This window comes from Cupriavidus sp. HMR-1 (assembly GCF_000319775.1).
Lineage (GTDB): Bacteria > Pseudomonadota > Gammaproteobacteria > Burkholderiales > Burkholderiaceae > Cupriavidus > Cupriavidus metallidurans.
This window is the reverse complement of sequence record NZ_ANKP01000067.1, coordinates 1-48887: the sequence shown is the minus strand read 5'-3', so window position 1 is coordinate 48887 and position 48887 is coordinate 1. Positions and strand designations below refer to the sequence as shown.

Annotated in this window: 44 protein-coding genes and 3 pseudogenes; 17 read left to right on the top strand and 30 right to left on the bottom strand. The window is 63.6% G+C overall.

Going from position 1 to position 48887, the window contains the following annotated elements:
- Positions 1-162: 162 nt before the first annotated feature.
- A complete protein-coding gene (locus D769_RS10430; RefSeq protein ID WP_346773382.1) occupies positions 163-2028 on the top strand; it encodes an AMP-binding protein in 1866 nt (621 codons plus the stop codon).
- A gap of 32 nt (positions 2029-2060) precedes the next feature.
- On the opposite strand, the gene D769_RS10425 is transcribed toward D769_RS10430, so the two are convergent.
- From D769_RS10425 to D769_RS10415, 3 genes are all read right to left on the bottom strand, one after another.
- Positions 2061-2825 carry an AraC family transcriptional regulator gene (locus D769_RS10425; protein ID WP_234706976.1) on the bottom strand — a complete coding sequence of 255 codons (765 nt, stop codon included), beginning with the start codon at positions 2823-2825 and terminating at the stop codon, positions 2061-2063.
- A gap of 92 nt (positions 2826-2917) precedes the next feature.
- Positions 2918-3757, bottom strand: a complete 840-nt coding sequence (locus tag D769_RS10420) for a class II glutamine amidotransferase (protein ID WP_008644763.1) — start codon at positions 3755-3757, stop codon at positions 2918-2920.
- Between the two features lie 237 nt (positions 3758-3994).
- Positions 3995-4426 (bottom strand): universal stress protein, encoded by a 432-nt coding sequence (locus D769_RS10415; RefSeq protein ID WP_008644762.1) that lies wholly within the window; start codon positions 4424-4426, stop codon positions 3995-3997.
- 461 nt (positions 4427-4887) lie between these two features.
- On the opposite strand from D769_RS10415, the gene D769_RS10410 reads away from it, so the two are divergent.
- From D769_RS10410 to D769_RS10395, 4 genes are all read left to right on the top strand, one after another.
- Positions 4888-6219 carry a multidrug transporter gene (locus D769_RS10410; protein ID WP_017514482.1) on the top strand — a complete coding sequence of 444 codons (1332 nt, stop codon included), beginning with the start codon at positions 4888-4890 and terminating at the stop codon, positions 6217-6219.
- 142 nt (positions 6220-6361) lie between these two features.
- Positions 6362-7645 (top strand): hypothetical protein, encoded by a 1284-nt coding sequence (locus tag D769_RS10405; protein WP_241227852.1) that lies wholly within the window; start codon positions 6362-6364, stop codon positions 7643-7645.
- Positions 7646-7659: 14 nt separating this feature from the next.
- Positions 7660-9636, top strand: coding sequence for a glycosyltransferase (locus tag D769_RS10400; protein ID WP_008644759.1), 1977 nt, complete (start codon positions 7660-7662; stop codon positions 9634-9636).
- An 18-nt stretch (positions 9637-9654) separates the two neighbouring features.
- Entirely contained in the window at positions 9655-11133 is a 1479-nt protein-coding gene (locus tag D769_RS10395) for an efflux transporter outer membrane subunit (RefSeq protein WP_008644757.1), read from the top strand.
- On the opposite strand, the gene D769_RS10390 is transcribed toward D769_RS10395, so the two are convergent.
- Positions 11113-11670 carry a cytochrome b gene (locus D769_RS10390; protein WP_052018075.1) on the bottom strand — a complete coding sequence of 186 codons (558 nt, stop codon included), beginning with the start codon at positions 11668-11670 and terminating at the stop codon, positions 11113-11115. The two genes, D769_RS10395 and D769_RS10390, sit on opposite strands and share 21 nt — an antisense overlap.
- A 287-nt stretch (positions 11671-11957) precedes the next feature.
- Between D769_RS10390 and D769_RS10385 the strand changes: the two genes are divergently transcribed.
- The 3 genes from D769_RS10385 (at position 11958) to D769_RS10375 (ending at position 15194) form a co-directional block, all read left to right on the top strand.
- On the top strand, positions 11958-13289 hold the full coding sequence (locus D769_RS10385; protein ID WP_040010979.1) for an MFS transporter: 1332 nt from the start codon (positions 11958-11960) through the stop codon (positions 13287-13289).
- 27 nt (positions 13290-13316) lie between these two features.
- The gene (locus D769_RS10380; RefSeq protein WP_008644746.1) at positions 13317-13886 is read left to right on the top strand and encodes an alpha/beta fold hydrolase; all 570 of its coding nucleotides are present in this window, start codon (positions 13317-13319) and stop codon (positions 13884-13886) included.
- A gap of 111 nt (positions 13887-13997) precedes the next feature.
- Positions 13998-15194 carry a porin gene (locus D769_RS10375; protein WP_008644745.1) on the top strand — a complete coding sequence of 399 codons (1197 nt, stop codon included), beginning with the start codon at positions 13998-14000 and terminating at the stop codon, positions 15192-15194.
- A 131-nt stretch (positions 15195-15325) separates the two neighbouring features.
- Here the strand turns inward: D769_RS10375 and D769_RS10370 are convergent, their stop codons facing one another.
- On the bottom strand, positions 15326-16348 hold the full coding sequence (locus D769_RS10370; protein ID WP_008644744.1) for an AraC family transcriptional regulator: 1023 nt from the start codon (positions 16346-16348) through the stop codon (positions 15326-15328).
- Positions 16349-16467: 119 nt separating this feature from the next.
- Here D769_RS10370 and D769_RS10365 point away from each other — a divergent pair.
- Together D769_RS10365 and D769_RS10360 are read left to right on the top strand one after the other, a co-directional pair.
- Positions 16468-16731: pseudogene (locus tag D769_RS10365) on the top strand (3-keto-5-aminohexanoate cleavage protein); the annotation flags it as partial.
- A 26-nt stretch (positions 16732-16757) separates the two neighbouring features.
- Entirely contained in the window at positions 16758-16958 is a 201-nt protein-coding gene (locus D769_RS10360) for a DUF1289 domain-containing protein (protein ID WP_008644741.1), read from the top strand.
- A 194-nt stretch (positions 16959-17152) separates the two neighbouring features.
- Here D769_RS10360 and D769_RS10355 read toward each other — a convergent pair whose 3' ends face one another.
- The 3 genes from D769_RS10355 to D769_RS10345 form a co-directional block, all read right to left on the bottom strand.
- The gene (locus D769_RS10355) at positions 17153-18511 is read right to left on the bottom strand and encodes an MFS transporter (protein WP_008644739.1); all 1359 of its coding nucleotides are present in this window, start codon (positions 18509-18511) and stop codon (positions 17153-17155) included.
- Between the two features lie 249 nt (positions 18512-18760).
- On the bottom strand, positions 18761-19591 hold the full coding sequence (locus tag D769_RS10350) for an alpha/beta hydrolase (protein ID WP_008644736.1): 831 nt from the start codon (positions 19589-19591) through the stop codon (positions 18761-18763).
- Positions 19592-19642: 51 nt separating this feature from the next.
- On the bottom strand, positions 19643-20626 hold the full coding sequence (locus tag D769_RS10345) for a tripartite tricarboxylate transporter substrate binding protein (protein WP_008644734.1): 984 nt from the start codon (positions 20624-20626) through the stop codon (positions 19643-19645).
- A gap of 58 nt (positions 20627-20684) precedes the next feature.
- Between D769_RS10345 and D769_RS32660 the strand changes: the two are divergent.
- Positions 20685-20819, top strand: a pseudogene (locus D769_RS32660) (IS6 family transposase); the annotation flags it as partial.
- Positions 20820-20977: 158 nt separating this feature from the next.
- Here the strand turns inward: D769_RS32660 and D769_RS10340 are convergent.
- From D769_RS10340 to D769_RS30650, 3 genes are all read right to left on the bottom strand, one after another.
- Entirely contained in the window at positions 20978-21547 is a 570-nt protein-coding gene (locus D769_RS10340) for a hypothetical protein (protein WP_035882210.1), read from the bottom strand.
- A gap of 214 nt (positions 21548-21761) precedes the next feature.
- The gene (locus tag D769_RS10335; RefSeq protein WP_035882209.1) at positions 21762-22199 is read right to left on the bottom strand and encodes a hypothetical protein; all 438 of its coding nucleotides are present in this window, start codon (positions 22197-22199) and stop codon (positions 21762-21764) included.
- A gap of 166 nt (positions 22200-22365) precedes the next feature.
- Positions 22366-22902, bottom strand: coding sequence for a hypothetical protein (locus tag D769_RS30650; RefSeq protein ID WP_008644723.1), 537 nt, complete (start codon positions 22900-22902; stop codon positions 22366-22368).
- A 411-nt stretch (positions 22903-23313) separates the two neighbouring features.
- Between D769_RS30650 and D769_RS31795 the strand changes: the two genes are divergently transcribed.
- Both D769_RS31795 and D769_RS10325 read left to right on the top strand, forming a co-directional pair.
- The gene (locus D769_RS31795; protein ID WP_152414962.1) at positions 23314-23499 is read left to right on the top strand and encodes a hypothetical protein; all 186 of its coding nucleotides are present in this window, start codon (positions 23314-23316) and stop codon (positions 23497-23499) included.
- A 54-nt stretch (positions 23500-23553) separates the two neighbouring features.
- On the top strand, positions 23554-24771 hold the full coding sequence (locus tag D769_RS10325; RefSeq protein ID WP_008644717.1) for a CoA transferase: 1218 nt from the start codon (positions 23554-23556) through the stop codon (positions 24769-24771).
- Between the two features lie 99 nt (positions 24772-24870).
- On the opposite strand, the gene D769_RS10320 is transcribed toward D769_RS10325, so the two are convergent.
- The 6 genes from D769_RS10320 to D769_RS10295 all read right to left on the bottom strand — a co-directional run bounded on the left by D769_RS10320 (position 24871) and on the right by D769_RS10295 (position 33531).
- On the bottom strand, positions 24871-25884 hold the full coding sequence (locus D769_RS10320; RefSeq protein ID WP_008644716.1) for a tripartite tricarboxylate transporter substrate binding protein: 1014 nt from the start codon (positions 25882-25884) through the stop codon (positions 24871-24873).
- 33 nt (positions 25885-25917) lie between these two features.
- Positions 25918-27801, bottom strand: coding sequence for an acyclic terpene utilization AtuA family protein (locus D769_RS10315; protein ID WP_008644715.1), 1884 nt, complete (start codon positions 27799-27801; stop codon positions 25918-25920).
- On the bottom strand, positions 27798-29795 hold the full coding sequence (locus D769_RS10310; protein WP_008644713.1) for an acetyl-CoA carboxylase biotin carboxylase subunit: 1998 nt from the start codon (positions 29793-29795) through the stop codon (positions 27798-27800). Before D769_RS10310 ends, D769_RS10315 begins: the two co-directional genes overlap by 4 nt.
- 29 nt (positions 29796-29824) lie before the next feature.
- On the bottom strand, positions 29825-30658 hold the full coding sequence (locus D769_RS10305; protein ID WP_008644712.1) for an enoyl-CoA hydratase-related protein: 834 nt from the start codon (positions 30656-30658) through the stop codon (positions 29825-29827).
- Between the two features lie 8 nt (positions 30659-30666).
- Entirely contained in the window at positions 30667-31833 is a 1167-nt protein-coding gene (locus tag D769_RS10300) for an acyl-CoA dehydrogenase family protein (RefSeq protein ID WP_008644711.1), read from the bottom strand.
- A gap of 78 nt (positions 31834-31911) precedes the next feature.
- On the bottom strand, positions 31912-33531 hold the full coding sequence (locus D769_RS10295; RefSeq protein WP_008644710.1) for a carboxyl transferase domain-containing protein: 1620 nt from the start codon (positions 33529-33531) through the stop codon (positions 31912-31914).
- Between the two features lie 227 nt (positions 33532-33758).
- Here D769_RS10295 and D769_RS10290 point away from each other — a divergent pair, with 227 nt between their 5' ends.
- Positions 33759-34472 (top strand): helix-turn-helix domain-containing protein, encoded by a 714-nt coding sequence (locus tag D769_RS10290; protein ID WP_008644709.1) that lies wholly within the window; start codon positions 33759-33761, stop codon positions 34470-34472.
- Between the two features lie 25 nt (positions 34473-34497).
- On the opposite strand, the gene D769_RS10285 is transcribed toward D769_RS10290, so the two are convergent.
- The 4 genes from D769_RS10285 to D769_RS10270 all read right to left on the bottom strand — a co-directional run bounded on the left by D769_RS10285 (position 34498) and on the right by D769_RS10270 (position 39199).
- Positions 34498-35481: a tripartite tricarboxylate transporter substrate binding protein gene (locus D769_RS10285; RefSeq protein WP_008644708.1), complete on the bottom strand. Its 984-nt coding sequence runs from the start codon at positions 35479-35481 to the stop codon at positions 34498-34500.
- 214 nt (positions 35482-35695) lie between these two features.
- The gene (locus tag D769_RS10280) at positions 35696-37342 is read right to left on the bottom strand and encodes a fatty acid--CoA ligase (RefSeq protein WP_008644706.1); all 1647 of its coding nucleotides are present in this window, start codon (positions 37340-37342) and stop codon (positions 35696-35698) included.
- A 17-nt stretch (positions 37343-37359) separates the two neighbouring features.
- Positions 37360-38208: a TauD/TfdA family dioxygenase gene (locus D769_RS10275; RefSeq protein ID WP_008644704.1), complete on the bottom strand. Its 849-nt coding sequence runs from the start codon at positions 38206-38208 to the stop codon at positions 37360-37362.
- Positions 38209-38218: 10 nt separating this feature from the next.
- Complete coding sequence (locus tag D769_RS10270) at positions 38219-39199, bottom strand: quinone oxidoreductase (protein ID WP_008644702.1); 981 nt, start codon at positions 39197-39199, stop codon at positions 38219-38221.
- Between the two features lie 206 nt (positions 39200-39405).
- On the opposite strand from D769_RS10270, the gene D769_RS10265 reads away from it, so the two are divergent.
- Positions 39406-40407, top strand: a complete 1002-nt coding sequence (locus D769_RS10265) for an AraC family transcriptional regulator (RefSeq protein WP_035882197.1) — start codon at positions 39406-39408, stop codon at positions 40405-40407.
- A 59-nt stretch (positions 40408-40466) separates the two neighbouring features.
- Complete coding sequence (locus D769_RS10260; RefSeq protein WP_008644697.1) at positions 40467-40826, top strand: hypothetical protein; 360 nt, start codon at positions 40467-40469, stop codon at positions 40824-40826.
- A gap of 4 nt (positions 40827-40830) precedes the next feature.
- Here the strand turns inward: D769_RS10260 and D769_RS10255 are convergent, their stop codons facing one another.
- Genes D769_RS10255 through D769_RS10230 form a run of 6 tightly spaced genes read right to left on the bottom strand, consistent with a single transcriptional unit; the run spans position 40831 to position 46547 of the window.
- Positions 40831-41280 (bottom strand): potassium channel family protein, encoded by a 450-nt coding sequence (locus tag D769_RS10255; RefSeq protein WP_008644696.1) that lies wholly within the window; start codon positions 41278-41280, stop codon positions 40831-40833.
- 17 nt (positions 41281-41297) lie between these two features.
- Entirely contained in the window at positions 41298-42362 is a 1065-nt protein-coding gene (locus D769_RS10250) for a DUF2955 domain-containing protein (protein WP_008644693.1), read from the bottom strand.
- A complete protein-coding gene (locus D769_RS10245; protein ID WP_035882195.1) occupies positions 42352-43488 on the bottom strand; it encodes an HlyD family secretion protein in 1137 nt (378 codons plus the stop codon). Before D769_RS10245 ends, D769_RS10250 begins: the two co-directional genes overlap by 11 nt.
- Positions 43485-45044 (bottom strand): TolC family protein, encoded by a 1560-nt coding sequence (locus D769_RS10240; RefSeq protein ID WP_008644688.1) that lies wholly within the window; start codon positions 45042-45044, stop codon positions 43485-43487. Before D769_RS10240 ends, D769_RS10245 begins: the two co-directional genes overlap by 4 nt.
- A gap of 2 nt (positions 45045-45046) precedes the next feature.
- The gene (locus D769_RS10235; protein WP_008644686.1) at positions 45047-46213 is read right to left on the bottom strand and encodes an AI-2E family transporter; all 1167 of its coding nucleotides are present in this window, start codon (positions 46211-46213) and stop codon (positions 45047-45049) included.
- A 49-nt stretch (positions 46214-46262) separates the two neighbouring features.
- The gene (locus D769_RS10230; RefSeq protein ID WP_234706975.1) at positions 46263-46547 is read right to left on the bottom strand and encodes a hypothetical protein; all 285 of its coding nucleotides are present in this window, start codon (positions 46545-46547) and stop codon (positions 46263-46265) included.
- A gap of 177 nt (positions 46548-46724) precedes the next feature.
- Here D769_RS10230 and ppk2 point away from each other — a divergent pair, with 177 nt between their 5' ends.
- Positions 46725-47543 carry a polyphosphate kinase 2 gene (ppk2, locus tag D769_RS10225; RefSeq protein ID WP_008644684.1) on the top strand — a complete coding sequence of 273 codons (819 nt, stop codon included), beginning with the start codon at positions 46725-46727 and terminating at the stop codon, positions 47541-47543.
- Between the two features lie 110 nt (positions 47544-47653).
- Here ppk2 and D769_RS10220 read toward each other — a convergent pair whose 3' ends face one another.
- The 3 genes and pseudogenes from D769_RS10220 to D769_RS10210 all read right to left on the bottom strand — a co-directional run.
- Positions 47654-48040: a hypothetical protein gene (locus D769_RS10220; RefSeq protein ID WP_008644682.1), complete on the bottom strand. Its 387-nt coding sequence runs from the start codon at positions 48038-48040 to the stop codon at positions 47654-47656.
- 36 nt (positions 48041-48076) lie between these two features.
- On the bottom strand, positions 48077-48664 hold the full coding sequence (locus D769_RS10215) for a hypothetical protein (RefSeq protein WP_008644680.1): 588 nt from the start codon (positions 48662-48664) through the stop codon (positions 48077-48079).
- A gap of 40 nt (positions 48665-48704) precedes the next feature.
- A pseudogene (locus tag D769_RS10210) lies at positions 48705-48887 on the bottom strand (hypothetical protein); the annotation flags it as partial.

Sequence of the window (48887 nt, the reverse complement as noted above, 5' to 3'; positions counted from 1 at the left end):
GAACATACCAACAGTGTCAATAATCTATCTTATGTTAAGTGCTATAGGCGCCTGAAATCACGCGCACGATCGGTCGTCCATAGCTGAAATCTTCAAGACGCCGCCGCTCTGGTCTGTCAGCATCCTGTTGCATAAAGTACAGCAACGATAGCGACCTACAGCATGGAGACGCCAATGGAATTCAGCATACCTCCCGTATCGAGCCTTACGGAAATTGAAGCGCTGGAGCGCTCCAGCGTCGCGGTTCAGGCATGGAACGCGGCGATCGGTGGCACGGTTTACGGCGCGATTCGCGCTAGCGCCCAGCGGCATGGCGATGCGCCGGCGCTGACCTACATCGATTCGGCGGATGGGCCGGCCCGGACAGTGAGCTATCGGGAGCTTTTGGACAACATTACGGCGGCAGCGCGGTTCTTTTCGGAACTGGCTGGCTCGGGCTGTGGCGTGGCCTATATCCTGCCGTCCTTCGTCGAAACGCACTATGTGCTCTGGGGCGCCGAAGCTTGCGGTTTCGCGGTGCCGCTCAACCCCTTCCTTCAGCCTGACGAGATCGTCGATCTTGTCCGTAATTCGGCTGCCGATGTTCTCGTGTTTCCGAAGGGCGAGATCCCTGGCATTGCGGAGCGCGTCGCGGCGATCCGGGCGAATCTTCCGGATGTTCATCTTGTGGCAGTCGGGCCGGGCTCTGCTCCAGACTTTGCCATCGATTTCAATGCGGTCCTGGCGGACAGTGTCGCGCATGGCGGCGCAACGTGGGAGCCCTCGGGCGACAGCGACGCGGTTGTCGCGTATTTCCACACCGGAGGGACGACCGGGCTGCCCAAGCTTGTCGCGCATACCAGCAAGAATCAACTTGCCGCCGCGCTGGGGGCTGCAAGCCTGCTTGGCATGCGCAAGGATGACCGGGTGACCAACGGCATGCCACTGTTCCATGTTGGCGGGACGATCGTGAGCACCTTGTCGGTCCTGCTGTCGGGTGGTCATATCATCATGCTCTCGGCCCAAGGATTCCGGAATCCCGCCATGGTAATGGGGATCTGGAAGATCATTGAGCGGTTCGGCATCACGATTTTCGGCGCTGTGCCGACGGCTCTCGGCGCCCTGCTCAACGTCCCGGTCGATGCCAATATTTCATCGATTCGATACGGCCTGACTGGGGCGGCATCGTGTCCATTCAGCGTGACAAGGCGCTTTGCCGAGGTAGTTGGCGTCGAACTTCACGAGCTGCTTGGCATGACGGAAACTGGTGGTGCGACGGCGGCGGATGCGGCAGGCCAGCGCCCGACAGTGGGTTCCGTGGGCTATCGGCTCCCGTTCACGAGGCTGCGTGTGCGACGCCAGGACGCCGAGCAAGGTCTGGGGGACGATTGCGACCCGCATGAGGTTGGTGTCCTGTTTGTCGAGGGGCCGCATGTTTCGCGCGGCTATCGCGATCCGAGCCAGAATGCCGGAGTCTTTATCGAGGGTGGGCTGAACACCGGAGACCTCGCCTACTTCGACGATGCGGGCAAGCTTTTCATCGCCGGACGCGCAAAGGACCTCATCATCCGCAGCGGCCACAACATCGATCCGGGAATGATCGAACAGGCGATGATGACGCACCCTACCGTCGCCCTCGCAGCGGCCGTTTCTCTGCCGGACAAGTACGCAGGCGAATTGCCGGTCGTATTTGTCGTGGCAAAGCCTGGTGCCGACATCAATCTCGAAGAACTCGATGCCTTTGTCAAAGAGCGGATTGCGGAGCGGCCGGCCTGGCCGAAAGCGATCCACGTGCTGGACCAGTTGCCAACTACGGCCGTCGGCAAGCTGTTCAAGCCTGCTTTGCGGGTCAAGGCCGCCGAGCTACTGCTGCGACCGGCGCTGGAGACAATTGCGTCCAGCGCGCTGAGAGCGGTCGAAGTGAGCGCGGGCGGAAAGCGCGGTCTGCATGTCGATGTGCGACTAGTGGCGCCAGATGCCGAGATCGAACAAGCCGTGAAGGTCCATCTGGAGGGCTATACATTCACCTGGGCGCTGCATCGCGAGTGATTCCTGGTATTCCCCCGCCCTGCTGCCCCACCTCAGGCACGGTGTGCTTCGGCCGGTCGATGGATATGGCTCAGGCTTTTTACCGTGATCGGTGAGAAACCCAGGTAGCTGACGAAGGTTCGTGTCATGTGCGCGGCGTCCGAGAAGCCGCAATCCTGCGCCAGCGTGCTCAGGCTGCCAGGAGATTGCAGCCTGGCGCATGCGTGTCGGTACTTCCGCCAGAGGGTATAGGTCCGAAGCGGTACGCCGACCTCCTCCACGAATAGATGGGACAGGCGGCTCACCGAAAGGTCCATCGCTGTGGCCAGCTTGCTCGCGAGATGCGGCTCAGTCCATAGCGATTCGAATTCCGCGAGCAGGTCCTCGCGGCGCGAAGCCGATTTCTCCCGCAAATGGGGGGAGAAATCCGGTGCCGAAGACAACAGTGCTTCGATGAGCCGGTCGTCCGGCTGGCGAGGCACGGTGCCAAGCAGTTCTTCGCGCAGTGGATCGCGGCAGGCCCGCAGCGGTCCGTCTGGAAGCGCAAGGAACTCCTTGTCTCCCAATGCCTTGCGTGTCGACAGGAAAAGCGGATGCCCGGGATCGAGACTGAGGCTCAGAAGCTGGCAGTTCAAGGCCTGGATGGCGCGCGGCGCAAGCTCTCGCACGATAAAAGCCCGCGCTTTGGGCGCCGGCACATCGTTGATTGAAATGGAGAATGGCGTGTCATCCAGCGAGAGCAGCACGCTGATTGCCGGGCGCCTCACAGCCCCGGACACAAGATCCTGCGTCGTGATCGCGATACTGCGCTCGAACATTGTGATCCGAGCGCTTGGACAGTACGGCGCGGCGGCCGTGTTTCCTGTTCGATCCAAGCCTGAGAATCCATGCTTCATGCCATGGCGATCCATCAAGGCTCCGAATACGTCGGGATGAACGGGTAGTAATCGACCGTCCCCTGTCTGGCTTGCATGAACGTGGCTTCCGGGATTTCCGCCCAGGCGCCAGGCAGATCCACCAGAGGCTCGGACAGGATCAGCACGGCGTCGTCGCCCACTGCGGCAATACGTGGATTCTCCGGATATAGCTCACGTAGGTGTCGAAACGAATTGCTATGGAACAGCGAGCGCGAGTCCCCTTCGCTGGAATACCGCACCGCCACGATCTGATCGCCGTCGGTCGCGCAAATGGTCATGTTCACGGGAAACTCGACGCCATGGCGCCGCCCCACATGTTCCACCAGTCCCACCGTCCTTTCCATTGCTTCGCGTGGGTCCTGCTCCAGCCCGAAAGTCAGCGCCAGATAGAACATGACCTCCGAGTCCGTGGAGCCTTCGATCCAGCGAAACAGTTCGGGCGCGATCGAAAGCATCAGTTCGCGCCGGACCTCCGGGTACTGGCGGATCAGCCCGTTGTGGGCAAATAGCCATTTACCGTAGCGGAACGGATGACAGTTGGTTTCCTGGGCCGGGGTGTCGGTTGCCGCGCGGATGTGCGCGACGAACTTCGCAGCCCGGATGGCGCGCGCCGCCTCGCGCAGGTTGATGTCGTTCCAGGCCGGGTGGATGCAACGGTACCGGAACGGTTCCTCGGAATGCTTGGCATACCACCCCATGCCGAAGCCGTCGCCGTTGGTCGTGGTGTGGCCCAGCCGCGAATGCAGGCTTTGATCGATCAACGAGTGCTGGGCCCGGAACAGCACCGTTTCCAGTTGGATGGGATTGCCTGAGTAAGCCAGCCAGCGGCACATGATGCGTCTCCTTGCAGTCTCATCAGGATAGGCGACGCGCGCCAATCTGTAACAGGCACTATCAAAATGCTTCTGGCGTCGTTGCGCGGCCTTGGTCCGTCCACTCGTACTGTCTGCGTCACCCGGGCCAGAAAGAGCCGCCTCGCTTCATTCCGATAGCGCCACCAGGCCCATGCAGGCCCATGCAGGCCCATGCAGGCCCATGCAGGCACATCTGGCAGGATGTGAAGAACCGCCCTAGCCTTCCTGGTCGTTCGGATTGACGATCAACGCGGGCACGGTGGACTGCGCCGCGATCTTCGATACCACCGAGCCAATGATCGAGGACCGGAGCGCGCCAATGCCCTTGGCGCCCACAATGATCAGGTCCACGGCGTTCTCGGTGGAGAACCGAAGGATCTCCTCCGATGCATTGCCGCGCAGCCAGTGCTCGTGCAATTCGCTCACTCGCCCTTCCAGCAGACCTCTGGCCGATTCGAACACCACACGTGCTTCTTCACGATTCTCGGTTTCAAAGTCAACGGCGCTGAATCCGGTGCGTCCGAGTATCGGCGACACGTGCACCACATGCACGATCAGGGGCTGGGCCAGGCATGTCGTCGATGCGAGCCATGTTGCCGCATGTCGGCTGTAGGTGGACCCATCCATCGCCAGTACGATCGCTGTCATTCAAAGCTCCTTATCGTTCTCGAGTGTCGCAGCGCAAGTGTAATGCCAAGCGCTGAACTTGCCGCGTTGTAAGCGACTTGAAATGCAGGCCTTACACATTCTTACAGCACGCAGGGCTCAACTTGTCTAACTTTGAAACGCTCCTGCGCTGCATCGCATCAATCAAGTGATGTTGTGTCCTGAGTTTCTCTGGCGCTTGCGCCTCACTCTATCTACACGTGCCCACAATCATATCGGCAATCGGGGCGCGTGAATTCATCGGGTCGGCGGTATCGATCCAGAAGCCTGTTCCGGCGGCGTTGTGACGGCCCGGGGCAACGGCGCATAACAAACAATCTGGGGGACGAAGCACTGCGCACTGCGCGGGTGGGGATTCGCTCGCGTGGCGGCAGCTTGTTGCCTATTGCTGACCGCGATGGCTTTGGCTATCTCGGGTGGCCCACCTTTTATCCGGAGGCGGCATGGATAAGAAAGTTGACCAGAAGGACTCGGTACCCGCACGGGTCAAACCGTCTCAACACCCACCGCACCACGACTCGCTGATGCAACGGCGCGCGGGCGTGCCAGGCCTGCCCTTATGGCGGGTGGTACCTCGGTTGGCCAGCTATGGGATGGTGGTGTTCATCATCTGGGTGGTCCTGTCGGTGATGTTCCCGTACATCTTCACGCGGTCGTCCGAGCGCGCGATCGTAAATAGTCCTGTCACCCTCGTAACCACGCCGGTGGAAGGCGTGGTCACCAAGCAAGTCGTGACGGTAGGCGGCAGCTTCAATGCGGGCGATCCACTGATGGCGTTGCAGAACCCGAATATGGACCGCGCGCTGCTGGTGGAACTGACCGGGAAGCAACTCGATAACCAGAAGCGCCTGGAGGCCGCGAAGGTGAAGCTCGAGGCGGACCAGACGCGCATGGCGTCGACGGGTGGCGATATCAAGCGCTACGCGGCCTCGGCGGATCGCGAGCACGCCTCGCGCGTGCGTGGCATCGAGGCCCGGCTGGCGGTAGCGAAGCAGCAGATCGACGCGCAGGAGGACGTGGTCAATCGCAATCAGGCCATGCAATGGGCGGGCGCGGTCAGCCAGGCCTATACCGATGCGTCCCGGAACCAGCTGACCGTGCTGGCCGGTTCGCGCGATGCTATCCAGGCGGAGCTCGACAGCGCGCGCAACAGCAGCGAAGCAGCGCGTAGCAAGGTGTTCAGTTCAAGCGCGGACGGCGCACTGGGCGCGCTGTCGCAGAAGCAGGATGAGCTGAAGGCCGAGATCACGCAGACGCAGGCCGAGATCACGCAACTGGAACAGTACGGCGCCGAGGTCGACAAGCTCGTGACGGCGGAACAGGAACGCCTCGAACGGGTATCCAATCTCGATATCAAGGCGTACGCGAGTGGCATCGTCGAGGATGTGCTGACGCCACCGGGCACGCGGGTTGCCGCCGGCGCCACGCTGATGCGCACCACCAACTGCAGCCAACCCAACGTCGTGGCCGTGTTCCCGCGCAGCCTCAGCAAGGATCTGCTGCCGGGCGCGAAGCTGACCGTGCTGGTCGATGGTGTTCCCACGCCGCAGCCGGGCACCGTCGCAGAGATCATGCCGCGTGCCCCGGAAGGCGATCAGGCGCGCTACTTCGTTCCTTTCCCGCCAATCGAGAAGAACGAGATTTACCTGATCGCGAAGCTCAATAAGCCGCTGCCCGACCTGCGCAACCGCGGCAGTGGCAGTACCGATCGGTGCGCGCTTGGCCATTGGGCCAAGGTCAGCCTCGATCGCCCGTGGTTCACCCGCCTGATCTGACCAGAGCCTATCCGGTTTGATCGAGCAGGCGCGAAGCCACTCACGCAACGCCCGCAGGAAGGAGACAACCGTGCAGCGTCATACGTCAAAGGGGTTGGCAGCCGGGGGCATCCGGCTGGCTACTTGCCTCGCCGCATCATGCATTCTGGCCACATCGCCCGCCTTTGCGGCATCGTCAGCCGACGCCCGCGCGCAACTGCGCGATAGCGGTTGCCAGACGCTGGCGCAGCGCGTGGCGGCCGTTCCGGGCTCAGGCCCGATATGGCTGGCCAGCTACGAGCCCGCGCCCGGTGGCGAGCCGTTGCCGGCGCCGCTGCGTCAATCGGCTTTCGTCTATGACAACGCGCTGGCCGGTATCGCACTGATCGCCTGCGGCCAGCGCGATGCGGCACGGCGTATCGCCGATGGCGTGCTGGCGGGGATGAGCCGCGACCGCCACTACCATGACGGCCGCCTGCGCAATGCCTACCGGGCGGGTGCGATACCTAACGGGCCTGTGCCATTGCCGGGCTGGTGGGACGACGCCAGCAAGCGCTGGTTCGAGGACCGCTACCAGGTGGGCACCGCCACCGGCAATGTCGTCTGGGCCGCCCTGCTTCTGCTGGCTACATATGAGGCCACGCGCGCGCCCGCCTATCTAGACGGGGCCAAGGCGCTGATGGGATGGGTCGACAAGGACACTTTCAACGCGGACAGTCCCGCCGCGTACATCGGCGGGTACTTCGGACACGAGCCGAATCCCGAGCGCCAGGGGTGGAAGTCCACCGAGCACAACGTCGATGCCTACGCCGCGTTCCGCTGGCTGGCCAGGTACAGCAATGATCCGCGCTGGAACACGGACGCGGAGCGGGCGCGGCACTTCGTCGAGAGCATGTGGCAGTCGCGCGAGGGGCGGTTCGCGATCGGCACCCGTGATGACGGCCGGACGCTGAACGGCGGGCCGTCGGCGCTCGATGCATCGCTGTGGCCGTTGATTGCCGTCCCGGACGCCGCCGGCACCTGGCAGCGCTCCCTGGATTGGGCGCGCGCCCGGCACGCCGTCAATGGCGGATTCGGCTTCAAGGCCGATCCGGATGGCGTCTGGACGGAAGGCACCGGCCAGGCTGCGCTGGTGCTGCTGGCCACCAACCATGCCGATGTGGCGGGTCCGCTCTGGCCGCTGTTGTTGTCGCAGCGCGCGCCGGACGGAATGCTCTTCGCCACGCCCGAAAAGCGGATTCAAACGGGGCTGTCGATCGGTCCTGATTCGAAGACCGAGGACTTTTACTACTTCCACCTGCCCCACCTTGGCGCCACGGCCTGGGCCGTACTGGCCGCCACGGGCTGGAATCCGTTCCAGCCGGGGGGATGCCGCGCGAACTGCGCAGCCACGACGGCGTCCGTCGGTGGCCCGGGCAATGGGCCCGCCAACGCACCCAACGAGTGACGATAGGAGTAACGATGTTTGCCGAGTATCTCGATGGCCGTATGCTCATGCAGATCAATGCCGGCGCATTCCTGATCGCCCTGCTCTGCCTGCGCGGCGACCGGCAACGCACCCTGGATCGCTGGCTTTTCGGCGCCGCGGCCGGCGTGCTGCTGCTGGTCTATTACGTATGGCGGTTCACCGACACCTTGCCGGAATGGCGCATGGACTTCCCGAGCCTGTGGGCGCATGCGTTCTTCGGCTTCGAGAGCCTGACCATCGCGTACACGCTGATCTCGATCGTCATCCTGACCCGCACGTCCGATCACAGCGCCGAGGCTGACGCCGGCGAGGCCGCATTGCGACGCGGGCGGGAAGCGCCGCCGGTGGACATTTTCATCGCCACGTACAACGAGGGCCTCGACGTGCTCGAGAAGACCATCGTTGCCGCGCTGGATATCGACTATCCGAACTTCCGCGTCTGGGTGCTCGATGACACCCGTCGCGACTGGCTGCGCGAGTTCTGCGATCAGGTCGGGGCACGCTACGTGACCCGACCCGACAACGCCCACGCCAAGGCCGGCAACCTGAACAACGGTCTGCGGCACAGCACGGAACTTGATGGCGGCGCACCATTCATCATGGTGCTCGACGCCGATTTCGCGCCCAACCGGAACATCCTGCTACGCATCGTCGGGCTGTTCGACGATCCGCAGGTCGGCGTGGTGCAGACGCCCCAGTTCTACTACAACGCCGACCCGATCCAATACAACCTTCGCTCCACGGAGTGCTGGGTGGACGAGCAGCGCGCATTCTTCGATGTCATGCAGCCGTCGAAGGACGCCTGGGGTACCGCGTTCTGCATCGGCACATCGTTTGTCGTACGCCGCGAGGCGCTGGACCGGATCGGTGGCTTCCCGATCGGCACCGTGACGGAAGATATTCACCTGACCTACAAACTGATGCCGCATGGCTATATCACGCGCTGGCTCAATGAGCGCCTGAGCGTGGGCCTGTCGGCGGAGGGCCTGCCCGAATACATCAGCCAGCGCAGCCGCTGGGGACTGGGCACGATCCAGGTGGCGCTCACTGCCGACGGGCCGCTGCGCGGACCCGGCTACACGTTGCGCGAACGCCTGCACTATGTGCACGGGCTGCTGCACTGGTTGAGCCGCCCGTTCACGCTGATGCTGCTGGCCGGGCCGCTGCTGTACTGGTATTTCAATGTGCCGACACTGTACGGTGAGCCAATGCAGTTCCTCGCGTTCGGCGTGCCGGCGCTACTGCTCTACTGGGCCTACAGCATCTGGATCACAGGCGCGCGTGCGATGCCGATCTTCACCGAGGTCACGCAGATCGTGGCAGCCATGGCGGTTTCCGCAACGCTGGTCAGTGCCATCTTCAAGCCGTTCGGCAGGCCGTTCAAGGTCACGAACAAGGGGCTGGACCGTTCAAAGCTGGTCGTCCACGGCAAGTTCGCCGCGTTCTATGGCGCACTGTTCGTTCTGGCCGCCATGGGCCTTGGGCGCGCCGTGGCCGCCGACGGCACGGCCAGCGGTGTGGTCTTCAACATCGGTTGGACCGTGATCTCGATGATCCTGTACCTGGCCTCGTTGCTGGTCTGTTTCGAACTGCCCCGGCCGCGCAAGGAAGAGCGCTTTCCACACCGCGAGCGTGCCCGCCTTTGCATTTACGGCAGCGACGGCTTGCCACGTGAATTCGATGGCGTCACGCAGGACATGTCGTGCAACGGCATCGGCCTGATCAGCGATGCCGCTGGTCGGGTGGAAGCTGGCGCCACGGGAGCGGTCTGGCTCTCCGAACTGGGCTGGGTGACCTGCCGCGTGGCGCGCACGCAGGGCCATCTGTTAGGCATCGAACTGTTTCCGGACATGGCGGGACGCCATCGGCTGATCCGGATGCTGTTCGGCGAACCGGCTCACAACATCGCGCACCGCGGCCGCCCGCGTGTGGCCATCGTGCAATTGCTGCGTCGCGCATTTACCGGATGAACCATGAAAAGAAAGCCAATGCCCCTGATTCGCCCGCCGCGCTGGACCCCTGCCCTCCTCGTGCCGCTGGCGCTTGCCGCCTGCTCGCTGGAACCCACCTACCAGCGCCCGGAGTCGCCGGTACCGCAGGCCTACCCGACTGGCCCTGCCTATGAAAGCGCCAACACGGGGCCCACGGGCCAGGCGCAGCCGGAACAGGCCACGCCCGCCGCGAGTCTTGGCTGGGAGGACTTCTTTACCGACCCACGCCTGCGCACGCTGATCGGGCTGGCGCTGGCGAACAACCGTGACCTGCGTATCGCGACGCTGTCGATCGATCAGGCGCGCGCGCAGTACCGGATCCAGCGTGCCGCGCAGTTTCCAGCGATCAACGCCAATGCAGGCTTTGCCAGTACCCGGCTGAACAACGATCTGCGCGCGCCCGGACAAGACGCCGTGATCAATTCCTGGACCGCGGGCGTAGGCTTCAGTGCATTCGAGCTCGATGTGTTCGGGCGGGTGCGCAGCCTCAAGCACGAGGCGCTGGAGCAATATCTGGCGATCGAAGAGGTGCGGCGCAGCGCGCAGATCAGTCTGGTGGCGGAAGTGGCCAGCGCTTACCTGACATGGCAGGCCGACCAGGAACTGCTCAGGCTGTCGAAGGAAACGCTCAAGGTCCAGCAGGATGCCGCGCTGATGATCAGCCGCAGCAAGAGCGCCGGCGGCATGGCGGAGATCGACATGCATCGCGGGCAGACCCAGGTGCAGACCGCGCAGGTGGATGTGGAGCAGTTCACGCGACAGGTGGCGCAAGACGAGAATGCGCTGGCGCTGTTGATCGGCGGCCAGCTACCGGCAGATCTGCCGCCCCCGCAACCGTTTGCGAATAGTTCGTATGTGGCAGAGTTGCCCGCCGGAGTGCCATCGACACTGATGGAGCAACGGCCGGACATCATGGCGGCCGAGCACCAGCTCAAGGGGGCCAATGCCAACATCGGCGCGGCGCGGGCGGCCTTCTTCCCGCAAATATCGCTGACGGCCACCGTCGGCGTGGCCAGCACGGCGCTCGCCTCGCTATTCACGGGCGGCATGGCCTGGGCGTTCGCGCCGCAGATCACCCTGCCGATCTTTAACGCCGGGGCCAACCAGGCACGACTCGATATCGCCACGGTGCAGAAGGACATCAACGTGGCGGCTTACGAGAAAACGATCCAGGGTGCGTTCCGGGAAGTTGCCGATGGCCTGGCCGCGCGCGGCACCTACGACCGGCAGACCGCGGCGCAGGAAGCGCTGACAAAGGAAGTTTCCGAAACCAAGCGACTGGCGGAAATCCGCTTCAAGAACGGGGTGGATGACTACTTCCCGGTGTTCGATGCGCAGCGGCAACTCTACGACGCGCAGAAGAAGATGGTGACGATCGAACTGGCCAGACTCACCAGCCGCGCAGGCCTTTACAAGGCGCTGGGCGGCGGGTGGTCGCAGCAGACGGTGGCCAGCCTAGATCATCCGGCGAAGTAGCCGGTCCTTCAGGACAAACTGGTGCCACAAGGCGGCTGCGGCGTGCAGGCCGACGAAGATGTACACGAACGTGGCGCCAGTTTCGTGAATTTCCTTCGCGAGCTTTGAGTACGGCTCGTTGATCGCAAGCGGCAGCGCCAGCTGGAGGCCGTAGACCGGAATGGTCTTGCCCTTCCACGCCACCGCCAACATGCCGAGTACCGGCATGGCCAGCATCAGCACATACAGCACGACATGCATGGCGCTTGCCGCGCGGTCCATCCATCGTGGGTCCCCGGCCGGCGGCGGAGGAACCGGTTGGCTCACTCGCACCAGCAGACGCAACAGCATCAACACCAATATCGTGATGCCCGCGGACTCATGAATCGCCATCATCGCGGCCCGCTCGGTGCTGCCCTTCGGGAACACGTCGCGAAATTCCACCGCCGCAACCGCGACCACGGCGCCCAAGAACACCAGCCAGTGCAACGCGCGCATGGCCAATGAATATTTGGGCTGAAAGGTCAGTGAGAGGGTATGTGGGGATGTCAAATGCATTTTTGTCCTCTTTTGCTCCAACATAACAATTCTGCGCGTCATGTCTGTCCGGAATCAATCCTCAATACCGCCCCCAGCTTGTGACAGGTCAACGGCTGAGCGTTGACTTCTGCAATGAAGCAAGCGTCACAGCACATCTTCCGTGCATCCTCTCGTTTTCCCCGACTGTCCCAAGATGCAAAAACGTTGTCCCGAATGATCAAACCGTGGGCTGCCAATCCTAGATACTTCGCCGGTCACGACCCGATGCTGTCATCACGATGTCACGGGTCATATAGGAGGCAGACATGCACGGATACCGTTCCACCCTTGCGCCAATGGCAGGCGCGCCTGCCAAGGCCAGGCTGTCGCGATACTACCCGTGGCTGGTCTTCGCACTGAGCTTTGGGTTGCTCCTCTCGGACTACATGTCCCGGCAGGTCTTGAATGCCCTGTTCCCGATGCTCAAGCTCGAGTGGGGACTTAGCGACACCGAATTGGGCGCCCTGGGCGGCGTCGTTGCGTTGATGGTGGGGGTGCTGACCTTCCCGCTGTCGATCCTGGCGGACCGTTGGGGCCGCGTGCGCAGCCTGACGCTGATGGCGGCGCTTTGGAGCCTGGCCACGCTCGGTTGCGCGCTGGCCAACTCCTTCGGCGAGATGTTCATCGCACGGCTTTGCGTTGGTATTGGCGAGGCCGCCTACGGCAGCGTCGGCATCGCCGTGGTGGTCTCGGTATTCCCCCGGCACCTGCGTGCCAGCCTCAGCGCGGCCTTCATCGCCGGTGGCGCTTTCGGCTCGGTGCTGGGCATGGGGCTGGGCGGTGTGATTTCCGCCCACTTCGGATGGCGCGTTGCTTTCGCCGGCATGGCGATCTTCGGCCTGATCCTGGTGGCCCTGTACCGCCTGCTGATTACGGAAAAGGGCCTGCTGGCCCGCCGCCAGGAACTTGGCGAGGACGTCTCCGCCAGCCAGAAGCAGGCCAAGCTGGAGCTTCGCCCGCTGGTCTCCGCGCTGTTCTCCACCCGCTCGATTCTCTGCGCCTATGTGGGCAGCGCGCTGCAATTGTTCGTCATGGCTTCGATGCTGGCCTGGCTGCCGAGCTACTTCGGCCGCTACTACGGCATGAGCGGCGCACAAGCCGGCCTGACTGCCGCCGCTTTCGTGCTGATTGGTGGCGCCGGCATGATCATGTGCGGGGCCTTTACCGACTGGATTTCCCGCCATATCCCGACCCGCAAGTGGATCGTGGCCATCGCCTACAGCGTGCTGTGCTGCGTGCTGCTGGGCGCAGCCTTCCAGTTGCCGCCGGGCACGGCCCAGCTCGTGCTGATCGGCGCCGGGATGCTGCTGGCAGGCGGCACGGCCGGCCCCGCCAGCGCCGCGGTGGCCAACCTGACCTCGCCGGCGATTCATGGCTCCGCGTTTGCCACGCTCACGCTGGTCAACAACCTGCTTGGGCTCGCGCCGGGTCCGTTCTTCACCGGCCTGATCGCCGATCACATCGGCCTGCGCGGCGCGCTGCAGTTCCTGCCGCTGGTTGGCTTGCTGGCCGCCGTCTGCTTCGTTATCGGGCGTCGCACCTACAGCGCGGACGTACACCGCCTGGAGCGTATGCGTGCCGCCGCCGGCAATAGCTGACCCCAACACCACTTACCGATTTTCGCAATGGACTTTCTGGCTGACACCACCGTACTGTTCGTTCCCGGCTTGCGCGACCACGTGCCCGAGCATTGGCAGACACTGCTTCAGGCGCAGATTCCCAACTCCCGATCGGTACAGCCGCTCGAGCATGACAAGCTGAGCCGCGCGGCACGTGTGGCCGCGCTGGACGAAGCCCTGGCCGAGATCGATGGCCCCGTGGTCCTCGTCGCGCATAGCGCCGGCGTGATGATCACCGTCCACTGGGCGGCCCAGCATCACCGCAAGATCCGCGCCGCGCTGCTCGCCGCGCCGGCCGACCTCGAGAACCCGATGCCCGCCGGCTACCCCACACACGCCACGCTCGACGAGCACGGCTGGCTGCCGATTCCGCGTCGCCCCCTGCCCTTCCCCAGCATCGTTGGCGCCAGCCGCAACGATCCGCTGGCGCGCTTCGATCGCGTGGAGCAGATGGCACGCGACTGGGGCAGCGAACTGGTTGATCTCGGCGAGGTCGGCCATCTGAATCCCGCCGCGGGCTACGGCGAATGGCCGTACGCGATGACGCTCGTGGAGCGCCTGATGCGTCGCGCCTGACCGTGCCCGAGGCGTACCGTTTTTTGTTTTGTCCAGTGAAGTAACCGCAGTAACCATTTCCGACGGGAACCCCCCAAATAGCAATCGAGAAAAAAGAGAGGAGATTGACCTATGAAGCTCAAGGGCATGGCCTTGGCCGCACTGCTCGCCTGTACCGGCAGCGCTTACGCGCAGTCTGCCGTTACGCTCTACGGCGTGCTCGACACCAGCCTGGAATTCGCTAACCATGTGGCGCCGTACTCGGCTGCGGGCTTTACCGCGAACCCGGGTGCCGGCAACAACGTGTTCCGCGTGAACTCCGGCGGCCTGTCTGGTTCGCGTTGGGGTCTTCGTGGCACCGAGGATCTCGGCGGCGGCCTGAAGAGCATCTTCGTGCTGGAAAGCGGCATTTCCGTCGATAACGGCACGATGCAGCAGAGCAACCGTCTGTTCGGTCGTCAGGCCTTCGTCGGTATTTCGCACAACACCTACGGTCAGATCACGCTGGGTCGCCAGTACACCTCGCTGTTCGTGGCGATGGCCAACTTCATGCCGACGGCGTATGCCACGCAGTATGAACCGGCGGCATTCATGGCCGGCAACAACTTCCGTGAAGACAACACCATTGCCTACACGGGCGTGTTCGGTCCGGTGACCGCGTTGGCCCACTTCTCGTTCGGTGCTGGTGTGCCGAACCTGGCGATCCAGGGTGGTGCAAGCGCCTTCGGTGGCAACGGTGAAGTCCCGGGCGCATTCCGCCGCGACAGCGCCTTCGGCGGCGCATTCACGTACTCGGCTGGCCCGTTCGGCGCAGCGATTGCCTATGACCAGTGGAACCCGTCGGTCAACAACGCCGCCGGCGTCTACCAGGGCACCACTGCCACGCTGAAGAAGGCTTCGGTGGCCGGCAGCTACGCCATCGGCCAGGTCGCCAAGATCATGGCTGGCTACCGTTGGGGCAAGGTCGATAACAACGGTACCGGCGCCCAGCTTCAGCGCGACGACTACTACTGGATCGGCGCGAACTACCAGGTGACGCCTGCTGTGGGCCTGACGCTGGAGTATGACTACGACAACCTCAAGCGCGACTACTTCAACAACACCCACGCGCCGAATCCGTGGCAGATCGCCTTCGTGGCGGACTACAGCTTCTCGAAGCGCACCGACGTGTACCTGAGCGCCGCATACGCCAAGAATGCCGGCTTGACGCTGGACGCCGCGAACACGAACCAGCTGGCCACGACCGGCGCCACCGGCAACAGCTACATTCTCGGCACCGGCCAGAGCAGCATGGTGGGTGTGAGCCTGGGCCTTCGCCACAAGTTCTGACGCGATACCGTTTGGTTGTACTGGCGTGAGTCGGCCAGGCGAGTTTTACCCGTTCCCCTCGCCTGGTCCGATTCGAAATTCGCCCTTGGCCGCACGGGCCTCCGTCCGTGTGGCCGCTTTTTGCTGGGCGATCAGTTTTCCTCGACCTGTTCGCCCATTCGCGTTGTGCGCCACTTCGAAACGCTGCAGCCGAACTGGTTGCCAAACCAGCGCGAGAACGCGCTCAGCGACGAAAAGCCGAGCAGCGTTGCAACTTCGGACAGCGGGCGTGAGCGGTTCTCGATGTAGCTCGTGGCCAGCCCTGCGCGTGCCTCGTTCAGGATCTGCGAATAAGTGGTGCCATCCTGCGCCAGTCGGCGGTGGATGGTGCGCCGGTCCACGCCAAGGTGCTGAGCCACCCGGTCGATCGAACACATGCCGCTTGGCAGCAATGCGTAGACGAGCTTGCGCACCTTGTCCGCCATGGTGGTATTCGATTGCGCCAGCAGCGTGCCCAGGTAGCGTTTGACCTGCTGCGCCATCACCGGGTCATAGGACGGCAGCGGCGCTTCCAGATCGGAGGCCACGCAGACGATTCCGTCGAAATCCTGATTGAACAGCGCGGGCATCCCGAACACGCGCAGGTATGTGGTCTGGCTTTCGGGCGGCGCGTGCGAAAAGCAGATGCTGCGCGGGCGCCACGCGGGCCCGAGAAACATGCTGAGCATCCGGAACATCACCCCGGCGGCCAGTTGAGTGGCCTGCCGCATCGAGCCTGCGGGTTGGTCGCTGAGGATCTGCAGGCGGATCACCACCAGGCCATCCATCTCCTCCACGCGCATTGCCAGGGACTCGTTCTGCAGGCCCATGTAGCGCACCATCGACTCCAGCGCGCGGCGCAGCGTGGGTTCTTCGCGGACCACGAAGGCAAGTGGCCCCAGGTTCGAGAACTGCCTCAGTTCCGCTAGTCGCAGCCCGAAATCCTCCGCGTGCCCGTCGCGCGCCGACGCTTCGAGCAAACGCGCCACCGATGCTGCGGGGATGCGGATATCCGGGTCCAGCAGCACATCCCGGTTGATCTTCGCGGCGCGCAGCATCTGGTGCGGATCGAGCCCTACGGCGCGCGCAACTTCCATGTAATTGGTCAGGCTGGCACTGCGAAGAAAGTAGGACATCGTGTTTTCCCTGAGTGTCCCGAAATGTAAATCGTGTGTCCCTGGTCGTCAAATATTTCAATGCCATTCGCCGATACTTCCGCCACCGAAACACGCATTCGAACAACAGGAGACACAGCATGCAGTTCCTCGATGACTCCCTGCACCCTGAGAACATGGACAAGGTTGTTATCACGGTGGCGCCGTATGGCCCCGAGTGGATGCCGGAAGACTTCCCGGAAGACATCCCGGTGACGATGGAGGAACAGATCCAGAAGGCCGTCGACTGCTACAACGCTGGCGCCACGGTGCTGAACTTGCACGTGCGCGGACTCGACGGCAAGGGCTCCAGGCGCCTGTCGAAGTTCAACGAACGGATCGCCGGCGTGCGCGCCGCCGTGCCGCTGCGCAAGGCTGCCTGAGACGTACCATGCCTGCCGCGAATCCCTGTATCAACATCTGTCGCATGGACCTGGCAGGCAAGTACTGCCAGGGTTGCCGTAGAACCACGGTCGAGATCGGTCTTTGGGAGAGCATGACCGAAGTCCAGCGCATCGAGGTGCTGGCCGACCTTCCCCTGCGCGCTCTGGGCAGGGGTGCATCACAGCAGCCGACATCGGGTCGATCCTGACCCGCGCCGCACTCGCTGCGGCGCACGTTTCACTGTTTCTCGCCGGACCTGCCATACGTTCGACATCTGTTCGACACTTTCCAGTCAGCCCAAAGCAGGCAGGTCCGGTCTTTTTCCCTTCCCTCTTTCCTCGTCTTTCCTCTTCTTTCCTCTTCTCGATTGTCGTTCGGTCCCCCGGTCGGATTACCCGTCCGTCATACCGCGTGCGTGACATGCGCGACATCCGCGTCGTCATACTCCCGAGAAATATCCTTGTTCGTATAGTCGCGCAGCTTCACGGCCGCGAACACGCTGAGCGCTGCGCACACCAGCACATACACCGCAATGGCATACCCGGTGTGATAGTGGGCGAACAGCGCCGTGGCAATCAGTGGGGCCGGGCCGCCCGCGATCACGGAGGCTAGCTGATAGCCCATCGAGGCGCCGCTATAGCGCAGGCGTCCTGTAAACGTCTCCGCGATCAATGCCGCCTGAGGGCCATACATCATCGCGTGCGGGACAAGCGACAGCACGATGGCGATGAACACCCACATCGGGTTGCGAGTGTCGACCATCGCGAAATACAGGAAGCCGAACACGCCGACTGCGATCGCGCCCGCGATGTACATGCGGCGCCGGCCCAGCACGTCGGACAGATGTCCAAAGTACGGAATGGTGAAGAACTCGAGCACCGATGCCGCGAGCACAGCCAGCAGGAGCAGATCCCGCGACATGCCCAGCGTCATCACGCCATAGGTGAACACGAAGGCCGTGAAGATGTAGAACGGCGCCTGTTCGGCCATGCGCACCAGGGCCGACAACAGGATGTCCTTCGGCTGGCGCCGGATCACTTCCAGCATCGGCGTTTTCTCGATCCGATGCTCGGCCAGCAACCGCGCGAAGACCGGTGTCTCCAGAATGTTCAGCCGGATGTAGAGCCCGATGCCGACCAGCACGATGCTCAGGAGGAACGGCACGCGCCAGCCCCAGGTCGCGAACTGATCGCCGGCCAGCCAGCTCATGCCCAATACCGCCAGGTTGGCCAGGAACAGTCCCGCTGGCACCCCGAACTGCGGCCATGACGCGACCAGGCCGCGGTGCGAGTTGGAGCGTGCCCATTCCATCGACATCAACACCGATCCGCCCCACTCCCCACCCACACCAATCCCCTGGATGAAGCGCAGGACCGTCAGCGCAACGGCGCCCCAGATCCCGATTTGCGCATAGGACGGCACGAAGGCCACTGCGAACGTTGCCAGCCCCATCAGCAGCAAGGTGGCCACCAGTGTGGCCTTGCGGCCGATGCGGTCACCGTAGTGCCCGAAGATGGCCGCACCGATCGGGCGCGCGACAAAGCCGACCGCGTAGATCAAGAACGCCTGCAGCGTGCCAACGAGTGGATCGGATTCCGGAAAGTACAGCTTGGCGAACACCAGGCCGGTTACCGTGCTGTAGAGAAAAAAGTCGTACCACTCGATCGTGGTACCCACGGTGCTTGCGATAACGGCGCGACGCAACTGCCGCCGTGCCTCTGCTTCGGGTAGGGGCGCTGCCCCCGGCTGCATGGGATCCATGACGTGTCCCCTGTCTGCATATACCGGTATAGACAGTAACGAATCTGTTACGGTTCCGACGGGTGAGGCAGCCGCCTCGCAGGGGGTGATGGTGTCGCGCTTCAGTCTCGAATGCGATACGTGAGCGGCGTCAAGAACGTATTGGCGGAAGCCCTGCCTCTGGCAGTGATGTATTGCTAGTGAGTGTTGCGCGACACATCATGCTGGTTCGATCGACTCGCCCTCGGCGCTCGCTAAACGCGTGTGGCGCTACCAACTGTTGCTTCTGACGGCCGCAAAAAAAGCATCGAGTTCCAGATTGAAGCGCATGGGTTCTTCAAGATTCACCGTATGGCCGGTCTTGGGATAGATCGACACACCTGCGTTTCGCATCCTGCGAGCCAGGAAAAAGCTTGGCTCGACACAGGGCGTGTCAACGTCGCCCGCGATGACAAGCGCAGGTACGGCGATGCTGGCAATCTCCCGCTCCAGGCTGTACAGAGAAGGTCGGCGACCCTGTACGCCCATCAATGTGTACGCGGTGCCCTCGGGCGAATGCTCGGCCAACCGATCCCTGAACTCTTGCCAGCCTCTGGGGTCCTTGTGAAGGAATGGTTGGCGGTACGGTCCTGAGCTGTAGGATTCGACGAACGACTGGAATCCTCCATCCAGAATCGCTTGGCCCATGGCTTGATACCGCGCCTGGTTGCCAGAAAAGCTTGCGGGGTCCGAACCTGATCCGCAGCCGACAATCGTGAGGGACGCCGCACGCTCTGGATAGGTCAATCCAACTTGCAGCGTTGTGAAGCTTCCCATGGACAGGCCGACAAAGTGCGCTCGCTCGATTTCCAGTGCATCGAGCAATCCTACGGCGTCGGCTGCCGCTATCTCCTGCGAGTAGCAGGAGGGGCCGGCCGGGATCGCCGACGGCGGATAGCCTCTCGCGCTGTACACCACACATCGGTAGCTTCTGGAGAAGTGTCGCAATTGGGGTTCCCAACTGCGATGACTTCCTGCCATCTCGTGGATAAACAGGATCGGCTCACCGCGACCTGCTTCTTCATAATAGAGCTCGACGTCACCAACCAACCTATTGGGCATATCTCACCTTAAGAGCGTGCTCGATAGCGATATCTTCTCGTGACTGCCTTGTTAATCATCCAGTTTCTTCATATTGGTCTTGGTGACAATATCGCGCCACATGTCGAATTCTCGTTTCTGGATGTCGTTGAACTCGGCCGGCGACGTCGCGCTGGGCAGGACGCCTAACCGATCGAAAGCATCCTTGATTTCATTTGTTTTCAGGGCGGCGTTCAACGCCGCATTCAGCTTGAAAACGATGGGGTCTGGCGTATTGCGAGGGGTCAGGATCCCATACCAGGTGGGGGTGTTCAGGTCGGCAAGGCCGAGTTCGCCGTATGTCGGTACGTCCGGTAACGGGCTCAGCCGCTGCTTGGCTTGAACCGCGAGAGCGCACAGCTTTCCGCTTTGAATGTGCGGCATTGCCGTGCTGACATTGTCGAAAACGGCGGCGATTTGCCCTCCGTAGAGATCATTCATTGCCGGACCCAGTCCGCGATAAGGGACATGTAGCATGTGAAGCCCGGTGACGGCGAGGAAGCGCTCACCGGAGAGATGCGACAGAGAGCCTTGTCCTGCCGATCCGTAGGTGTATTTTCTCGGGGAGGTCCTGAGCAAGGACAGGAAGGTGGACATCTTGCAATCCGGGACCAAGCCCTTGCTGGCGACCAACACACCCGGCGCAATCACGATCTGCCCCACGGACTTGAAATCCTTCAAGGGGTCATATTCAAGCTTGGCATAGACGTTCGGCGCCACGCCTTGAGTGCTCGCCGTCGCCATGCCAATGGTATAGCCGTCCGGCCTTGCCCTTTTCAGCATGCCGATGCCCGTGCGTCCACCGGCTCCACTCTTGTTGTCGATCACCACCGATTGCCGCAATTGGTCCTGCATGCCCTTCGCGATGACCCGGGCGATGACGTCTGTCGGACCGCCCGCGGCGAAAGGGACGATCAGCGTGATCGGTGCGGATGGGTAGTTTTCCGCTCCTACGGCTCCCGCAGCAGCCAGCGCTATTACGATTAGCGCGTGCTTGATTTTGATCATTTCCAGCATGATGACTCCCGCCCTGAATCAACGGCTTGCGAAAGTTGAAGCTTTTTTCCTTGAAGGCGGCTTTCGTGATCCGAAATGTGCGCGGGCGCTTCTCTCGTGTTTCGGACTGATCCGCCAGCGCCTAGAGTTCAAGCGCCATCTGCTGCGCGCTTCGCTCTACCGCAAACACCTTGCCGCGCGCCTCTCGGCCTGGTGCGGATTCACTGGAACCACTCAGATCTCGTCTACCGCTTCCTGGGCAGACGGCTCATCAGAAGTTGGTTGGTCCCGATTTCGCTACGTGACAATGCCCGCAGGCAGCATGGTGACCAGGGACCGGGGCCCCCGGGCAACTCCAGGGGCCCAATGGAATCAGGGCTTTAGCGGCACCAGACGCACCACGTACAAGCCAGCGGCTGGCACATCCGCTGTGATGCTTGCATTGGTGCCGTTAACGGTGCTGACGTCGTTTCGCGCAACGGTATAGGTAACGCCATTCGCGGTGCTCTGCACGGTTTCGAGAATCGGATTCGCGTACATCGTCGAAGGCAGCGTGAATGCCACCTTGAGCTGCGGATTCAGGAGATGTGCGTAGTCCCCATTGGTTTTAACCTCATAGGCATAGTCGGCCTTGACGCCCGTTGGCAGCGGATTGGGAGTGCCGAGGCAGATCGTGACGTCCTTAAGGCCCGTCTGCGGCGTCTTGACTGTTAGCGTAGCGATATTGTCGTCGGTGACGAGCGACAGGTTCGCATTGGGCACCGAGTTGGCGCCGAGGCTGATCTTCCTGTAGTTATCCGGGCAGGAGAAGGCTGTCGGCTGAGGGTTGGTCACGGGCGTCGAAGCCTCAGGAGTTGTACTGCCATCCCCGTCACCACCACCGCATGCTGCCAAAAACGTCGCACTCGAAACCAGACCTGCAATCTGCACTAACTTTCTCATCCTCCCTTCTCCTTTTGATTATTTATTTCTAGCACTAGATTTCGAAATTTACCTGTGATATTCGCTGGAAAATTGATCTTGGACGAAGTTAATCCTTTGTGAGCCGGCGAGCCACATCCCTATGGATCGCCGGTTTTTCGATAGAAATAAGTTGTAGATTTTCATGGAAACTTACGAAGTGAAAATGGCGCAGATGCATCAAAATTGCCTTGCATCAAGCAAATGGCGTGTTTTGTCTCGGCCTGTCGTGCGGCGGTTGGTTGCCGACTCGCCGCGACCGCTCCCGGCAGCCTGTGTGGTTCAGTGGGGTCACCCTGCGCAGATGGTGCGGCGCTTGACGAGCAACAACCGACGGATCGGATGCCGTGGACTTTGTTGCCGAAGCGTCCGGGATCGGAAGATCCTGCGGCTTGGGCAGTTCCCCATCCCTTGATGCAAGTAGCAGCCCGGCCCAGATGCATCCCAGGGCGACAAGCGCCAGCATAGCCGGCCACCCGTTCGCTTCGCGCACCGGCACTTCATCCCGCTTGGCCGTGCGCCACTCCCACACCGCGTAGCAGCCGAGCAGGAACACACCGAATCCCGCCCACCAGGGTGCGAAATGCATGGCAAGATCCCACTCCGCACCAACCATATGATGGTTGGGCTTCATCGGTTGCGCACCAGTTCGCGTAGCGTCTGGCGATTCCGCAGGGCGGCTGTCATGGCACCGGCCGGTATTCTGAACTGTCTGGCAAGCTTGTTGGCCACGTATCCCTGGCCAAGCCCTCGGTGCATGTGTTGTAGCGGCCGCCCTGCCAAGGTGGCGGTAGAGGTTGTCATCCCACGATCTCCGCGCCAGCCGGCGGCGTCTGCTTGCCCTGACCTGCGCCCGTTGCGGTCGGACTGGCGTCGGATAGCTCGTCCATCAAGAATTTCAGCAGCACCGTGCGCACGATGCTCGCAAGTGCCGCGCTTGATAGCTGTCCCGTGTAGTGGCGCAGTGCCATGACCTCCTGCCGGCACGCCTGAATATCCTCCAACGTCAGCGCTTCACCGCGGTCGACCTTGTCGACAAACCGGTGAACCGCTTGCGTGGACGGACAGTCCGCCGCCCTCATGCGGGCAATGTCAAAGGCTTCGGCGAATCCCCGGATGCTGTCCACCAAGTGATATTGCATGTCGCGGCCTGCGGCGTGGTACATCAGTTCGCCTTCCTCGGACAACTCCAGCGCCACACCGGTCTCGATCTGGTCCAGCACACTCTCAAGCGGCCCAAAGGCCGCATCCAGCCTCCATGGCTGTAACCGAACAGCGCCCTGCGGGCCTGCTGCGCGCGACCGATATGCCTTGCGTGGTTTCTTCGTCTTGCCCATCGTTCATCAACCGCTTCAATTCCCCAACGTCATCCTGCCGGTCCTTCCATCCCTTATCCGCCGAAGACTTCTCCATACTCATAAATTGGAATATCTCAGGGGTAGGAAGAGGACAGACCTCCTGGCAATGAGCGGCAAGCGTGGCAGCAATTCAATCCTCGCGGGTCTTGCCAGAAATGTGTGGACACCATGTATTCGACGCGACCGCTACCGCAAAAATTAACTTGATGACCGGCTTTATGCACGACTGTTCTCAGTAGAGCGGACAGGTCCTTGCCGTAAAGCACCCAACTCGCTGGTATCGAGTGTCTGTCAGCCACACTGATACACCACGTATTACGTCACAACGGCATCGGAGGACGCCATAGAACGATTTCGAAAGTCCTCACAATCCTGCTGGATGTCCAGACCATGTCGCGCAAGCTCAAGGACCTTCAGAGCTATGGCTACCTGATCGACGATTCGGCTCTGTGTGCGCTATCGCCCATACCGGTCTTGCCGTATCAACCGATCCGGGGGCTCAACGCTCGATCCGGAGCGGCTGGCGTCGCGAACGTATTGGCGGAAACCCTGCCTTTGGCATTGACGAATTGCTAGTGAATGCTGCGCGCCACATCATGCTGATTCGATCGACTCGCCTTTCGTCATCGCATGAGCGCAATCCTGCAGGGCATCAAGGTACTGGACCTGACCCGTGTCGTGGCCGGGCCGTGGGCTACCCAGAATCTGGCGGACATGGGTGCCACCGTCTACAAGATCGAGAAACCCGGTGATGGCGATGACACGCGTCGAATGGGTCCATTCCTGACCGACGGCGATGGCAACGTGACAAACGATTCCGCGTTCTTCCTCTGCTGCAACCGCGGCAAGCAATCGGTCACCGTCGACATTTCGCAGCCGGAAGGCGCCGAACTGGTACGCCAACTGGCAGCGCAGTGCGATGTCGTCGTGGAGAACTACAAGGCGGGCAGCCTGAAGAAGTACGGACTCGACTACGAGAGCATCCGTGCGCTGCGTCCCGACATCATCTATTGCTCCGTGACCGGCTTTGGTCCGGACGGCCCTTACGCGCCCCGCCCGGCCTACGACTTCATCCTGCAAGGCATGGCGGGGCTGATGAGCACCTGCGGGCAGCCCGACGGCACCCCTGGCGCGGCGCCGATGCGAACCGCGATTCCACTGACGGATATCCTCACCGGGCTGTACGCATCGGTGGCGCTGATGGGGGCGCTCTATCACCGTCAGGCTACCGGTGAGGGGCAATTCATCGATGCCGCGATGATCGATGCCGCAGTGGCTGCAAACGGCCATCTCGCGCTGGGCTATCACATGACGGGGAAGGTGCCGCAGCGCGCCGGCAACTCCAATCCGGTGGCATCGCCGTCGGAGGTGTTTGCCTGCCTTGACGGCCACGTTATCGTCGCCGCCGGTAACAACGGCCAGTTCGCGGCGCTGTGTCGCGTGATCGGGTGTGCGTCGTTGATCGAAGATCCGCGATTCCTGCAGAACATGGACCGCGTGCGAAATCGCCCCGTTCTGCGCGAAGCATTAGGCGAACGTCTGCTGAACTGGCGTCTTGGCGATCTGATCCAGGCCCTGGAAGGCGCAGGCGTGCCATGTGGCCCGATCAACGGCATCGACGACGTTTTCGATGATCCGCAAGTCCGGCACCGCGAACTGCTGGTACGCCTGCCGCACGGCAGTGGTGTCGAGGCGCCGACCCTGCGCAGCCCACTGCGCTTCTCTGCCACGCCGGTCACGATGACCGCGCCACCGCAACTTGGCCAGCACACCGAAGCGGCGCTGCGGCGCGAATTGGGGATGTCGGCAGCGGACGTGGAGGCCTTCCGGGAAAGAGGCGTGATCTGACGCAACGGACCATGGAATGGACGCGGGCTGCGCAAGGCAGCCCGCTTTTCATTGTGGTCGGGATATGCCGGCGCTACCGGCATATCGCATCAGTCCGCATCAGTCGAGTTTTATCCCCGCCTTTTGCACCACGCCGGCCCATCGCCCCGCTTCTTCCTTGATAAACGCCTGGAACTGATCCGCCTTGCCGCCGACCGGGTCGATGCCATAGTCGATCAGCTTGGCCTGGACGTCCGGTGCGTGCACCACGGCGTCGAGTTCGGCGGACAGTCTGTCAACGATGGCGGTTGGCGTCTTTGCTGGTGCCAGCACGCCGATCCAGCTCGAGGGCATGATGTTCGGATAGCCGGCTTCAGCCATGGTGGGCACATCGGGTGCGGCCGGCCAGCGGCGCGGATTGGTGATGGCCAGCGCGCGAACCTTGCCTGCCTTCGCCAGCGGAATCATGGTCTGCACAGAGTCGAAGATCACGGCCACCTGCCCCGAGATAAGGTCTGGCAGCGCAGGCGAGATGCCCTTGTATGGCACGTGCGTCATCGTCATGCCCGTGCCCTGTGAAAACAGCTCGCCAGCCAGATGCGCGCCTGACCCACTGCCGCTCGAGGCAAAAGTCATCTGGTCCGGATGCGCCTTGCCCCACGACACCAGTTCCTTTACTGACTTCGGCGGCAACTGCGCACTCGAAACCATCAGTAGCGGAATACGCCCAATCTCGCTGACACCAGTCAGGTCCCGGATCGGGTCGTAGCTCATCTTCTGGTACAGGCTCGGGTTGATCGCGTGTGCGGCCACCACAACCAGCAGCGAATAGCCGTCCGGCGCGGATTTAGCAACGTTGTCCGAACCGATCATGCCGTTGGCGCCCGGGCGGTTCTCCACGACGACCGGCTGTCCGATACGTTCGGCCAGTTTCTGCATGACGAGGCGGGTTACCGCGTCTGACACGCCACCCGGCGGGTATGGCACCACCACGCGTACCGGCCGCGACGGCCAATTCTGCGTGCCGGCACTCTGCGCCATGGCGGGCACCACGAGCATCCATCCACTGGCGAGTATTGCCGCCTGCACGAGCCGCCGCCTTGCGGCACGGCGGGAGTTCTTCTGCGCTGTCATCACCACTGTCTCCTCCTGGTCTTGTCGCTGTTGTCACATAGCGGCGCCAGCCGCCTTGTTCATGCCGCGTCGTCCGACTTCCTCTGCCCAGGCAATGGGCACCGAGAGCGGAAAATCGAGCAGCATCTGCGCGAAGCTCTTGCCCAATGGGTCGGATCGCAGGCTCGCCACGCCGCCACCGGCAAGCGCGTCATGCATCAGGAAATTCAGCGCATTCAGCCCGGGTACCTCAAAACACTCCACCTCACCCGCCACAAGATGCGCGAAGTACTGACCGACGGCCTTTGGCGTCAGTTGCTGGCGCAGCAACGCCAGATACTCGGGCTTGCGTGCAATCACGCCGATGTTCTCGTCGTCGCCCTTGTCACCACTGCGCGCGCACGCCAGCGCCACCAGCGGGCATGTCACGCGTGGGCCGTCAGCGATTGGGGCGGTGGTTAGCGCCACAGGCGCAGCGGCCTGTGGTGCAGCCTGTGGTGCGCCCATTTCGGCGGCGATGCTCAGGGCCACGCGGCGGTTATCGAGTTCGACCGTCATTGGCACCGCATCCTTCGGCACAAGAAACGAGAAGACCTTGACCACCGGCTGGATATCTACGCGTCCCGAGAACGACGAACGGGTGCCGGCCGCCATCGACGTGCCGGCGGAAGCGCATTCGCGCTGCAGGATGGCCAACGCCTTTGCCCGAGCGTGCCGGGCGCCGATGCGCAATACCACTTCGCGCGTGGGCATCTCCCGTGCATGGGGACCGTAGTGCGATTCGCAACCAAGCAGTTCGACGATGGTCGCGCTGTAGTCGCCGAACCCCTGCTCGGCCATCATGCGGCGCGTGCGTGCAAGCAGCGCTTCGGCGGTACGGTGGGCCTTGGCCGGCGCGTCGATGCCGCGAATCGCCATCATCGGACTGATCTGGTAGCCATCCTGCCAGGTGGCATTGGCCTTGTAGTGCGTGCCCGGCGGACGGCCGCGCGCGCCTTGCACGCGAACATGCCCTTCGTCGATGACCTCGACATGCACCTGACGGAAATCGCAGGTCACGTCTGGCATCAGGTAGTTGGCTGGATCACCGACTTCGTACAGGATCTGTTCGGATACGGCCAGCGGATCGATCAGGCCACCGGTGTCGTCGGGCTTCGACAGCACGAAGCTGCCATCCTCCGCGCAATCGATGACGGGGTAGCCAATGCGGTCCCAGTCGGACACGCGTTCCCAGTCGGTGAACAGCCCCCCCGTGGCCTGCGCTCCGCACTCGATAACGTGCCCCGCAAGCGTGCCAGCCGCCAGCCTGTTCCAGTCGTCCCAGCCCCAATCGAACTCATGCGCCAGGGCGCCCACCACCACCGCGCTATCCACGCAACGGCCGGCGATCACGATATCGGCGCCCATTTCGAGCGCTCTCGCGATGCCCTGCGCGCCGGTGTACACGTTTGCGGACCATGGCTCGGTGGTTGGCACGGCGCTACCGTCCAGTTGTGTCAATCCCGCGTCGCACCAGCCTGGGAATGCGGTACCCACATCGTCCCCAGTGACCACGGCAATCTTCGGCGACAGACCCTGTTGCGCGGCAACCTTCAGCAACGCGTCGCGACAGCCCTGCGGATTCAGCCCACCAGCATTGGCGATGACGCGCACGCCACGCTCGAGGATGGCGGCCAGATGGGGCGCGATCGCGGCGTGAACAAAGTCGGTGGCGTAACCCAGGGACGGATCCTTGGCGCGGGCACGGGCCAGAATCGACATCGTGGTTTCGGCCAGGTAGTCATACACCAGGTACTGAAGTCCGGGCACCGTCAGTAACTGGGGCGTGGCGGTGGCCGAGTCGCCCCAGAAACCGCTGGCGCCACCGATGCGGACCGTGCGGGGCAGGCTCCGGCTGGTTTCCGTACCCCGGCGGCCGGTGGCGGAGGCGCGTTTCATGCCTTGCCCTCCCCTGCGTCCTCAGCCTCCACGCGCACCAGCAGGGTGCCAGCGCTGGCCTGTCCGCCAGCACGTGCCGACAACTCAGAGACGACGCCGGCGAACGGGGCGACGAGCGTGTGTTCCATTTTCATCGCTTCCAGTACAACCAGCGACTGGCCCGCCTCCACACGATCACCTTCCGCGACGTTCACCGCCACGATCCGGGCGGTCAGCGGCGCGGTGAGCGCGCCCGATGACTCGCCTTCCGTACTTCGACGGCGTGGGTCGTGTCGGATGAAGCGCCAGGCCCGACCGTCGGCAAACAGATGTATCGCCTGACCGTCGTCAGCATGGAGAACAGGCCGAGCCATACCGTCGCACTCGATCCATGCGGCCCCATCGGCGGCATGGTCGCGGAGCATCCGCACATGGACTGGCTGCGCGCTCGGCTCTCCGCGCGCGCTGACGGTAACGCGCCAGCCTTCTTCTGTCGCCTGCACTGTCGAGTCCCACGGCCTCCCTTCTGCGTGCAGTCTCACCGACGTTGTCATGCGCGATAGCGCGGCAGGCTCGTTCCGCGACAACTGGCCAGATGCCGCCAGTGCGGCAATGGCTACCACATGACGAGATGGTTCGGCGGGTTGCAGCGACGCCTGCATATGAGCCTCGACGAAGCCTGTGTGCACGTCATTGCCCGCGAACGCCGCGCTGGCAAGGCACGACGCCAGGAACGGCTGGTTCGACGGCACGCCGAGCAGCACGCAGTCCTGCACCGCACGCAACAGCTTCTGGCGCGCTTCCTCGCGCGTGCGCCCATGGGCCACGAGCTTGGCGATCATCGAGTCATAGTGCGTGGGGATGGTGCCCCCGGTGTCCAGCGCATGGTCGACGCGCACGTCGTGGCCCGCATCCGGGGCGCGCCACCGCAACACCGGGCCGCCCTGCGGAAGAAATCCCGCAGGCACGTCCTCGGCCGTCAGGCGCACTTCGATCGCGTGACCGTCGAACGTCACCTGGTCTTGCGTCGCTGGTAGTGTCTCGCCCGCGGCAACGTGCAGTTGCCATGCCACGAGGTCGAACCCGGTAATGGCCTCAGTCACGGCGTGTTCCACCTGCAGCCGGGTGTTCATCTCCATGAAGTAGAAATTGGCGCCGGCATCGAGCAGAAACTCCATCGTGCCGGCGCCCACGTAGCCGATGGCCCGCGCGGCCCGCACGGCCGCCTCGCCCATCCTGGCGCGTAGCGCGGGCGATACCGCCGGCGATGGGGCTTCCTCGATCACCTTCTGGTGGCGGCGCTGCACCGAGCAATCGCGCTCTCCAAGGTGGATCACATTGCCATGCACGTCGGCAAAGACCTGAATCTCGACGTGGCGTGGTTGGATGACCGCGCGTTCCAGGATCAGTTCGTCATTGCCGAACGCCGTCGCGGCTTCCGACCGCGCACTGGCGAGCGCCGCGGGCAACGCAACGGCATCGGGCACCAATCGCATGCCACGCCCGCCGCCGCCTGCCGCAGCCTTGACCATCAGCGGGAAGCCGATGCGCCCGGCTTCTGCCAGCAAAGTCTTGTCGTCCTGCGCCTCGCCTTGATAGCCCGGCACGCACGGCATGTCCGCGGCCAGCATCAGGCGCTTGGCTTCGGCCTTGTTGCCCATGGCACGGATGGCGCTGGCCGGCGGACCGACGAAGACCAGGCCGGCTTCGGTCACGGCGTCGGCGAACTCGGCGTTCTCGGCCAGGAATCCATAGCCCGGATGGACGGCGTCGGCACCAGCGGTTCGCGCGGCAGCGATGATGGCCGCAATATTGAGGTAGGACTCACGCGGTGCGGCAGCACCGATACACACGGCCCGATCCGCGCTGGCCACGTGTGGGCTGTGGCGATCGGCCTCGGAGTAGACGGCAACGGTGCCAAGCCCAAGTCGGCGGGCCGTCCGCATGATGCGGATGGCGATCTCGCCCCGGTTGGCCACGAGCACGGTATGGAAGGGTCGGCAGGAAGCTGACATGAAATGCTCTCTGGAAAGTTTCTTTGCGTTCAGGCGTCTGTCGATTGCGCGGCGCAGACGATGCTGGCATCGAATCGCGTGACCCAGCGCGCATCGCGCTTTTCGCGGAAGGCCGCGATGCCTTCTGCGCCCTCGGTGCGCATGCACTGGGCAAACTGATGTGATGCGTCATCGAGCAGGCTGTCGACCGGCGTCGGGCCGCATCTGGCGACCAATGCCTTGAACTGGCGGTTGGCGTGTGGCCCGCAGCGGCCAATGCGGGTCAGCCACTCGGCGATCAGTTCGTCCAGTCCGGCGGCGTCTTCGGCCAACTGGTCTACGAGCCCGATCGCCTCTGCCGCCACGCCGTCCAGACGCTCGCCGGTCAGGCCTAGCCGGCGCGTCAGCGCGGCGCCGAGTCGATCAACGACGAATGGTGCGATCTGCGCGGGAATGATGCCCAGCGAGGTTTCCGACAAGGCGAACCGCGCCGCGCGCGTTGCGAGCACAACGTCTGCGGCACATGCCAGACCCATGCCGCCGCCCATTGCCGGCCCGTCCACGGCCGCGATCACGGGTATCGGAAGTGCCGCCAGCCGTGTCATGAAATGACCGAACTGGCGGTTGCGCGCGGCAACCGGGTCTTCGTGGCCAACATCGGCGTCAAGCCGCGCCTGGAAATTGCCGACGTTGCCCCCAGCGCTGAAGGTTCCACCCGCACCGCGCAGCACCAGCGCGCGGATGCCGACGTCGGCTTCAGCCTGCGCCACGATGTCCGTCAACACGGCGACCACTTCCGGAGCGAGCGCATTGCGCGTGGCCGGGATGTTGAGCGTGGCGAACAACACGCCCTCCACGCAACGTACGATGACTGGGTTGGTCATGGCTCGTCTCAGCGGTCGTGGCGGGACATCAGCCCCATCTGCTTGGCAATTACCTGCAGCATCACCTCGTCGGCGCCACCACCGATCGATCCGAGCCGGAAATCCCGATAGGCGCGATTGGCGTGGTTGTCCCACGTGTAACCCATGCCGCCCTGGAACTGGATGCACCAGTCGGCAATCTCGCGCGACAGGCGCCCCGCTTTCAGCTTGGCCATCGACGCCAGCTCCACCACATCCTCGCCCTGGATATAGGCTCGCGTCGCGACGTGAACCAGCGCGCGCAGCGATTCGAGTTCGGTCTTCAGTTCGGCGAGCTTGAACTGGATGTACTGGTTGTCGAGCAGCGGCTTGCCGAACGCCACGCGCTGGCGGAGGTAGTCGGCGGTCTCCTCGATCAGCGCGCTGCACGCCAGCCGGCGGGCTGCACCGTTCAGGCGCTCCTCCTGAAACTGCTTCATCTGATAGATGAAGCCCATGCCCTCCTCGCCAATACGGTTGCGCACCGGCACGCGTACGTCATCGAAGAAGATCTGGGCGGTGTCCGAGCACCACATGCCCATCTTGCGGATCTTCTGCACTTCCACGCCACGCACGAGTCGGCCGTTTTCCCTCAACGGCACGATAATCAGCGACTTGTTCTTGTGGACCGGCCCGTCCGACGTGTTGCAAAGCAGGCAGATCCAGTCGGCCTGCGTGCCGTTGGTGATCCACATCTTGGAGCCGCTGATCACGTAATCGTCGCCGTCGCGACGTGCGCGTGTCTTCAGCGATGCGACGTCTGAGCCCGCTCCGACTTCCGACACGCCGATGGAGACCACCATCTCGCCGGCGATGGCAGGTGCCAGGAATTCACGCTTGAGCGCGTCAGAGCCGAATGCCGCCAGTGCAGGCGTGGCCATGTCGGTTTGCACGCCGATACCCATCCCAACACCTTGCGCGCGTGCATGGCCCAGGGCTTCGGCGGCGGCGACGGCGTACGAGAAATCCAGGCCCAGCCCGCCGTATTCCACAGGCTTGGTGATACCGAGGAATCCAAGCTCACCCATCTTCCGGAATAGCGCGTGGGCGGGAAACGTTTCCGCTGCTTCCCATTCGTCGACGAACGGGTCGATCTCGGCCGCGACGAAGCGGCGGATACTGTCCATGATGCTGCGGTGGTCCTGGGTATAAAGCATCTGTGTCTCCGGGGTACCTTGTTTGTTCAGATCTGGTGAGGCGCGAAAGCGTCGGAAGCGTCGGAAGCGTCGGAAGCGTCAGAAACGCGCAACGCCGAACTGCATCGCGCGGGGCGTACGGGCGGCGGCTTCTCGCGCGGTGGCCAGCACAAAGGCCAGCACCGCGCGTGTGTCGCGTGGGTCGATCACACCATCGTCCAGCAGCAACCCGCTGGTGACGAACGCGCTGCCCTGGCGTTCGAAGTTGGCGACGATCTCGGCGGTCTGCGTGGCCAGCGCCGCCTCGTCCACTGGCACGCCCTTGCGCGCGGCCTGCTGACGGGCCACGATTTCGAGTGTCATCGCAGCCTGCTCTCCCCCCATGACGGCCGTGCGCGCGTTGGGCCACGAGAAGCAGAAGCGCGGATGGAAGCCACGGCCGCACATGCCGAAGTTGCCGGCGCCGAAGCTCGCGCCGCAGTACAGCGTGACATGTGGGACGGTGGAGTTGGAGAGCGCCTGAATCATCTTCGAGCCGTGCTTGATCATGCCGGCCTCCTCCGATGCCTTGCCGACGATGAAGCCCGTGGTGTTCTGCAGAAACACGATCGGTGTGCCGGACTGGTTGCAGGCCTGAATGAACTGCGCGGCCTTGGTGGCGCCAGCGGGATCGATCGGGCCATTGTTGGCGATAAAGCCAACGGCGTGGCCTTCGATGCGGGCATGACCGCAGACCGTGCCTGGTCCGTAGTCGGGCTTGAACGGCAGCCAGGCGGAGTCATCCACCAGCCTGGCGATAACCTCGCGCATATCGACCGGACGCTTGTGATCCAGGGTCATGACACCTTCGAGCTCGACGGCGGGGAGCTTCGGCGCCCGTGCCGGCCGTGGCGGCGTCTGATCCACGCGGGGCCAGTCGAGGCTGGCGACGATGTCCCGTGCCGTGGCAATGGCGTGCTCGTCGTCCTCGGCCAGATACTCGGCCAGACCGCTGACGGTGGCGTGTAGATCCGCGCCCCCCAGTTCTTCGTCAGTGGCAATCTCGCCTGTTGCGGCTTTGAGCAGCGGCGGGCCGGCCAGGAAGGCGCGGGCGCGCTTGCGGACCATCACGACGTAATCGGACAGGCCCGGCATGTACGCCCCGCCGGCCGTGGACGAGCCGTGGACCACCGTAATGACCGGTAGCCCGGCTGCCGAGAGCCGCGCCAGGTTGTAGAAGATCGTGCCGCCTCGCACGAATTTGTCGACCCTGTACTTGCGCAGGTTCGCGCCGGCCGACTCCACGAGATGGATCAGCGGCAACCGGTTCTCCAGCGCGATGTCCTGGCAGCGCATCAGCTTCAGGTTGCCGGCCTCGGTCATGGCGCCCGCATCGATGCCTGAATCCGTGGCCAGCACCATGCAGCGCACGCCGCAGACAAAGCCGATTCCGGCAACCAGCGAGCCACCGGGAATCGACGTATCGGGATTCGGATCGTCCAGCCCATATCCCGCAAGCGTGGCCAGCGGCAGGAATGGCGCACCGGGATCGAGCAGACAGGCGACCCGCTCGCGCGGCAGCAGCGCCCCGCGTTTCTGAAAGCTCGAGCGAGCACGCGACGACGCGTCGACGGCTCGCTGTTCCAGCGCGCGCAGCCGGTCTGTCAGCGCCTGCATGCCAGCACGCTGCGTGGCAAAGGTATCCGAGGTGGAATCAATCCGGGTATCGATGGGGATCATGGTGGGAGACCGGCTGGCGTCCTGTGGCGTCCGATAGCGCGTGTTGGCTTGACGGGTTGTATGAAGTGAATCCATTGCAATCCACCCTTCGCCGCCGGACAACCACAACGGGCGTCGTTGTGCATAATGTGCACAACTTAGGTATTAACCCTGCAACCTACTCTCGTCCTGCCGGTTTCCTTATGCCCTCGAGCGCCAAAGCGGATGCCCCCCTCCCCCAACCCGGCGTGCAAAGCCTGACACGCGCCTTTGCGCTGCTGCACCTGTTGGGCACACATCACGACCCGGGATTGACCCTGCCCGAGCTTGCCACGCTGGCGAGTATCGATCGCACTACCGCGCATCGCATGATCCGTTTCCTTGAGGCGGCGGGATACGCCGAGCGCGAACCGGCCGGCAAGCGCTATCACCTGGGCAGCGCGGCCATGGCGTTGGGCCTGCGGGCAATGAACCGGCCGCCTCCCGATAGCCGCATCGTCACGCGGATGAAGGCGGTGGCGCGTCTGACTGGCGATGCGGTGTTCCTGATTGGGCGCCTGGGCGACCACGGACATTGCCTGCACACCGAGGAAGGCGCGCATCGCATCAAGACGTTTGACCTGTTGACTGGCACGTCGCGGCTGCTGGGTCAGGGCACGGCGAGCATGGCGCTGATGGCAAGGCTGGATAACGACGAAATCCGGAAGCACTACAACCGGCATCGGGCGGAGTACGAGCAAGGTGGATTGAGCCTGCTGGCACTGTTGCGTGGCGTGGACCGCAGTCGCAAACTCGGTTATGTGCTGGCCGGCGCCGGCGGGGTGGCCGGCGTGGGCTACCTGTTGCCACTGGCGTTGGAAGGCGACCTGGCAGTCAGCGTCGTGTCCGCCGCGTCACGGATGCCCGTGTCGCGGCGTCACGAAATTGGCGCGCTATTGCAGGCGACGTTCGGCGCGGATTGAGCCCCGAAGCCGCCAATGGTGCCGCTTACTGGTTCTTCATCGCCTCGGCCAGTCGCGCGATGATCTCGCCTTCGCTCTTGAATGCCTTCTGCGCGTAGGCCGTGTACTGCTCGGGATTCATGTAGTTGCTGACCATACCGTACTGGCGGGTCACGTTCAGGAACTTCGGGTCCTTGAGCGCATTGCGGAAGGCATCGTCAAGCCGCTTCACGACCGCGGGCTTCATGTTTGCCGGGCCGACGATGCCGAAGGGCGAGTTCGACCACACTGGATAGCCGATCTCCTTCAGCGTCGGCGCATTGGGGAAGTCCGCGGCGCGTTTCTCCGACAGCGTCGCCAGCACGCGCATTTGCCCACCTTGCACGTAGGGCAGCAGCGTGTTCGACAGCACCGCCACATCGGACGAACCGCTCAGCAGCGCGGTGATCGCCTCGGCGTCGCCCTTGTACGGGACGTGGGTCCAGTTCGATTGCGACACCCGCGCCAGTTCGGAAATGGTCAGGTGCTGGCTGCCGTAGATGCCGGTGGTGCCATAGCTGATGCCTTTCTTGTTGGCCTTGGCATCGGCGATCAACTCCTGCATGGTCTGCCACTTCGCGTCCTTCTTCACGGCTACCGCGAAGTTGTAGTCTGCGATCATGGAGATGTATGTCAGGTCCTTGAGCGGGTCATAGCGCATCTTCTGCACATGCGGCAGGCGGAAGATCACCACGGGCGCCATGCTGAGCGTGTAGCCGTCCGGTTCGGTGGTGGCCATCTGCGTGGCACCGAGCGTGCCACTGACACCGGGCTTGTTTTCCACCACGATCGACTGACCCAGTTCACGGCCGGCCGCGTCGGCAAGCGCGCGTGCCACCTGATCGGTGACGCCGCCCGCGCCGTAAGGCACGATGAGCCGGATCGGACGGGTTGGGAACTCGTCGGCGGCCAGCGCCGGCGTGCCAAGGGAAGCCGTCAGCGCCAGGCCGGTGGTGGTCAGCGCGACACGGAAGAAGCGACGTCGTTGCATGAAGGTGTCTCCTGAGTTGTCTGCCGGATCTGTCATGTCCGGTCTGCGAGGTTGTCCGCACAGTATGACAATGGCGCCACGGAGCGGACCATCAGGAATTGGAGAATACCGGTCGCATATCCACCGATTTCATCGTCTACATGCACGGGTTGCATGTCGCCAAATAAAAAAACGCCCCGCAGTGCGGGGCGCTCCCTAACTCCATGCCCTACCCTCAGGCTGCTTTGTTTCCCCGTAGCAGCTTCTTGTCAATCTTGCCAACGCTGGTCTTCGGAATCTCGGCCACGAAGGCGATCCGATCAGCTTCAGGTACCGCGAACTTGCTCAGGCGCTGGGCCGAGACATGGTTCATCAGCTCCGCGCGGATGTCCTCGGCGCCCACTTCCGAATCCGGTTGCCGCACCACAAAGGCCATTGGCCGCTCGCCCCAACGCGCGTCAGGCACGCCAATCACGGCGCACTCCCGCACGCCCGGCACGCGCGTGACCAGATTCTCGATCTCGATCGAGGAGACCCACTCGCCACCGGTCTTGATCACGTCCTTGAGGCGGTCCACGATCTGCACAAAGCCGTTCTCGTGGACGACCGCGACGTCCTGCGTGTGCAGGTAGCCGTCGGCCCAGAGTTCTTCCGACGCACTCGGCTTGCGGAAGTAACTGCGGGTCAGGTATGGCGCGCGCAGCACGATCTCGCCCTGGCTTTGGCCATCGCGTGGCAGTTCCCGCATGTCCGTCCCCACGATGCGGAAGTCTGCCAGCGGCACCGGCCGGCCCGTCGAGCAGCGCAGGCGGACTTCCTCCTCGCGGCTGGCCGGCTGGTATCCCGGCGGCAACTGCGCCAGCGCGACGATCGGGCCGGTTTCGGACATGCCGTAGCCGGCGAAGATGTCGATACCCCGCTCCAGCGCGGCCTCGCACAAGGACGGTGGCAGCGCCGAACCGCCGATGATGATCTTCCAGCCGCTCAGGTCCTGCCCGCCAGCCTCTGCGGCGTGCAGCAGCATCTGCAGGATCGTCGGCACGCAGTGCGAGAACGACACCTTCTCCTCGGCACGCAGCTTCAGCAGCATTTCGGGCGCGTAGCGGCCCGGCAGCACCGTGCGCAGGCCCAGCGTGATCGCAACATACGGGATGCCCCACGCCATCACATGGAACATCGGCGTGATCGGCATGTACACATCCTCGCGATGCATGCGCTGGCCTTCGCGCGGCGAGCACAGGCTGGCCGTCGCGGTCAGCGTATGCAGCACGATGTCGCGATGGCTGTAGCACACACCCTTGGGGTCGCCGGTGGTGCCTGTCGTATAGAACGTGGCGGCCTTCGTGCGCTCGTCGAACTCCGGAAACTCGAAGTCCGGCGAGGCGGCGCCGACCAGTGCTTCGTACTCGCCGGCGAACGGGATAGCCGTGTCGGGCACGGTCTGTCCGTCCGCCATCAGCACGAAGCGTGGCTTGCACGTGAGCTTGTCCCGGATCTGGTCGATCACGGGCACGAAGTCCGGATGCACCAGCACGACGTCTGCGCCCGCGTCATTCAGCGTGTACAGGATCTGCTGCGGCGACAGGCGAACGTTGACCGTGAAGAGCGTGGCGCCCATCATCGGCACGCCGAAATAGCACTCCAGGTAGCGGTGGCTGTCCCAGTCCATCACGGCCACTGTGGAGCCGTGATGTACACCGAGGGCCGAAAGCGAATTGGCCAGCTTTCCCACGCGCTCGCGGAATTCGCGATAGGTGTAGCGCAGTTCTCCGCGGTAGCTGATCTCCTGGTCGCCATACAGACTCATGGCGTTGATCAGGAGCTGCTTGACCAGCAGAGGGTATGCGTAGGCCGAACGCGCGGAAACGATCAGGTTCTCCATATTGACTCCGGTACTGCTCAGAACGGCACGCTGCCGATAATGCCCGCGCGCTCCATCTTGCGATAGCAAGGCGGATAGTCCATCACGGCGTAATGCTGTGTGGCGGTGTTGTCCCAGATCGCCACGCTATTGGGCTGCCAGCGCCAGCGCACCTGGTACTCAGGGATATAGGCCTGCGAGATCAGGTAGCGCAGCAGGTCCGCCGCGCCCGGGTTGCCATCCTGACCGAAGCGCACGCGCGCTGGAGTGTGGTAGTTCGTGAAGTGCGTGGTGAAGCCGTTCACATAGAGGATCTTCTCGCCGGTGTCCGGATGGGTGCGGACCACGGGGTGCTCGGCATCGGGATAGCGCTCCTTGAGCGCCAGCCGCTTCTCGATCGGCATCACGGCACCGAAGCTGGCTTCGATGCTGTGGCGCGCGCGCAGGTCGGCGATCTGGGACTTGATATGGTCGGGCAGGTTCTCGTACGCGAGGGCCATGTTCGCCCACATCGTGTCGCCGCCCACGGGCGGGCATTCCACGCAACGCAGCACGGCGCCGAACTGCGGGGCCTCGCGCCAGGTGGTGTCGGAGTGCCACGCGTTCTCGTAGCGGTCGTTCGGCTGGTCCGGCGACTTGTAGATGCGGACCAGGCCCGGATGCTCCGGATCGCTGCCCGCCACTGGGTGATCCTCGAGTTCGCCGAAGCGGCGCGCGAACGCAACGTGCTCGGCGCGGCTGAAGGTCTGGTCGCGCAGGAACACCACGCGGTGTTTCAGAAGCAGCGCGCGAATTTCGGCGAACAGATCGTCGCTCTTGATCGCGTCAGCCAGGTTGACGCCAACCAGTTCGGCACCGATGGCACAGGTCAGTGGTTTGACTTGCATGGCAGGCTCCTCAGACGACGAAAATCGACGAACCGGTGGTCTTGCGCGATTCCAGGTCGCGGTGAGCCTGCACGGCGTCTTCCAGTGCGTAGCGCTGGTTGATCTCGATACGGATGCGGCCGGCACCCACGTGGTCGAACAGTTCCCCAGCCAGTTCCGCCTTCTCGCCCGGATCGGCGATATAGTCGGCCAAGGCCGGACGCGTCACATAGACCGAGCCCTTCATGGCCAGCAGTACGGGATCGAACGGCGGGATCGGGCCCGATGCGGTGCCCACGCAGACCAGCAGCCCACGGCGCTTCAGCGAATCGAGCGAGGCCATGAACGTGCTCTTGCCGACGCTGTCGAACACCACCGTGGCGCCCACGCCATCGGTCAGTTCACGCACGCGCTTGGCCACATCCTCGTGGCTGTAGTTGATGATGTGATCGCAACCATGCGCGCGTGCCACCTCGGCCTTGGCCTCGGAAGACACGGTGCCAATCACGTTCAGGCCCTGCAGCTTGGCCCACTGGGACACGATCAGGCCGACGCCGCCTGCCGCGGCGTGCAGCAGAATCGTATCGCCGCGCTTGAACGCGTAGATGCGGCGCATCAGGTAGGCGGAGGTCAGGCCGCGCATCGTCATTGCCGCGGCGGTTTCGAAGCCGATGTTCTCCGGCAGGCGGATCAGCGGCGCGGCCGGCACCAGACGCTCGGTGCTGTAGGCGCCCAGCGTGTTCAGGAAGCCGGTGTATGTCACGCGATCGCCGACGGCGACGTTGGTCACGTCCGGACCGATGGCCTGCACCACGCCGGAGGCTTCCACGCCCATGCCCGCGGGAAGCGGTACCGGATAGGTGCCGTTGCGGAAGTACGTATCGGCGTAGTTCAGGCCAACCGCCACGTGGCGAATGCGCACCTGCCCCGGGCCCGGATCACCCACTTCCATGTCTTCGCAACGAAGGACCTCGGGTCCGCCGGTCTCATACATGCGCACGACTTTTGCCATCGCATCGTCTCCTGTTATGTGTTGCCGCACGACGTGTGCCGCCATGTCAGCCAATCTAGATGCGCCGACTGCTTGCCGCTTTGCAATCGCTGCATCCAGCTTTGCATTTCATGCCAACACGGCCTATCATCCACGCCGAGTACGACGCGGCATGGTCCAGGGCACTCCGGGCACGTGACGCGCGAAGAACAAGATGGGAGACAAGCTTGAGAACACTGGTGCGCGCTGCGGCACTGACCAATTTCTTCGAGGTGGCGGCGGCGGAAGGCCTGAACCCACAGCCCTTGCTCCGCCAGGCCGGACTGACACGCGCGCTGCTGACCGATCCCGAGCAGCGCGTTCCGGTGGACGCGTGCGCGGTATTGCTGGAGGCCGCGGCGGACGCATCGTCCTGCCTCACCTTCGGGCTGCGCATGGCGGAGTCCCGGCAGTTGTCGGATTTCGGCCTGATGAGCCTGCTGATCAGCCAGCAGCCCACGCTGCGTGACGCGCTCGACACCATCATTCGTTACCGTCATCTGGTCAACGAGTCCGTGGCAATCATGGTGGAGTCGGCCGGCAAGGTGGTCATGATCCGGCAGGAGGTAGTGCTCGGCGCGCCTTCCCGACAAGCCACCGAACTGGCCCTGGGCGTGGTGTTTCGCTTGTGCCGCGCCCTGCTCGGCGCGCATTGGCATCCACTCAGCGTCAACTTTACCCATGCCGCGCCGCCCGACCTGCAGGTGCACCGCCGGTTGTTCGGATGCCCACTGGAGTTCGGCAGCGAGTTCAGCGGCATTGTCTGCCTGGCGGCAGACCTCGACGCGCCGAATCCGACAGGCGACCCGGCCATGGCTCGCCACGCGCAGCGACTGGTGGATACCCTGCCCCGTGTGAACGAGGCGTCGATCGGGCGCGAAGTGCGCAATGCGGTGTACCTGATGCTGCCAATGGGCCGCGCCAGTTGCGAGGCCGTGGCCCAGGGGCTGGGCCTGAGCTTGCGGACCATGCAGCGGCAACTCGACGAAGCCGGCGAATCGTTCACCGACATCCTGAGCGAGGTACGCCGCGATCTGGCGCAGCGGTACGTCAGCAACCCGGACTACTCCCTGTTACGCGTTTCGGAATTGCTCGGCTATGGTTCAGCCAGTTCCTTCACACGCTGGTTTTCCACCCAGTTCGGTGAAGCCCCCTTGGCTTGGCGCCGGCGCCACAGTGTCAACCGGTGACTTGCACAGCACCATCGAATTCGCCTAGTCTGAGCGTGCGTCGCCACATCGGAGCTCCCATGGAAATGCCTACTGCAGTGCTGCTGACCGTTGCCCTCACCCTTGGCGTGCCTGCCGTTGCGCTGGCTCAGTCCACATCGCCCGCCCAGGGCAATGCCGCAGCGGCCATCTCCGATGCCGTACAGGAGGGGGCGAACCCCTATCGTCCGCCTTCGGCGAGCAGCGTCAGCCCCGAGGAAGCCCGCCGGGCGAAATGCGAGGAACTCAAGAACCAGTTCGCCGCTGGCGCGCATGGGCCCAACAGCTACACCTCTCCGGGCATGGCCACGCAGAATGCGCAGGGTCGCGCAGTGCCAAAGATCGAGCGGGACAAGTCGCGAGATGCGCTGGAAGAGACCTATCGCGCGAACTGCACGTAAGGGCTCAGGGCTTCGCCTGATCCATCAGCCTGGCCATGTTGCTCTTGATGACATCAAGCACGGCAGCCGTCATCAGTGACGTCGACATGCCGAACATCAGAATGCCGTTGGCTGCCTCGATTGGCCCCAGCATGCGCCAGCGCTCGGACATGACGATATCGCCATAGCCGAGCGTGGCGAAGTTGACGCTGGAGTGATACAGCGCTGGCACGAAGCTCTGAAACTCGCCCAGCATCAGGAACAGCACGGCCCAGATCGCGATCTGCACGATGTTGCAGGCCAGCGTCAGCAGCATCACCGCCATCAGCAGTGCGATCTCCATCCATAGCGCCTCGCGCCCTTCCCAGCGTTTGCGATAGCGCGCATAGCGACGCAGGCAGATCGCCACCACCACGCCTTGCAGGATCAGGCACAACAGCATCACGGGTGCGGCGACCAGCAGGTGTATGCGCATGGGGCCTCCTCAGGTACTCAGATCGTTGTCGATGCCGTGGACACGGTTCGTTGCCGCCGATGGTCGAGCCATCTCAGCATGAATACGCCATAGAGCGACACCCCGATGAACAGTCCCATGCGGACGGCGAACGCCTGGTAGACATCCTTGCCTGCCGCGCTGTCTTCGACCGACTGCCCAAGCAGGATGATCATCGTCACCAGGCTGTTGAGCCAGAATCCCGGGGTGGCGCGTGTCGGCCGGATCGCGAAGAGCCGGCGGGCAACCACCAGCGCGAACAGGATCGTCCAGAGAAAGAACATCCACAGATTGACGGACAGGCCAAGCGCGAACCAGAACAGGATCGCCAGCAGCCCGCCGAGCAGCGTGGACCCAAGTAGTTCGGTCGCGGCGCTACGCGCCGTCGTGCAGCTTTGCCGGCCCAGGCTGACAGCCTTCATGACGATAGGCAGGTATCCGGCCGGATCGGCCATGGCCAGCAGGAATGCCGGCATGACGACCAGCGTCGCGCGCCACGCCATCCAGTCCGCATCGCTGACAACCGGCGCGGGTGGCTTGGCCGCGGGCGTGGCCGTGCCGGGTTCTGGAATCAGCCAATGGCAGACCGCCAGCATCACCACACCGAGCAGCAGCCCGCGGGCCAGCGCGCCAATCACGCTGAGGGCGAGTCCCATGTCAGCGGTGCCGGCCACCGAGATCAGCGCAATGCCTGCCACAAGGAACGTCGACACGAGCCCGTTGCCGCCGCGCAGGCCGTAACGGAAGGCCAGGAACAGGCCGAGCGCGGTCATCAGCACCCCACTCAGCGGCGCGTGCCGCAGGAACGGGATCAGCAGCAGTCCGGTTCCGGTGGTCGCCATGACAAGCAGCGCCAGCGCCAGCCCCGCCTTGGCGGGCAGCGGGCGCCCTACCGTGGCGAACAGGAACACGGCCAGCACGGGTGCAACCATCGGAATCGCCCATTGAAAACCGAAGCTCGTCGCCAGGCAGAGCGCGGTGCCGACAGCCAGGCGCAACGCGCGGCGGGACCGCGCCGCGGTTGCGGCAGCGGCGGCGGCCGATGCGCCCGCGTCAGTAGACATAGGACAGCCAGCTCATCAGGCGGATGTACAAGCGGCCCAATGGATTGAGTGGGTTGCCTGACGTCGGGAACGCCATCACTTCGGCCTGGCCGCCCACGCGCACGCCGCGCATCGAAGAGAGTTGTCCCGGATCGATGTCGACGATCACCGGGAAGCGCTGCGCGGGCCGCAGCCAGTCGCGGCTGTTCTGCACCGTTGGCAGGCTGCCTGGCGGTGGGCTCTGGCCGGTGCTCACGCCGTAGCCAATGCTGCGCACCTTGCCTTCGAGCACCTTGCCTGGCAGCGCGTCGAGCACGATGGCCACGGGCGTGCCCGGCTCTACGTGGCCCAGGTTGTTTTCGGTGAGGTCGGCGGAAATCCATATGTCATGGATCGCGATCAGCGTCATGACCGGGCTGCCGGCGCCGGCAAAACGGCCGACTTCCGTTTGCAGGTCGGTGACCAGCCCGCCGGTACGCGCCCGGATCTTGGCGTTGGACAGATCGAGTTCCGCCTTTTCGACCGCCGCAGCGGCGCTGCGCAGCTTGGCGTTGTTCTCTTCGCTTCCGCCCTGCTGCTCCTTTGCCCGTTCAACCTCGGCGCGGGCCGCGCCGACCTGGCTGACGGCCTGCGTGTGCGTGGCGCGCGCCACCTCCAGCCGCCGCACGGAAACCGTGCCGGGGTCTTCCCGATACAGACGCTCAAGCCGCTCGCTGTCCTGTCGCGCCTTGAGCTCGTTGGCCTGTGCCGCTCGCAGCGATTCGCGCGCCGAATCGATACCCGCCGTGTTCGCTCCGATCTGCCTGCGCGTGGATTCGAAATCGGCGCGGGCGCGGTCCAGTGCAATCCGGTATTGCTGTGGATCGACCTCGAACAGCACCGTGCCGGCCTCCACGCTCTGATTGTTGTGAACCGGCACCTGGGTGACACGTCCAGAGACTTCTGAAGCCACTGGAATCACGAACGCCTGCACGCGCGCCTGCTGGGTATAGGGCGTGAAGCGGTCGGCCAGCAGATACCAGACCAGACTGAGCACGATCGCGATGACAACCCACCGCACCCCTTTTCCCGACGCGTCTCCAGATGCCGCCGGGCCTGGCGGGGCAGGCGGCGTGGCTGGCGCATTCGCATCACTGGCGTCACTCATTGGCGTTGGCTCCCGGTGGCTTTGGCCGAGGTGTTGATGGATGTCGGCGGCGTGCGCGGCGGCTCGTCAAGCAGGTCTCCCCAATCGGTACGCTGCCGCATCTGGTCGCGGGTGGCTGGGTCGACCAACGGCTGCTCGCTGTACCAGCCACCGCCAAGTGCCTTGTAAAGGTCGATCAGATAGCCAACGGCGTTGCTGCGATTGACCAGATAGGCGTCCTGCTGGGCGAACAATGCCCGTTGGGCATCGAGCACGCGCTGGAAGTCGGAGTACCCCTCCTTGAACAGGGTGTTGGCCAGCGTCAGCGAGCGTTCCGCCGAGTACGCGGCCTCACGCAGGATTTCTTCGCGTTCGAGTGCCTTGAGCAAGCCGCTGGCGGCATCGTCGGCCTCGCGCGCCGCCACGCGCACGTCGTTCTGGTAAGTGAGGATCAGTTGCTGGAGCCGGGCATCCTGCACCCGCACGTTGTTGTGGATCCGGCCATAGTCGAAGATGTTCCAGCGAAGGCTGGGGCCGCCCACCAGCAGCAGGCCGTTCTGCGTCCCGGGCAGTGAAGTCGCGGACCAGCCGATGCTGCCGACGAGCGTCACCGATGGATACAGGTCCGCCTTCGCCACGCCGATCTGGGCCGACTGCGCCGCGATCTGGAACTCGGCGGCGCGAATATCCGGGCGGCGCAGCAACAGGTTGGCGGGCACGTCTTGCAGAATCGCCCGATCGATCCGGGGCAACACGCCCTCCTTGCCCGATGCCTCGCCCAACTCGGGAATCGGGCCGGGTGGCCTCCCCAGCAGGATCGCCACGGCGTTGCGCGATAGCGCAATCTGCCGCTCCAGTTCGGGGATGCTACTCAATGTGCCGAAGTACTGCGTCTTGGCCTGTTGCAGGTCCAGTTCATCGCTTTCGCCGGCCTTGAACAGTCGCTCGGTGATTTCGTAGCTGCGCTTCTGCAGTCGGCCGTTCTCCCGCGCAATCCGCACGCGGGCCTCCGCGGTGCGCAATGCGTAATAGGTCTGCGCGAGTTGTGCGTGAAGCAGTACCAGTACGTTCTCGTGATTGGCCTGGGCCGCGAAGTACGCGGCATCGGCGGACTCGATCGCGCGGGCGAATTTCCCCCAGAAGTCGAGCTCCCAGCCGACATCGACACCTGCGCTGTACTCCCAGACGCGAGCGGTTTGGGCGGTTGGCCCGGATTGGCGGCTGTGAACATACATGGCGTCCGCGCCCGCCTGCTGCATCTGGGGATACCGGCCAGCCAGCGCCATGCCGAGTTGCGCGCGGGCTTCCATGACCCGCAGGCCGGCAATCCGAACCCCGGCGTCATTGGCATCGGCCTCGGTAATCAGGCGTTCGAGCACGGGGTCGTTGAAGACCTGCCACCATTGGCGCATATCCGGCTGGGCACCTGCCTCGCTGGCCTGCCCGATCGCCTCGCTGGTCCATTTGCCGCTCCACGTCTCGTGCTGCGGCTGGAAATCCGGGCCAACGCGCGCGCAGCCGGCGAGCATCGTCGCGGCCAGCATCCAGCAACGGAACACGCGGCCCCGGGGCAACATCGCTATCCGGCAGCCGGACCGCTTTCGGTACGTCCCGACGCCTGGCCACTCCCCACGGCCTCACCACTCGCCACGGCCTCGCCGCCCTCGATGGCTTGCTGCTGGGTGTCTTCCACCCACTGCCAGAACAACTGGTATCCGACCGCGAGCACCACGGGGCCGACAAAGAGCCCGATTACGCCTCCGCTGACCATGCCGCCAAGCGCGCCGATCAGCACCACCGGCATCGGCACATCCACGCCACGGCCCAGCAGCATCGGCTTGAGCACGTTATCCGCCAGGCCGGCAATGAACACGTAGACGGCAAAGACGATGTTCATGCCGCTGACGCCCTCGGTCGCGATCACGAAGATGATCACGGGGATGGTGATCAGCGTGGCCGGCAACTGCATGATGCCGAGCAGCAGCACCGCCAGCGCCAGCAGCCCTGCCCCCGGCACACCCTTCATAACGAAGGCGACACCGATCAGCAGCATCTGGATGAATGCAATACCCACCACGCCCTGCGCGACCGCGCGCACGGTGGCCGTGCACAGCACGGTAAGGCGGGGGCCGCGCTCCGGCCCGGAGATGCGGGAGGCAATCTGAATCGCGCTGCGCGTGCCGAGCTCGCCGTAGGCCATGAAGATGCCCGCGATCATGAGCGCCGCCACGAAGATCAGCAGCCCGACGCCCACGCCACGCGCTGTGCCGAGCAGCGCCAGGGCCACCACCTTGATCTGTGGCGCAAGCTTTTCAGCCAGCGAGGCGAAGTCGGTGGAGGCAAGGTGCCAGAAGCCGTAGAGTTGCTTGCCCACAAACGGCCAGGCGGCCACCGATTCGGACGGTGGCGGAATCCGGATGTTGCCGCTGCGCGCGATCTCCAATGCGTGTTCGACCGAGTCGATCAATGCAATCCCGAGCAGGCACGAGGGCACGAGAATGATGCAGATGACCAGGAAAACGATCAGGGTGGCCGTGCGGCCCTCTCCATCGAAGATCTTGCCGCGCAGGTAGGTCTGCAGCGGATAGAGCGTGATCGCCAGGATCACTGACCACGCCATCAGGCTGATGAACGGCTTGAAGATCTCGAAGCAGGATATCGCCAGCAACAAGATCAGGCCGAAGCGGATATAAACGTCGATCAGCGTACGAGAGATCGTAGGGATCGAAAGACGTGTTTGCAGCATCGGCGGCCTCCTTGTGAACCTCGGGCGCGCGCCTCGGCCGCGCCACCTCTCACACGAGCCGGCTCTGGCGCCTGCGCCTCCAGCCAAGGGCAAGCAGGACAGCGCCGACGAACATGATCACGAAGCAGCCGATCAACCAGTCCCTCGCGAGAACCGTGAAGAGATAGTGCTGCGGCGCTTCTGACAGCTTGAACAAGTGAATCTCGAGACCATGCAGGGCGAAACTGAACAAGTTGACATTCTCTGGCAGCCCGCCCACCGGATCGCACAGGAATACCCCGGCGAGAGCCAGCCAGAAACCGATGATGATCAGCCAGTATCCAGTCTTGTACATGGTCGAGTACGCTCCCAATGAAAGAGTCAGCCAAGCCCGTGCGCAAAGCAATTGGTCCTTGGGCCAAGCCATGCTTGAGCCAAGCATTGGACCAAAGTCCCTTGCCAAGGCCATGCCCGTATCCGAGATTGATACTTGAGGCAATGGGGCCTGCTGCAAGCGCCGGGAGAAACACTTATGGTAAAGGACTCGCGCCGTACTGACGAGGATTCCGCAGCGCAGCAGGACCTTGACTCGAAGACGTACGAGAAGTCGCTGCGCTCGCTGCACGTTGAACTGGTGCACCTGCAGGACTGGGTCAAGGCTACTGGTGCCAAGGTATGCGTCATCTTCGAAGGGCGTGACGGCGCTGGCAAAGGCGGCGTCATCAAGGCCATCACCGAGCGGGTCAGCCCCCGCGTCTTTCGCGTGATTGCCCTGCCCGCCCCCACCGATCGCGAAAAGAGCCAGATGTACGTGCAACGGTACATCCCGCATCTGCCCGCAGCCGGCGAGATCGTGATCTTCGACCGTAGCTGGTACAACCGCGCCGGCGTCGAACGCGTGATGAAGTTCTGCGACGAGGAACAGGTGGAGTTGTTCCTGCGCGCGGTGCCGCTGGTGGAGCGCGCTATCGTCGGCTCGAACATCCAGCTCATCAAGTACTGGCTCGAAGTCAGCCCCGAAGAACAGACGCGCCGCCTGGAGCAGCGCATTCTGGACGGCCGCAAGACGTGGAAGTTGACGGACATGGACCTGAAGTCATACAGCCGCTGGTATGACTACTCGCGCGCGCGGGACGCGATGTTCGAGGCCTCGGATACCGACTTCGCGCCGTGGAATGTCGTGCGATCGGACTGCAAGCGGCGCGCCCGGCTCAACATCATCAGCCATCTGCTTGCGTCGATTCCCTACGAGCCCATCCCGCGCAAGAAGGTCACGCTGCCGGACCGGCAGAAGCGCGGCTCCTACAAGCAGCCCGACTACCCCTATCGGTATATCCCGGAGAAGTTCTGAGTTCCGGACGCAAACTGCAACCGTCAGGGGCCGCGTCATCGCGGCCCCTGACGGTTGTGGCATCGGATCTTCAATCCCTCAGTCGTTCAGTCGTTCAGTCGTTCAGTCGTTCAATCCTTCAATAGCGCCTTTTTCCAGTTGCCATCGGCCTCCTGGCAGTACCACCCTTCCCAGCGTTCCGACCTGCCATTCTGGCGCAGTTCGCTGCGGATCTTGCGGCAGCGCTTGGCGTTCTCGGTGCGCGTGGTCACGGGCGTGAATGTGCCCTCCGTGGCCTTGGACCGCCCCTCGGCAGGCAGACTGAACGGCACGGTGGCGCCATCGTCGGACTCCGACAGCGTCTTGTTGAAGACGCCGCGCAAGGTCGCCATCTGCTGCTTGGCGAGCGTGCCAACGATCGTGCCGCTCAGGTAGTTGTCAAAGTACGCGTGGGCGGGCAGCGCGCTGGCAATCAGCACGGCCGCCCCCAGACAACGCAATGCTGCAATGTGCTTCATGACGACAGTTCCGTTCGGGTGCCCGGCATTCGGTGGTTACTTGCCTGCACCGGGGGTTACCGAAACCGCGACAGCCTCGGTGTAGACAGCCTGCACGCGGTCCCCCTTCTTGATGTTCTTCAACTGGTCCGGGTCCTCGACAACAAGGTCGACGACATGGCCCTTCGGTCCCTTGACCGAGACAGTCTTTGTGTCCTTGTTGACCGCGACAACCTGGGCGACCACCGTCACCTCACGGCCAACCGTGCCGCCAGGCTTGGCGCCGGCCTCGGCGCGTTGCTCGATCGGCTTCTCGTTCATGGAGAGCGGTCCGCTGCCCTTCTTGAGGCTAACGGTCAGTGCCTCGTTGTACTGTACGGTGACCTTGTCGCCGACCCGTAGCTGATCAAAGTTGCGAGCCTCGTCGCCAACGGTCATGTCGGTGACCTTGCCGCCCGCGCCTTTCAGCGTGATTTTGCGATTTGCCGCGTCGATGGCTGTGATCGTCGCAACGGCAGTTGCGGAGCCGGAGGCCGTGACCGAGCCGTCGGCGCGTGTGACATCAGTCTTAACGTCGGTCTGCGCCCAGCCAATGGCCGGCACCGAAAGCAGGATCGCGACGGGAATCAGTACTTTCTTGAGCATATGCACTCCTTTTGGCAAAGCGCTCCGGGACCTACTTCACTCACTTGATCGAATAACCACGGCCTTCCATGCACGCGGAATAAGCACGGTAGTACGTGGACATGGCGCCCTGGGTGTTGGCCTGGGCGTTCGCTTGCGCGTTGCGCTGGTTCTGCCGGGCGCGCGAGCCACCGACCATCGTGCCGGCTGCGGCGCCAACGGCGGCACCCTTGCCGGCATCGCC

What these genes read in the sequence shown, in the direction of transcription:
- D769_RS10430 (WP_346773382.1), top strand. Translation starts at nt 163, where the DNA reads ATGGAGACGCCAATGGAATTCAGCATACCTCCCGTATCGAGCCTTACG.
- D769_RS10425 (WP_234706976.1), bottom strand. Translation starts at nt 2,825, where the DNA reads ATGTTCGAGCGCAGTATCGCGATCACGACGCAGGATCTTGTGTCCGGG.
- D769_RS10420 (WP_008644763.1), bottom strand. Translation starts at nt 3,757, where the DNA reads ATGTGCCGCTGGCTGGCTTACTCAGGCAATCCCATCCAACTGGAAACG.
- D769_RS10415 (WP_008644762.1), bottom strand. Translation starts at nt 4,426, where the DNA reads ATGACAGCGATCGTACTGGCGATGGATGGGTCCACCTACAGCCGACAT.
- D769_RS10410 (WP_017514482.1), top strand. Translation starts at nt 4,888, where the DNA reads ATGGATAAGAAAGTTGACCAGAAGGACTCGGTACCCGCACGGGTCAAA.
- D769_RS10400 (WP_008644759.1), top strand. Translation starts at nt 7,660, where the DNA reads ATGTTTGCCGAGTATCTCGATGGCCGTATGCTCATGCAGATCAATGCC.
- D769_RS10395 (WP_008644757.1), top strand. Translation starts at nt 9,655, where the DNA reads ATGCCCCTGATTCGCCCGCCGCGCTGGACCCCTGCCCTCCTCGTGCCG.
- D769_RS10390 (WP_052018075.1), bottom strand. Translation starts at nt 11,670, where the DNA reads ATGCATTTGACATCCCCACATACCCTCTCACTGACCTTTCAGCCCAAA.
- D769_RS10385 (WP_040010979.1), top strand. Translation starts at nt 11,958, where the DNA reads ATGCACGGATACCGTTCCACCCTTGCGCCAATGGCAGGCGCGCCTGCC.
- D769_RS10380 (WP_008644746.1), top strand. Translation starts at nt 13,317, where the DNA reads ATGGACTTTCTGGCTGACACCACCGTACTGTTCGTTCCCGGCTTGCGC.
- D769_RS10375 (WP_008644745.1), top strand. Translation starts at nt 13,998, where the DNA reads ATGAAGCTCAAGGGCATGGCCTTGGCCGCACTGCTCGCCTGTACCGGC.
- D769_RS10370 (WP_008644744.1), bottom strand. Translation starts at nt 16,348, where the DNA reads ATGTCCTACTTTCTTCGCAGTGCCAGCCTGACCAATTACATGGAAGTT.
- D769_RS10360 (WP_008644741.1), top strand. Translation starts at nt 16,758, where the DNA reads ATGCCTGCCGCGAATCCCTGTATCAACATCTGTCGCATGGACCTGGCA.
- D769_RS10355 (WP_008644739.1), bottom strand. Translation starts at nt 18,511, where the DNA reads ATGGATCCCATGCAGCCGGGGGCAGCGCCCCTACCCGAAGCAGAGGCA.
- D769_RS10350 (WP_008644736.1), bottom strand. Translation starts at nt 19,591, where the DNA reads ATGCCCAATAGGTTGGTTGGTGACGTCGAGCTCTATTATGAAGAAGCA.
- D769_RS10345 (WP_008644734.1), bottom strand. Translation starts at nt 20,626, where the DNA reads ATGCTGGAAATGATCAAAATCAAGCACGCGCTAATCGTAATAGCGCTG.
- D769_RS10340 (WP_035882210.1), bottom strand. Translation starts at nt 21,547, where the DNA reads ATGAGAAAGTTAGTGCAGATTGCAGGTCTGGTTTCGAGTGCGACGTTT.
- D769_RS10335 (WP_035882209.1), bottom strand. Translation starts at nt 22,199, where the DNA reads ATGAAGCCCAACCATCATATGGTTGGTGCGGAGTGGGATCTTGCCATG.
- D769_RS30650 (WP_008644723.1), bottom strand. Translation starts at nt 22,902, where the DNA reads ATGGGCAAGACGAAGAAACCACGCAAGGCATATCGGTCGCGCGCAGCA.
- D769_RS31795 (WP_152414962.1), top strand. Translation starts at nt 23,314, where the DNA reads ATGTCGCGCAAGCTCAAGGACCTTCAGAGCTATGGCTACCTGATCGAC.
- D769_RS10325 (WP_008644717.1), top strand. Translation starts at nt 23,554, where the DNA reads ATGAGCGCAATCCTGCAGGGCATCAAGGTACTGGACCTGACCCGTGTC.
- D769_RS10320 (WP_008644716.1), bottom strand. Translation starts at nt 25,884, where the DNA reads ATGACAGCGCAGAAGAACTCCCGCCGTGCCGCAAGGCGGCGGCTCGTG.
- D769_RS10315 (WP_008644715.1), bottom strand. Translation starts at nt 27,801, where the DNA reads ATGAAACGCGCCTCCGCCACCGGCCGCCGGGGTACGGAAACCAGCCGG.
- D769_RS10310 (WP_008644713.1), bottom strand. Translation starts at nt 29,795, where the DNA reads ATGTCAGCTTCCTGCCGACCCTTCCATACCGTGCTCGTGGCCAACCGG.
- D769_RS10305 (WP_008644712.1), bottom strand. Translation starts at nt 30,658, where the DNA reads ATGACCAACCCAGTCATCGTACGTTGCGTGGAGGGCGTGTTGTTCGCC.
- D769_RS10300 (WP_008644711.1), bottom strand. Translation starts at nt 31,833, where the DNA reads ATGCTTTATACCCAGGACCACCGCAGCATCATGGACAGTATCCGCCGC.
- D769_RS10295 (WP_008644710.1), bottom strand. Translation starts at nt 33,531, where the DNA reads ATGATCCCCATCGATACCCGGATTGATTCCACCTCGGATACCTTTGCC.
- D769_RS10285 (WP_008644708.1), bottom strand. Translation starts at nt 35,481, where the DNA reads ATGCAACGACGTCGCTTCTTCCGTGTCGCGCTGACCACCACCGGCCTG.
- D769_RS10280 (WP_008644706.1), bottom strand. Translation starts at nt 37,342, where the DNA reads ATGGAGAACCTGATCGTTTCCGCGCGTTCGGCCTACGCATACCCTCTG.
- D769_RS10275 (WP_008644704.1), bottom strand. Translation starts at nt 38,208, where the DNA reads ATGCAAGTCAAACCACTGACCTGTGCCATCGGTGCCGAACTGGTTGGC.
- D769_RS10270 (WP_008644702.1), bottom strand. Translation starts at nt 39,199, where the DNA reads ATGGCAAAAGTCGTGCGCATGTATGAGACCGGCGGACCCGAGGTCCTT.
- D769_RS10260 (WP_008644697.1), top strand. Translation starts at nt 40,467, where the DNA reads ATGGAAATGCCTACTGCAGTGCTGCTGACCGTTGCCCTCACCCTTGGC.
- D769_RS10255 (WP_008644696.1), bottom strand. Translation starts at nt 41,280, where the DNA reads ATGCGCATACACCTGCTGGTCGCCGCACCCGTGATGCTGTTGTGCCTG.
- D769_RS10250 (WP_008644693.1), bottom strand. Translation starts at nt 42,362, where the DNA reads ATGTCTACTGACGCGGGCGCATCGGCCGCCGCCGCTGCCGCAACCGCG.
- D769_RS10245 (WP_035882195.1), bottom strand. Translation starts at nt 43,488, where the DNA reads ATGAGTGACGCCAGTGATGCGAATGCGCCAGCCACGCCGCCTGCCCCG.
- D769_RS10240 (WP_008644688.1), bottom strand. Translation starts at nt 45,044, where the DNA reads ATGTTGCCCCGGGGCCGCGTGTTCCGTTGCTGGATGCTGGCCGCGACG.
- D769_RS10235 (WP_008644686.1), bottom strand. Translation starts at nt 46,213, where the DNA reads ATGCTGCAAACACGTCTTTCGATCCCTACGATCTCTCGTACGCTGATC.
- D769_RS10230 (WP_234706975.1), bottom strand. Translation starts at nt 46,547, where the DNA reads ATGTACAAGACTGGATACTGGCTGATCATCATCGGTTTCTGGCTGGCT.
- ppk2 (WP_008644684.1), top strand. Translation starts at nt 46,725, where the DNA reads ATGGTAAAGGACTCGCGCCGTACTGACGAGGATTCCGCAGCGCAGCAG.
- D769_RS10220 (WP_008644682.1), bottom strand. Translation starts at nt 48,040, where the DNA reads ATGAAGCACATTGCAGCATTGCGTTGTCTGGGGGCGGCCGTGCTGATT.
- D769_RS10215 (WP_008644680.1), bottom strand. Translation starts at nt 48,664, where the DNA reads ATGCTCAAGAAAGTACTGATTCCCGTCGCGATCCTGCTTTCGGTGCCG.